Source organism: Candidatus Bathyarchaeota archaeon (genome assembly GCA_026014725.1).
Lineage (GTDB): Archaea > Thermoproteota > Bathyarchaeia > Bathyarchaeales > Bathycorpusculaceae > Bathycorpusculum.
Window position 1 is genome coordinate 115,343 of sequence record JAOZHV010000022.1, and the last position, 57,671, is coordinate 173,013.

The window sequence follows — 57,671 nt, forward strand, 5'->3', positions numbered from 1 at the left end:
CAAAAATGCCTTTGTTGGCATCTTGAACCATTTTTTGACCGAGCCAAAAGATAGAACCAATCAAGAATGTGGGTAGTTCTCCCGGCTGCCCGCCTACTTTCACTTTCGCTATTTCGTATATTTTTTGTTCGGTTTGGAATTTAAAAGACATTTTTCCTCATCTGATGGATTTATTTTTTGCCTATTGCCTTCTTTGCTAGTTCAGGAGCTTCTTCTTTGTTTTTGCCGAATAGTGCACCCATTGCGTCTGCATCTTCTTTTTTAACTGCTGCGCCGCCCATGATGATGCCGATTTTGCCTTTGAGTCCGGCTGCTTTGAGCGCTTCATCTAGTTTTGGAAGGTTGTTTTTTGCTGGAACTGTGTTCACTGAGATTGCAATTAGGTTTGCATTGTTTTCTTTTGCTTTGTCAACGAAAACTTGGGGTGCAACGCTTTTGCCGACATCAATGGTTTTAAAGCCAGCACGCTTTAAGGACCGACGGACTGCTTCTTTTGCTGTGTCATGCATATCTGGTTCAATATTGCCGATGACGACAACGCCGATTGGATTCTCTGGTTCTGGAGGCTCTTTTTCCATCATAGATTTAAGCCACGACATTTAAACACCTTTTTTCCTTTTTAATTACTCTGGGCTTTTTATACTCGAATTCAATATTTAAGCTTTGACTAATAATCTCACGAAGCAAACATGCAAAACCGAGGGGGGAAGTAAATGCTTGCAGTCAATAAAAAATATGATTTGGTGCTGTTAGTTTTTGCTTTCGCCTTTGTTTACCGTGCAGTTTTGATGCTTTGGGAAACTTTCCCACCTGGTGCGGACATCGGTCTCCATAACAGCGTTATTTACTCAATAACTGGGTCAGGAAACGCTGATTTCTTCTATAACTTTTATCACATTGGCGGTGGGACATCGCTTACTTTTCCAGGATACCACATTTTCGCTTCAGCAGTAATGTTGTTTACTGGGTTGCCTGAATATGTAGCGCATGCAGTGGTTGTCTCTTTGTTTTCAGCGCTGATTGTTTTGGCTGCTTTTTTGATAACTAAACGAGTATGGTCTGAGCCAGCGGCCTATATTGTAGCATTTTTAGCGGCGATTTCACGTTTTGACATCGAGATGCTTATGTGGGCGGGCTACCCAAACGTAATAACGCTACTCTTGATTCCAGTAGTGTTCTACCTGTACTTAAACAAAGACCGCTTTTCCACAGCACCTTTCTTAGCCGCAACCTCTATTTTTGCTGGGTCAATATTTCTAACTCATTCTTTAAGCGTTGCAATGTACGTGGCCATAACCGTTTTAGTAGTGCTCTTTGTAGTGGTTAAACCAAAACTGTTAGGAACAACACCGAAAACTGGTCTTTACTGGCTGTTACCGATTATTATTGGAGCCATTCTCTTTTCTCCATTTTTAATACAGGCTGTTCCTGCATACTTAAGTAACAACTCTACATTAGCCGATGATGTTGCAACAAACGCCATCAGGATGGCAACGCTTTCAACCCGAATGCTTCCTCTCGAGTTAGTATTGCCGCTTTTCGGTGCGCTTGCAGGATTTCTTATTTTTTCAAAAAAGTATTTCGGGCGTTTTTTTGTCTTGCCAACTTTTCTTTTAGTGGTATGGCTTTTTTTGCCCCTCATATTAACGCAAGGTTATGTGGTTGGGTTCGCAATTGATTATAACCGTTTCCTTTACTTCTTGATTTTGCCGCTAATTATTTTCATAGGCGTGCTTATCGAGCACGGGGCAGGCTTTTTTGCGCACACGATAGTTAAATACCGAGACACCCATACGCCGATATACAGTGACAAGAAACTATCACGCTTTTTGTTTTCTCTAACACATAAGAAAGTTTACGGCGCGTTCATCGTTTTCTTTCTGCTCTTCTCATTCATTGCAATTCCAATTTTTATGGGACCAATATACAATGCTGGCCAAACAATCCAAAGCTATTATCAGACCATGAATAAAGAGGGGTGGGAAGCTATCCAATGGGCAAAAGCCAACACGCCTGCGGATTCAGTGTTTGTTTCTGATGCGTTGTATGGTTGGTGGTTTAGCGGGTTTGCCCAGCGGCGAACGTACAGTGCTGTTGACCCACAATACCTGTCAATTAATGAGGAATACGCCAAAACCTTGTTTGCAAGAACTTTGCTTGATACGGATTATTTAATTGACAATGGCTTGGTTCAAGTCAGGGAAGACGGCGGATACATTGCAAGGCATAACCCAGAGATTTTAGCCACGCTTAATTGGACCTATTTTCCTTTCTCTTTCTTTAATTTTGACAGCAACAATGTGAAAATCAGGTATAACGGAAACCAATTAGTAAGCTTGGCTCAACTTGAAGTGAAAGAAATGTCTTTTGAAAGTGACAGCCAACATGCTACAATCGTTGTTACTAGGGGTAACGATTACTTCACCTATACACAACTAACCACAGTTTATAGGGGGTTACGTTTCGTTAACTTGACATCAACAATAAAGAGCACAGTTCCCGATGCCAAGTTGGAATGGGTTGATTTAGCGGTTGAATGCGAAGGAACTACGCTGTACAATGATAAGCAGACCGTTGCTCTGATAGCTGAAGGCGTAAAAGTCTTTGGGCAATTAATATTTAATACGGAACCGTTCAGTGCAGATTTAGTTAAGCAGAGCGGTTCCGAAGTAGTGGATTCCGTGCAACTAATTTATTCACTCAATGGAATGTCTAAAGCAGAAATAACAATTTTAGCCAGTGCATATTCAGTTACCGATAACCTGCAGTACTACAGAGATGCTAAAACCAAAAGTGACTACTTTCAGCCTATAATTATTTCCAATCTGGAACAAAATCAAAAACCAACGGCACAGGAGTTTGTACAAGTTTTTAACTATCAAACAGAAATGCAAAACTACAACGTCTCGTACATCGCTTGCAGGGCTCCTGAAATGTACGAAAAGTTTTCCAAAGACCCCTTGTTTAGCCTTGTGTTTATTAACAGCGAAGTTGCCATCTTTAAAGTTAAAGGGAACCTAAGTCAAGACGGGTGAGAGTCAACGCCTTGATGGATACAGTTGAAAGAGAGAAAAAAACCGAGATTGCATTCATCACTATTTTCTCAGTGCTCATTTTCGTTATTTTCTATTTCCTCATTTCGATGAATGGCTTAGTTTTAGGCAATGACCCTGCTGTGCACTTGGAGAAGGCACAAATCTTCTTGCAGACAGGAAAGATTCCGCTAGTAAATTTAGGTTGGACTCCGCCGCTTTACTCAATCCTGCTTGCGATACTCATGTATTTTACAGGAGCCACTGACATTGGGCAGTTAATCTTTCTGGTGAAAGCTTTAGCGGTAATTATTGATTGGCTAATGTTCATGTCAGTTTATTTGCTCGGCAGCAAGTTTTTCAACAAGAAAGTCGGTGCTTTGGCAGCGGTTTTGCTGTTGATGTGTTTTCCTATGTTTGAGGTTAACTTGTGGGGTGGCTACACGAGTGTTTTGGGTATAGCGTTCATGTTCCTGCTCTTGTTGTATTTGCCCTTATCCCATGAAAAGTTTGGGTATTTGATTGTGACTTTCTTCGCAGCTTTTTCAATAGTTTTATCCCATCAGCTTGCTACATTTGTGGCTGCACTTGTTTTGCCGCCAGTTATGCTGTTTATGCTCATAAAAGGCAAAGGGGCCTCTCTTAAGGTTATTTTAGTTTTGATGATTGGCGGAGGCATAGCGTTTGCGCTCTATTATCTGCAGGCAATGATGGGTTATCTTGACATGATAATTGAGCACGTGTTTTTTTCTCAGAAAACTTATACTTACCAGATTCCAGCAACCAGCCTTGAATCTTTCATGATTAATTTCGGGTTTATTTTCCTTGTTGCGTTTGGCGGCTTGTTTGTTGCTTTTAAAGTTTTGAGGGCGGCTAAGAAGCCTATTTTCTATGTAATTTTGCTTGTTAGTTTTGTTGTTCCTTTGATTTTGGCTTGGTCTTACTTGTTTGGTTTGTACTTGCCGTTTCAATGGTTCATCTATTATGTGCTTACTCCGACGGTTGTTTTGGCAGCGGTTTTTCTTGTTTTCATAGCCGATAAGGCGGCGGCATTGTATGTTAGAAGCAGGGCGAGTTTGCGTCGCAACTGGATAAAAATAGGTGTGATTGGCTTGATTGTTTTGATGTCGGGAGTGGTTGTTTTGCGGTCAAGCACGGTTTATGGCAAAATCATGGAGGGCAGCGTCTATTATTCGACTTCTGATGTTAAAGCGTTCGATGCAGGCATCTGGCTAAGAGACCATTATCCTGAAAACCGCACGGTTGTGGTTACGGAGGTTCCTGGCTTTTGGTTCCAAGAGTACTCAGGCAAGCCTGTTATTGCTCAAACTGATCTTACGGTGCAGCGGAACGAGATTGCTGAATCAGTTTTGAGTTTGTCTTATGAGATTGAGCATCCGCAGACTTTAGTGAAGGCTTACGAGGCGAAGGGTGCAATTTCGGATGAAGATTATGTTTCGCTTGATCATATTTGGTATAGGGTTTCTTATTGTTCTGCTGCTGGCAACCAATTGATTTACACGCAAGATGGGGTTGACTTTAAGGTTTGGCTCTCTTCTTTGAGTAAGCAGGTTGTTTTTGATGACCAGAGTTTCCCAAAGAAGATACAGTTCACTTATTCCAACGAAAACTTCACCCTAACGCAGACGGTGCTTGTTGAGAACAACACTTACCCCGTGACAGTGGCTTGGACGTTAACGCCATTGCGAAGCGGAATCTCCAACGCTGCACTCTATCTGAGCACTTTCTTTGACCTCAAATTCACGTTCAGCAAGGCGCATATTCCTCAGGTTTTAGATTGGGTGAATCCTTGGGATGCGCCTTCGAATTTACGTGAAGTGCATGGAGAAGAGTGGGCGGTTGCTAACTTTGCTGGTTCTGATGTAGCGGGTAGTTATTTGGGGCTCTATGATGACATCAGCGATATTGCGTTTGCTTTTCGGTTTGTTGATTTGCCTGAGTGGGGCAACATCGGTGCGTTGCCTAATAGACAGATTGATGCGGTTCGGTTCCAATACGAATTTGATAGTTTAGACGTTAATGAGACAGTTTCTTGTTCTTATCAGGTTTTGACCATGTCAAAGAATAGTTTTCCGTCGTTGTCGCCTGAGGGGTTAGAGAGTTTGTTTGACTTAAAAACAACTGTGTTCACGGTCGCATCGAGAGATTTTAGAGACTACATAGCGCAATATGACATTGGCTTTATCGTTTATGACCGAAACCAACTTGACACTAAAATGATTCACAGCAAGCTCTTGCAGTTAATCTATTCAAACGACAGGTATGTAATCTTCAAAATCGCAAAATAACATTGCCGCCCTTGGGACTTGCTGAATCTTGTTGCTCTGCCATAGAGCCTATCCCCCTATATAAAGGGCGGATTCTTGAAAAATGAACTTTTTCTTACTCAAGAAACTTTGACTAACCTGCAAAGGAGTTTAGTCAAGGAATCTTGACGAAAACCCTTTTTATCGTCAAAAAAACCTGCTGTATTATGGGAAAAGTAATGGCTATTCGTGTAGTTCGGAAAACGTTGCTTTTTGCGGCGGTTGTTTGCATACTGCTGTTTTCCTTGGTCGCATTAGCTTCGGGGAACATGATGTTTCCAGAAAAACCGCCTACAGGCATCACTCTTAAGGGCAATGGTGTGGTGGCGGGAACGGATAAGATTCAAGCCAGCGGCAACACCTACACACTTACTGGAAACATTGACGAAAGCATCATAATCTTGAGTGACAGAATTGTGCTTGATGGAGCAGGGTACACTCTCAAAGGACATGGAAATGGAATCGGTGTTTTTGTTCAAGGCAGAGACGGCGTGACCATAAAGAACCTTGTAATAGAAGGGTTCACATATGGCATTAAACTAACTTGGATAAGCTATGATAGCCCAACTGGAAGAAGTGTTAACATCAAAGGCAATACTTTCCGCGACAACCAGTATGCGGTAGCATTCCTAGAATCGTTGCCAAAGAGCATTGTTTCAGATAATCTTTTTGTAGGCAACACTTACGCTGTTTACAGCCCTAAAAACGCGGTTTTGAGAGGCAACGAGTTTAGAAACAACGACTACTGCATATGCGACGACTACAACTACAACGACGCGGACGCCTCTAACACTGTAAACGGCAAACCCCTCTACTACTGGGTTAACCAGCAAGACAAAACAGTCCCCTCCAACGCGGGTTGGGTTGCACTCAAGAACTGTAGAAACATAACAGTCCACGGCTTAAGCCTCGACGGTTGCGGAGACGGGTTAACACTTTTCAATACAAGTGGCTCAACGATTCAAGGAAACATAATAGCAAACAATGTTCATGGCATAAGGCTATTGAACTCCAACGGTAACACCATCACAGAAAACACAATATCTGGTTCAAGTGAAAACGGCATTTACTTGTCAGTCGCCAGTAACAATACGATTTCTAAGAATGAAATAACAGCCAATACAGGAGACGGGATAATTATCAAATATGACTGCTATAACAACACAATCAACCAAAACCGCATAGTAGGCAACGCTCAAACCGGCATTACCGTAAGCTTACTCTTTCAAACTAAGCATCCAACAATCGATAATTTTCTCAACGGTACTGGTCTGCCTTTCCAACCCAAAAGCATAGTTGATGTTTCCGTCATAAGTCAAAACATCATATCGCAGAACGGCGTCGGCATCTGGATTGATAATGGCATTTCATTCACAATCATACTAAACAACATAACCGACAATATAGGCTGGGGCATGAAACTCGAAGGTTCCCAATGCGACAATATTATACACCACAATAATTTCATCGGCAACAACAAAGCCAACTCAACAGAACAACTGCAGGTACGCATCGGCGGGTTCTTTAATCAAACGTACAACCGTGCCCCAAACGGCACAACTTACATGCCTCCAGTTATCGAGTATGTTGCTGGTTCTGCAAATGCTTGGGACAATGGCGTAGAAGGCAACTACTGGAGCGACTACACCACAAGATACCCTAACGCTACCCAAGCGGGAGGAACAGGTGTTGGCGACACACCCTTCTACATAAACGAGAATAACATTGACCGCTACCCGCTAATGGCACCAGTTGATATTTCAGACGCAAACGCCGCATTATGTCGTTCCCAGAACCCGCAAGCAGAACAGAATACTTTTCCAAGTGCAACAATCCTAATACTGTTAGCGGTAGCAGGTATTGTTGGTGGTAGTCTGCTGATTTATCGTAGAAAAGTTGGGTTTAGCTCAAAATTTTCCCGTTGACTATGACCATGCTGACTTGGATATCTTTTATTCCGTTAGGGGCAACCGTCATCGGGTCAGCGGCTAGAACCGTGAAATCAGCTAGTTTGCCCTCTTCAATTGAACCCTTAACATTCTCCTCGCCTGAACAGTAAGCCGCATTAATCGTGTACATTTTCAAGGCTTCCTCAACGCTCAGTCGCTGTTCAGAAAAACTCTTCCTTTGCACCACATCTTGTATGCCAAGCAACGGATTCAGCGGCTCCATGGGGCAGTCGGAACCGCCAGCAACCTTCACGCCTGCATCAAACAGGGTTTTGAGCGGATGCAACAACTTGGCTCTTTCACCTAAACGCTGATTTGCTGCCCAAACAGAAAATTCCGTAGCTATAACTGTTGGCTGAACAGTAACAACGACATTCTGCTGTTTTAGGCGCAAAATCAATTGCGGGTTTAGAACAGCCGCCTGCTCTATCCTAAAGCGCACCTTTGTGCTTTTTTTGGCTTGTTCAATGGCATTTAACGCTGTCTCCACGGCTTTGTCGCCCATGGCATGTATAACTGGCTGAACCCCCGTCGCCATCACCTCTTTAACTGATGCTGCCAGCGCCTCTTTGGTGTAGAGCAGTTTGCCACTGTTGCTTGGCTCGTCACTGTAGGGCTCACTTAGCGCGGCTGTCTTCGAATCCAAATAACCATCAACAAATATTATTGCGCCACCAAAACGCAACAGGGAACTGTTGCTTAGTTTGAGATTGTTCGCTTTCTTAATGAGCCCTTCTGGAACTATCACGTTCACTCTAACTGGAAGCAAGCCCCGACTGTGCAGTTTCTGAATTATCGGCAACTCACTCTCTGAAATAACTATCCAGTGAATGCTCGTTATGCCTGCCTCAACGATTTTTTGAAGGGCAAGAGTGGCTCCCTCCAAAAGCTCATCCAAAGACGGCTCAGGTACAGCTTGCCAAACCAAATTGGTGGCGCTGTCGCGCAGAATGCCCGTTAACTTGCCAGTTTCACCGCTCCTGTCAATGGCGCCGCCTGAGGGCACAGCAGTGTTCTCTGTTACGCCTGCAAGTTTGAGGGCTAGACTGTTTACGGCGCAAATCATCGCTGAATCATGGTAGAGAATCACGGGATTATCTGGCGATGCAGCGTCAAGGTCAGCAGTGTTTGGCATTCTTTTTTCTTTGAAGCGGTTTTGGTTCCAACCGCGACCAACAATCCACTTGCCAGCAGGGGTTTTCTTTGCTTTCTCTTTTAGCAAGCTTTGCAACTCGCCGATGGATTTTGCGGTGGTTAAGTCCAGCCAGAGAAGGCACCTGCCAAAATCAACCACATGAACGTGTGTATCGATTAGGCCTGGAAGCACCGTTTTTCCTTTTAGGTCAATTACCCTTGTGTTTTTGTCTATAAAGGATTTGATTTCTTGGTTTGTTCCAACCTTGGAGATTTTGTTGTTGGTTATGGCGACTGCTTGTGCCACTGGCTGGCGCGGATTCATCGTTCGTACGTTTGCGTTGATAAGTGCTAAATCGGCTGACAAGTCACCACATTTCCCAAGTTAATACCCGATGCTTTAAGCGCTATTGGATACCTGACGTAAAAAACCTTGCGTTCACACGGCAACTGCGTGATTTTTGGCTTATCTGCAAAAAACATAATAGAGCGCACAACCGTTTTTGCTTATCAAAGTCGGGGTAACCTTAACGTGAAAGCTCGCGTAGCACTTGTTAATCCACCTTATCCAGCTGAGGCGCAGCAATCCCCCTTTCTGCCACTTGGCATCGGCTACTTAGCAGCTGTCTTGGAGGAAAACGGCTACAGCGTTGATGTGGTTGATTTTCAAACCGCAAGACCAACCCAAAAAGACCTCGAAGACAAGTTCAAAAGCTTAAACCCCGACATAGTCGGCGCAACCTCAGCCACAGTAAACTACTTGCCAGCCCTTGAAACCTTGAAGGCAGCAAAAACGGTTCTCCCAAACGCTGTAACCATGATTGGCGGACCGCACGTCACAGTTTTGGATGAGCGAACCTTCACCGACAGTAGCAACGTAGACATAGTTGTCCGCGGAGAGGGCGAGCAAACCATGCTGGAGCTTGCGCGCCTAGTTTCCGAAGGCAACCTCAAAAACCTAAACAATGTCTTAGGCATCACATTCAAGAAAGATAACCAAGTTATCCGCACACCAGACAGACCATTCATCCAGGATATTGATTCGCTTCCGAAGCCAGCACACAAGCACTTGGACGTTAGCATTTACAAAATCTTGGGCAGAACCTACATGCCTATCATAACCAGCCGAGGATGCCCCTACCAGTGCGCCTTCTGCTTAGCATCAAAAATGTGCGGACGCGGCTTTAGAGCAAGAAGCCCAAGCAAAGTCGTAGATGAACTAGAGTGGCTACGTGACGAGTTTGGCGCTGGCGTGTTCGCCTTCTACGATGACACCTTCACCTTCGACGTAAAAAGAGCAGTGGCAATCTGCGACGAAATGCAAAAACGCAAAGTCGGACTCCCATGGGATTGCCGAACAAGAGTAGACAGAGTCTCCAAAGAACTCTTAGCAAAACTAAGAAGCACAGACTGCCAACTTATCCACTTCGGAGTAGAATCAGGAAGCCAAGAAATGCTCAACCTCATGAGAAAAGGCACCACCGTCGAGCAGAACGCGCAGGCAATTAAATGGACCAAGGCAGCAGGCATAGGCGTCGCCATCTCGCTCGTCATTGGTTACCCAGGCGAAACCCCACAGATGCTTCAGCAAACCATGGATTTCATCTACAAAACCAAACCCGATTACGTTTACATGTGCGAGGCAGTTCCCTACCCAGGCACAGAACTCTACTATTACATTAAAAAGTTAGGCTTAGAACTTGACGAGAACTGGAACCAGTACCGCGAGGAAACCCAAGTTTTCAAAAACACTCTGTTGCCGCTTGCAAAGCTGGAGGAAACCAAAAAAGCCTTCTACGACAGGTATTTTTCGATAGGGTATTATTTGCAAAAGCAGTTTAAGGGGGGCTTCTACAACCAAATCATGGCGCGCACAGCACTAAACCACCTAATATGGAAATACCGCTTCTCAAGGTGGGCATTCACCCAACTTGGCAACATAAGAAAAACAAGGAACCCTTAACATTAGTTCGAAAAAATACAAGCAGAACCAACAGCTAATGGACTGCTTTTTCGCCAATAGCGACCTACCCCCTATAGGTTTCTGCATAGAGTTTCTAATATGCTCCAAATATGGGGATTTTAGCAAGAGTTTAAAATTCTAAAAAAAAGAAGAAAGGGAGGATCTTGAATTTATTAGGTTACTATTTTCCCATGACTTTCTTAGCTGCAATCTCTATATCTTCAGCTTTAATGGTTTTCCGTCCAGCATGCATTGCAAAGTCAAGTGCTTCTTTTGCAATTTTTACCCCGATTTCTTCAAGTGCCTTTGCAAGTTCCTTTGCCGCTGCTTCGCTTACTCTGTCAGCACCTGCTTTTTTACATAATCTATGCATGGGAGCTACAGCTATTTCTAATTCCGTCATATCGACTTCTCCGATGCCTCTTTTTTCTTTTAAAGCTGTATTTAACCTTTGTTATCCTTTTTTAGTTTAAATAACCGTTAACCTTAGAACCAAAACAAAACAGAAGAAAAATTATAAAACACTCAAACAAGTGAAATATAGCGCTGACGAAAAATGAAACTGATAGATGCACATATTCACCTCTCCGACACCGAATACAAGGGTCACATTGAGGAGTTAATAGCGGATGCAAAAAAAGCAGGTGTAGTTGCTTTAGTATCAAACTCGATGGATTTAGCAACCTGCAAAAATGACATCGAGTTAGCTCAGAAATTCCCCGGTCTTGTTTATCCAGCACTTGGTATTCACCCTTGGAATGTAAACGTCCTAAAAGAAAACGAATTGGAAGAAACCATCGTTTTTATACAAAAACAAAAAAGCTCCGTCAAAGCCATTGGTGAAATCGGCTTGGATGGCAAGTACGAGACTATATGGGAAAAGCAAATGATGGTTTTCGATAAAATGCTCCACCTTGCCGAGCAACTGAACTTGCCAGTCATCATACATTCTAGAGGAACCACCGACAAAATAGTCGAAATGTTGCCCTCATACCGCGTTAAGCGTGTGTTGTTGCACTGGTTTAGTTACCCAATGAGCGCATTAATCAAAGCAATCGATAACGGCTATTTTATAACCGAAGGTCCGCCAGTCACTTATTCGCCTGGAATACGTGAAGTCGTAGAAAAAACACCGATGACAAATCTGTTAACAGAAACTGATGGTCCAGTGAAATACTGGAAAAACCCCTACAATGGGCAATTAACTAAGCCGTCGTTCATCCAAAATGTGGTTGAAGCGGTTGCGGGCATCAAAAAAATGCAGGTTCAAGAAGTAGCCGAACACGTGGTTCGAAATTTCGAGTCATTCTTTGGCATCAACATCAGCTAAGTCTCATAATTTTCAGTTTAGTCTCAACTTGACGCTTAGTTATTTTATTTTGTTATGCGTAAGCTTAAATTACGCCTGTCATCTATTGAGAGTTGCTCCTACCCTATTAAAGACAGGAGAACTAACAACACATTAATTTCGGAGGAATCATAGTCTGGGAAAAGTAAAGACTGAACAGATAAAGCATCTCGGCAAAGAGTTAATGACGCGTTTCCCTAACAAGTTTACCACTAACTTTGATGAGAACAAACGGTTAGTTGACCAATTAACAAAGGGAACAACTACACGTGTAAGAAACCAAGTTGCGGGTTACATTACACGCACGGTCGCCTTAGCTCAAGATAGCTCAGCAGTCGAGTCTGAAATCGAAGAAGCAGAAGAAGAATAGAATCCTCCTTTGGAAAGAGACCATGTATGATGGATGAGTACAGAAAAGGATGGGCACTAAGATACCTCCGTGAGGCAAAAGCCGAGTTGGAGGCAGCAAAAAAAATTCCCTACATGGCACCAAGCTTAGTTTTAGAAGCTATCAGAAAAGCAAGAAACGCCATATACTATAGCCTTGGGGAACCAGCCTTCATCGAAATACTCATCCGTGAAGAAGTCGCAAAAAACCCAGCAACTAACGATTCTGTTTTGCGTTTTCTAATGGATGTCGAGAGCATGGTGCAGCAGATTTCGCAGCTAGAGGAGGTCAACGGTGACGCCATGATGAAACAAGCTGATTCGCTTGTGCAGGTAGCCACTGACATCGTTGAGACTCTCACACAAGAACATTTTGAACAATAACAAAGCTCCTTTTCATTCTTCAGCAAACCATTTAATAGTTATAAACGATATCTTAACGCCGTCTAACTCAAAGGCTCAATAGATTTTCAATGATTAGCATAAAAAATAAAAACCAACTCGTTGGAAATGGCGAAACTGAACTTACAAGAAAAGCCAGAGCCTTAGCCCTTGAAAGCCTAGAGTTCGCAATAAACTCTGTGAACCCAAAAAACATCATCACTTCCAAACTCTCACTAAAAGACCAGACTCTTCACGTTCAAGAATACACATTTGATTTAGCTAATTATAGAAGGGTTTACGTTGTGGGCGGAGGAAAAGCCGCAGGTCCGATGGCTGAAGCCCTCGAAGAAATCTTGGGCAAACGCATAACTGCGGGTATCGTAAACGTTCCTTACGGTTCCACAACTAAATCAAAGATTATAAAAATGCATAAGGCAAGCCACCCCCTGCCAGACCAAGCCAGTGTAGATGGAACAGGCAAAATTTTAGATATAGCTGAAAGTGCTGAAGCTGATGATTTAATTATTTGCCTTGTTTCTGGCGGCGGTTCAAGTCTCATGTCTTATCCAAGAGAAGGAATTTCTATTGAGGATAAAAGGGAACTTACGGTTGCTTTGCTGAAAAGCGGTGCCACAATAAGAGAGATCAACACTGTCAGAAAGCACGTTTCTGGCTTTAAGGGCGGGTGGCTTGCCGAAAAAGCGTATCCCGCCACAGTGTTAAATCTCATACTCTCGGATGTCGTGGGAGATTCGTTAGATGTCATTGCTTCAGGTCCCACGGTTCCTGACTCAACTACTTTTGCGGACGCCAGAAAAGTTTTAGAAAAATACGGTCTATACACCAATTTACCTCAGTCTATTAGAAAAGTTCTAAGTGACGGCGCGCAGGGAGCAATCGCGGAAACACCAAAGATAGGCGACAAAGCTTTCGATAAGGTCTGCAATGTGGTTGTTGGAAACAATCGAACTGCTAGTCTTGCCCTTTGCAAACACCTCAGGTCTGAGGGACTAAACACGATTTTACTGACTGCAACTTTGGAAGGCGAAGCCAAATGCATCGGAACCGCATTAGCTTCTGTCGCCAACGAAATCCTCATCTCGCAAAACCCTGCCTCAAAACCCGTTGCCCTCGTGGCTGGCGGAGAAACCACCGTTACTGTTACTGGAGACGGTTTAGGTGGACGAAACCAAGAACTTGCGTTATCTGCCGCTTTAAAACTCAAGAACGTTGCCGCTTCTGCTGTTGTAGTTACGTCCGTTTGCACTGATGGAATTGATGGCCCAACCGATGCTGCAGGAGCAATCGTTGACCAATATACGTGCGCGAGAGCGGTGAAGACTGGTTTGGAACCTGAGCTTTTTTTGGCAAACAATGATTCCTACAATTTCTTCTCTAAGCTGGGAGACCTTGTTTTTACAGGGCAAACAGGCACAAATGTTAACGATATATCTTTAATCATCGTTTTGTAAAGGTTATGGTATGTGTGAATAAGTATGACTGTCACAGTTAAGATAGTTGGCGCATTACGGCACATAACAGGCAAAAACCAACTATGCATCAGTCACCAACAAGCCATGACACTAATGGATTTAATCGCAACAATTTCCAAGGAAGCTCCAGAACTCAAACCCAACATAATCAGTCAACAACCCGAGCCAAAAGCAAACGCGTTGATTCTGGTTAACGGTAGGGAAATCAGTGTTCTGAACGGTTTAGAAACTAAACTAAACGATGGCGACGAAATCGTTTTCGTCCCAGTAGTCCACGGCGGTTAACCTTTAATGATTACGCTAACCAGTGACTTTGGACTCAAAGACCCTTACGTTGCAGAAATGAAAGGCGTCATCTTGGGCATAAACCCAAACGCAACATTGATTGATGTAACTCACGAAATCCAAAAATTCAACGTTCGCATGGGCGCCTTCGTGTTAGCTTCGGTTGCACCCTATTTTCCAAAAGGCACCATTCATTTGGCGGTAATTGACCCTAGTGTGGGCACTGAAAGGCGCGCTATAGTAATCCAGACTAAACAGGGCTATTTCGTTGGTCCTGACAACGGTGTTTTAGTTTTAGCTGCAAAACCACAAGGCATAGAACACATTTACGAACTGGCAAATCCAAAGTATATGCGGTCTGAGGGTTCGAGCACTTTTCACGGCAGAGACATTTTCGCGCCTGCCGCAGCGCACTTAGACAAGGGCGTTGACCCTTCAGATTTTGGTCCAAAAGTAACCGATGTAGTTAAACCTGAATTTGTAAGAGTTAAACAAAGCAATGGCTCTTTTTTGGGAGAAGTCTTGCATATTGATAGCTTCGGCAACATAATAACAAACATCAACCAAAAACTGGTACCGACAGCAGAAAAAGCTATCGTGCAAACGCCAGCTACCCGCATTGAAATCAAGGTTGCCAAAACCTATGCAAAAGCAAAACTAGGAGAACCCATTGCACTAATAGGAAGTCATGGCTTTATGGAAATTGCCCTAAACCAAGCAAGCGCAGCAGAAAAGTTCCATGTGAAAGTTGGAGACAAAATCGCTGTCTCTTTCGCTTAGTCAAAAAGTCACGTAAATTTTAACCATAAATTCTTAAGCAGAATTCACCTACGTCCCTTCAGGGAAATTTCCTTTGGACCTCCAAGAACTCGCTGATGCAATGCGGAACTTTGCAATTCAATACGGATACCTCGGGATTTTTCTCATCAGTTTACTTGGCTCTACCTCTATAATTTTCCCCATTCCATCCTCTGTGGTAATTTTCACTCTTGGCGGACTTGACATCTTTAATCCCTTCTTGATAGCGGTAGCTGCTGGTCTTGGCTCAGTGGTTGGTGAATTTTCTGGGTACTTGCTTGGGTATGGAGGACGCAGGTTTATTGGAGACAGGTATAGGAAAAAAATGGATACACTTACTAGGCTTTTTAAACGGTACGGTTCCATTGTGATTTTTGTTTTTGCACTAACTCCGCTACCAGACGATTTACTTTTTATTCCTTTAGGCGTAATGCGCTATAGCATAATCCGCTCGTTTGTCCCCGCATTGGCAGGAAAGTTTCTCTCAAACCTCATAATCGCGTATAGCGGTCGATTATCAATTAATTTTATTAGAGATTTATTTGGAGCTGAAGGCGAAGGCGCTTCCATCTTGATTGGCATTGTTGTTGCCTTAGTTTTGTTGGTCATAATTCTGTTTATTATGTTCAAGGTTAACTGGGAAAAAGTGGTTGAAAAACACTTAGACGAAAGAGACCAGCAAGACTCAAAAGCAACCCCCAAAAACAAAGACCAACCTGAGCAAACGAAAAGTGCCTCCTAAAGACAGAGGACGAAAAAGCAGACAATGGATAAAATAAGATAGGAGACTTGAACGCTTAGGGTTTTATCTGACTTATGATTTTCTCTATAACATCAACAGGATTTTCTAAGGCACCAATTTTTTCTTTAACATCAAATCGTTTTCCCAAGAATTCTTTCGCAAGGCGGAATACCCTTTTTGGTGTTGTTATAAACAAGGGGAACCCTTTCTTGGCAACATACTGATTGACGTAGGTTTTAGCCATGTCCGAGATTGCAATGCTGGGGACGCCTTGAAGGGCAGCTTCCCGAGCAATCGTTCCCCCATAACTTACAACAAGGTCAGCGTTCGCCACTAAATTGGCTGAATCTTCAAAGCCTTCTTTTACCCCAAATGCTTGCCCATTCCCATTGTATCTTTGGATAAGATGCACATTCCCTATTGCTGCAAGCTGTTCAGAGAGAGATTTTGCTAAGTCGGGTTTTCCTTGGGCATAAGCCGCTTTAGCTTCTATCTGCCTGATAACTATCAAAGGCTTCTTTAAGCCGCTCATTCTTGTTGGCTTGAAGCCCTTTATCCAAGCGACTTCGTCAACACCCTTGAAGGTTACTACTTTTCTGGCGCAGTACTCTTTTGTAAAACTTTTCGGTAATGCCTCGGAAACCACAACCGTGTGTGCAAAAGGTATTGTCAGCCTGTTTACAGCTAAAGCATACGGGGTGTCAGCAGTCAAAACTATCGGAATCCCCAAGCCAAAAGCGGTTCGGCAAAGCTCAACTGATTGATGAGCTATGGCAACATCGGGCTTGTCATTCTCAAAGAGTTTAGAGAATTCTAGTACTCGCTGAGCGCTCTCTTGGAGCCTTGAAGAAAGCGTTGAAGGATTATATTTCCCTACAACAATTGGTTTTTCTCCCAAAGCATGCGCTAACGGTATTGTGTCAGGATGTTCTCGGGTAGTAAAGATAAATTCGTGTCCTGCTTTCCTGAGGCGCTCTGCAATTGCAACGGCGTAACGGACTTGCTTACCCGTGCAAGCATCATACCAAATTTTCATTGCTTCACCTGTTTTTTCGCTATAAAGTCTGCTCGTTTAGCTTCATACTGCTCTATTGTCATAACTTTTTTTGCTGGGCAACCTGTGACAACTGTTCTAGGCGGCACATCTTTTGTTACTACGCTTCCGCCGCCGACAACAGCGTTTTCTCCTACGGTTACGTTGGGCAGTATGGTGACTCCGCCTCCGATTGCGGCGTTGTCTTTGATAATTGGAGGGGTCATGTAGGTGCTTTTTGGGTACTTGTCGTTTAGTAGGCTACTGTTTGGAGCAATGAATACGCCGTTGCCGAGTTTGCAGCCGTTTGAGATTGTTACGTGCGCTTGTATGTTGCAGTTTTTGCCTAAAACAACATCTTTGCCGATGTCGCAGAAACTGCCGATGAGAGTACCGTCGCCGATTTTAGTGTTATCGCCTATAACAACATAGTTCCATATGGAAACGTTTGCGCCTATCTCCACGTTTGCGCCTGTGACTATGCCTGTGCCTTTCTTGGGGTTCTGCATAGCTTGTCTTTTCGGGCTCCAGATTTAAATAGTTTAACATTAACTTGACTCTGCATTGAACGGAGGCAAACATTTGGCTCTGGAAACAGTCTTGATTGTAGGTCTAGGAGAGATTGGTCAAACCCTTTTCACCTTATTTAACGAGGTAAAAGAGAGTTTTACTGTCTATGGTTTGGACCTTGACAAAGCAAAAATGCAGCAACTCAAGCAGAACAGGGAAAAAATCCCAAATAGCGTGGACACTTTGCACGTTTGTCTCCCATGCCCTGCACAAGACAAATTTGTTAAAACCGTTGTCGGTTACATTGAGCAGTTTAAGCCAAAACTCACCATTATCAACAGCACTGTGCCCCCTGGAACAACGATGAAAATAGCTAAAAGATGCAAGTGTCTTGTTGCGCATTCGCCAGCACGCGGAGTTCACAAGAGCGCAGAGCACATGGTTTGGGAAATGAAACGTTGGAGCAAGTATGTCGGTGGCGCAGACGCGGCTTCTGCTGAGGCGGCAAAGCGGCATTTTGAGCGGTTAGGTTTGAAAGTTAAGGTTCTCAAAAGTTGCGCTGAAACGGAGTTGGCTAAGCTTTTTGAGACTACTTATCGGGCGTGGATGATTGCGTGTTTTCAGGAGATGCACCGCATTTCACGGGCCCTTGGTGTTGACTTTAACGAAGCCGTTGATTTTCTAGAAGACACTCACCGCGTGCGGTTCGACAGGCCAGTGATGTTTCCAGGCGTGATTGGGGGTCACTGTTTGATTCCTAACACCGAGTTACTGCTACAGGCTTATGACTCGGAGTTTTTGCGGCTGATTTTGCAATCAAACGAAAAGCGCAAGCAGGAAATCAAAGACAAAGCTGTAGAGTGGGAAGCAAAAAAAGTCGCCGCTAGAGTGGAAGCACTAGAAAAAGACCTCAATAAAAAATAATCACTATATTTTTGTTAGTGGCAAATTTATTAAGCGGGTTTCTTGCCTACATTACCTGTGGTGCCGTTTTGGGCGTAAACTTCAAAGACCTCATACCAAAAACACAAGTTAAACTCGAAGACCTCAGCGGCAAAATCATAGCCATAGACGCATACAACGCCGTCTATCAGTTCCTCTCCATAATTCGCCAACCAGATGGGACACCGCTCAAAGACAGCACAGGCAAAATCACCAGCCACCTCAGCGGCTTATTTTACCGCACCAGCAACCTAGTCGAAATGGGAATCAAACCAGTGTATGTTTTTGATGGCGTTCCACCAACGTTGAAAGCGGCAGAAATTGAGCGACGCAAACAAGTTAAGGTGGAAGCTATTGCCAGTTACGAGAAGGCGGCGGCAAGCGGTGACACGGTAAAGATGCGGATGTTTGCTCAGGCGGCAACAAGCATGAAAGATTACATGCAAGATGACAGCCGAAAGCTTTTGGAACTGTTGGGTTTGCCGTGGATTCAGGCACCAAGCGAAGGCGAAGCCCAAGCCGCACACATGACTAAGCGCGGTGACGCTGATTATTGTGCCAGCCAAGACTACGACAGCTTGCTTTTTGGGGCACCGAAACTGTTGCGTAATGTAACCATCTCAGGCAGGCGTAAGCTTCCAAGCAAAAATATCTACATTGACGTTGTTCCCGAAGTGGTTGAACTGCAAAAAGCGCTCAGCGAATGCGGCTTAACTTATGAGCAACTAATTGATGTAGGAATTCTTATCGGCACAGATTTTAACCCTGATGGCATAAAGGGGCTGGGACCAAAAACCGCCCTAAAACTAATCAAGGAACACGGCACTTTAGAAAACGCGTTGCCGCACATAAAAAACGCGACTTTTCCAGTTGAGCCAAAGTGCATCAGAGAAATCTTTCTGTACCCTCAAGTCACTGACAACTACAAGCTGGAGTGGAAAGACCCAGACGCGGACGGCATTATTGATTTTCTATGTAGGCAAAAGGAGTTCTCTGAAGAGCGCGTGAAAAAATCTTTAGACAAAATGACTGCAGGCAGCAAAAAGCAGAAAGGCAAAGTTTCACTGGAGAAATGGTTCGGCTAGTAGTGAACACCGTACTCTCCTGTTAAGGGAACAAAAGCCACGTCTCCAAGGCGCTCTTGCTTGAGGTTTCCGTTTTCTTGTTTCGTTATACGTATAAGTACCTGCAATAACGCGAGGTCGCCGACTGGAATCACCATGACTCCGCCTACTTTTAGCTGGTCAATCAGTGGCTGAGGAACAGCAGGCGCCGCCGCCGTGACTACGATGCGGTCGTAGGGTGCTTTTTCAGGGTACCCCTTTGACCCATCCGCGTTGATGATTGTTACTCGGTCGCCGTAGCCAGCGTCCATGATGTTTTTTCTTGCGGATTCTGCCAATGGCTCGATTATTTCCACAGTGTAAATGTGCCCCACTCGTTTCTAGGTGCATCTTTTGGAGCTATGATTTCGGCTATGGTTGCTGAATGCCAGCCTGAGCCAGCGCCGACTTCGAGAACTTTATGACCGACTTGTAGTTTTAGGGCTTCATTCATGATGGAAACCATGTGTGGCGCCGAGATGGTTTGACCAGAACCGATTGGAAGAGGCGTATCCCTTGCATGGTAAGATTGAGCGTCTATGGGTAAGAACCTGAAACGGGGCACACTGCACATTGCTTTGATGATGTTGGGCGAGTAAAGAATGCCCTGTCTGACTAAGTTGTCAATGAGTTTTTCCCATTCTGTCTTCTCCAAACAAGGCACCAGTAACAATATTGCAAGGTTGCACTTTAAACGTTACCAAGTTGGAGAAAAGCTACTTTACAGTGACGGATTTCGCCAAGTTTCTGGGCATGTCAGGGTCAAAGCCCTTTTCAAGAGCCATATAATACGCCAAGAGTTGCAACGGGACAGCAAACGGAATCGGCGACAGCACACTTGGAATACCTTTCGGCACTTCGATAACGTCGTCGGCGAGTGCTTTGATTTGCTGGTCGCCTTCTTCGATGATGGCTATTATTTGGGCGCCTCTGGCTTTCATTTCCATGATGTTGCCGATTACTGTTTTGTGTGAATCGTCTTTGGGGCAAACAAAGATTACTGGGAAACCGTTTTCTACAAGACTTATTGGCCCATGTTTGCTCTCGCCAGCGGGGAACGCGATGGAGGGGATGTAGGCGATTTCCATTAGTTTTAGTCTGCCTTCGAAAGCGGTTGCAGTGCTGATGCCTCTGCCTAAGAAGAAGAATATTTTTGAGTCCTTGTATTTTTTGGCTATCCACTTGATGTTTTCTTCCTGTGTCTTTACAACGACATCAACCGTATCAGGCAAATCAAGAAGCTTCTCTTCAAGAGTATCAATTTCGTCCTGAGAAATTTTTCCGCGCTTCTTGGATAATTTGAGAGCAAGTTGAGCTAAAACTGAAAGCTGTGAAGTGAAAGTTTTGGTTGCCGCAACACCGATTTCTGGACCCGACTGAGTGCCGATGTACACTCTTGAAACGCGTGTGAGAGATGAGCCGATGACGTTGGTTAAGCCCAAAATTGTCGCTGCCCGTTGCTGAGCACAGGTGACCGCTGCCAGCGTGTCTGCTGTTTCTCCAGATTGACTTACGGCTAGGATGGTGCTGTCGATGTTTACTGATTTGCCGTGCTGCTCAATGAATTCTGAGGCATAAACGGGGTACGTAGGCAAAAACGCAAGTTTGGAGAACATGTAAGAAGCCGCTAGGCAGGCGTGGTAACTTGTTCCGCAGGCAACTAAGAACACTTCGTTGGCGCGGTCAAGAAAAGTCGCCAGCAAATCCAAGTAATTGTCTTGGATGCGCAGAGTGTTGCGGAGAGTTTGGGGTTGCTCATGAATCTCTTTAATCATGAAGTGCGGGTAGCCCTGTTTGACTGCCATCTCGTCAGTCCACTCAATAGTTTGAGGTTCTCGTATGATTGGTTTAGAATCGGAGATTTGTTTGATTTCATAGTCTTCTGCGGTGAGAATTACAAGTTCACCGTTGTTTATCATTACAGCCTTGTTGGTTACGGCAAGGAATGCGGGGATGTCTGAAGCGCAGAAAACGCCGCGGTGGTTGATTCCTAAAACAAGCGGGCTTTCGTTGCGAGCACAAATTATCTTGTCTGGTTCACGCGTGGAAATTATAGCGAATGCGTAGGAACCTTCAACCCGCTTGAGGCTTTCTAAGACAGCATTGACAAAGGAAAGATTCGGGTTCTGTTTAAGCGTCTCCTCAATCAGATGCGGCATCACTTCAGTGTCTGTTTTTGAAACGAACGTGTGACCGAGGTTTTGCAGTTCAGTTTTAAGCTCGTTAAAGTTCTCGATAATACCATTGTGAACAACGACAATCTCGCCTGTGCAGTCAGTGTGAGGGTGAGAGTTCACTTTTAAGGGCGCACCATGCGTTGCCCATCTCGTGTGACCGATGCCAATTCTGCCGGGAAGGTCGTCGAGGTGTAAAATTTTGTGAACTTCATCAATTTTTCCTTGATCTTTTTTGAGGTGAACTTTGCCATCGCTTATGGTTGCTATGCCTACTGAATCGTAGCCACGGTACTCAAGACGCTTCAGGGAGGAGTGTATGAGGGGAGCAGCGTTTCCTTCTTTTAATACGCAACCGAAGATTCCACACATTTTCTTGTAGCCTTCAACTTTAATGTTGTTATTGTTGACAATGGAAGGCTTCGGTTTTCTAATAAGCATTTTTAACACTTAGGTTTGACCGCTAACAGGTTTTTTTTAGCGGTTGTTTCGTTTTTAGCGTGCAAGCTGAAACCGTAATTCGGTTTGGGTCTTGAATTTTTTCAACCATTATAAAGAAATTTTTTATAGTAGTAATGCTCTACTGTTTTTTTGAGCAGCAATGGACAAGAAACTTCTCCTGCAAGACGACGGGGAAACGCAGAAAGTAAAAGAAATCAGTATAGTAAATGATTCCCAAAAACTCAAGATGATGCTGGGAGGCCTGAGTTGGAAAATCCTAACCTTGCTCTCCAAGAAAGAGATGTACCCCTTAGAGATTGCTAAGCAATTGGATATCCATGAGCAGAAAGTCTACTATCACATAAGAAAACTAGCCAAAGCAGGAGCCATAACGGTGCAACGTGAAGAAAAAAAGAAAGGAGCCACAGCAAAGTATTACAAAACTGTTTCGCCAGCCTTCGGCATTGAGTTCCAGCATGGATACAGGCCAATCCAAAATTTTTGTCTTGCAACTCTAAGCGATAAACTGCAAGATTTTTTTAAAGAATTCATTGTCGATGGCAATTTTGATGGAAAAATAGTAGTAGGCAGTCCTCAGCCACATGGGCCTTTTAAAACCAGTGCTCGTGATGGTCATTATGTTGCGCATTTGGCTTTTTTCTTGGGGCAGTTTGCTAAGATGCCCAGTGAATTTGCTGTGAAGTTGGATGTTGATGTTAAGGCTGAGAAGGAAGAGAAAAACAACCTCATATTGGTTGGTGGGCCAGGAACAAACCTGCTGACGCAGGAAATCAACGAGCATTTGCCAATCAAGTTCATTATGCAGTCGTCGGAGCAGGGCTTTTTGCTGGGCGGTTTGTCGTCGAGTAAGACTGGGCAAATTTACACGTCTGATGTTTCAGGTTTAGTGGCAAAAATTGTGAATCCGTGGGACCCGACCAAGCGCATTGTAGTTTTGGCGGGGAACAAAGCAGTGGGAACCAAAGCTTGCGTATTAGCGTTGACTAATTTTTGGAAAAAAACTCTTGATAAATACCGCAGTGAAGACCCTTTTGCGGTTGTTATTCATGGGTTTGATTTGGATGGCGACGGCAAAGTGGACGCTATAGAGGTTCGCGAGTAGTTGAGCGCTAAACAAGCAAAAGAGAATGTAATTGCCAACGGTCACGCTAACATTTTGGCAAAACACCCTGCAACGTTGATGTTTACAAAAGACAAGGAATTATCAAAAACTGGCGATTGCATTGTTGCAGTCTCAGCGGACAAGGCAGTAGCTGATTTGGGTCAACAGTTCAAGAACTTATTGAGAAAACCGAACGCTAAACTAACAATTACAATTGAAGTGGATAAATTGCGAGAACAAATCAATGCAGTTGGGTCTCCCAAACTTACTCTAACTCATCTAACTGATATGGTGATTCGAAAAAGCAACTATATCTGCAGTCGAACATTGGCGATACATGCGGATAAGGCAGCCAGTGACCTACCACGCGACCTTGTACAAAAACTAAAAAGTAGCAAACAAAAAGTCAAAATCACACTCGCCGTTAGCGTTGAACGTCAGGGCTGAGTCAGAATGAGATAGTAAGCCAGTAACCCTGATGCTACTGAAAAAATTATCAAGCCTGAAAATAAAAGAACGTTATTACTAAACAGCAAGCCTAACGCTATCAGAGCAACAAATAAAACAAACAAAGAGACACCAGCAAACTTTAGCAATGTCACCTTTTGCAAGCTTTTTCACCTCTTCATTCATAAGCGATTTTACTTGGCGCTGGGAAGTCGGATTTGCTATGAAAGAGTTTGTGGAGTTTGCACATGTTGTTTCACTGCGTGAGATAGTGTGGCAGGCGGGTTATAGCCCTATCATGTAGAGTTTGAACTCTAAGACATAGAGTCAAATGCTGTTTTCGATGATAAGCAGGCAAAATAAGCCTGAACTACCGCTGAGAGCTAGAGTTCTGCTAAAAGAACTCAAACGCTACTAAACTGCAAGGCTATTGGATTTTTGCGTCTAAAACCACTTGCGATTCGTAGGGCGCAGTCTCTCGTATACTTTTAGCGTAAAGAAATTCTGTCACCTTTCTTTCGGTTTCCCGAACTGCGTTGGAGAAGCGAAGTTTCATTTCTGCTATGGCGTCGGGTTTGCGAACAAATCCGTAAAAATGGATTACGCCACCTTGTGGTTTGATGATTTGGCAAGCGGAACTAACAAAGTCGATGGCTGTTTCGGGCAAATTCATAATGACTCGGTCAGCTACGCCGTTTAGTTTGCCTTTGGCTATTTGCTTTGCATCTGCTTGGATAGGGAAGACGCGGTTGTCAACTCTGTTGAGCCGCACGTTAACCTTGAGCAACTCAACCGCTTTAGGGTTAAGGTCTACAGCGTAAACTTTCACGTTCGGGTTTTTCTTGGCTATTAGCACCGAGAAGGGCCCAACGCCAGCAAACAAATCCACCACTGTCTCGCCAGATTGCACTAATGATGCCACGCGTTCATGTTCATGGCTGAGTCTAGGTGAAAAGTACGCTTTGGCTACGTCAACATGGTATTGGCAGCCGAATTCTTTGTGGATGGTTTGGGTTTTTTGTTCTCCAGCAATGAAAGTGAATTCTCTTGTGCGATAGGTTCCGCTTATGGCTCCTGCTTTTGCCAAGACGGTTTTGACGTTTTTGTGGGTTTGCAGGATTGCTTGTCCGATGAGGGGTTCATGCGGTTTAAGCTCAGGAGGGATTTCAAGGATGGCTATGTCGCCAATTACGTCTAAGGCTTGAGGCAAACTTGCAAGCAGATGCGGAGGTAATTTGCCGTTGAGAACTTGCATGACCGTTTGTGTTGCTGTTTTCTTTTCATTGAAGGTGCTGCTTGCCAGTTGCATTTCGGGGATTTGGTTTTTTAGCGATAGTAACTCTTTTTCTTCTGGTTGTCTTACTAAGGGAATACAGAGATTTTCCTTATCCCGTTGGATTGCTAAGGTTTTATCGATGAGTCCAAGCTTGCTGGCTAACGCTATTGATGTCTCGCCATTTTGTTTTGGAACTTTTAAGCAAACGCTTGTTTTCGGCATCAGGGGTCAGCGCTTTTCTCAATTCTGTAGAGGTTGTTTACTCTTTTTGTGGTGAATTTAACGTTTAACATTTTTTCTATAAGCCAAATGTTGGATTCAATGTGCTCTGAAATTTCCCTGACCAGAAATGCCGAGTTGCCCTCTGCCAATGCCGTGTAAGGAATAAGCATGTCGGCAAGGTAAACGTCAACTGTTGGTTTTGCCGATAGCTCAGTTAGAAGCTTCTCAGCGGCTTCTTTACCCACGGCTTCAGCCGTTTTTCTGAGTTCTCCGATGGCGTCAGCACCTAAGATTACGCCCGTGTCGGTTTGTGCCCACAGAACAATTGATGTACCCTTCTGGAGCGGATTGGATTGGTCATTTACAATTTGAATATCGGCATTGTAGCCGCGTTGCACGAGGTGGTCTTTTGCTGTTTTTGCTTGGCGTTCTGCCACTTGGCGATCAGACAGAAAAGTGCAGACCGAAACTCCCTTTATGCCCTGTAGGTTGCCAAAACTCTCAAGCTGGAACGGTTTGAGGGAGCGGTTTGGTTTAACGGTCATTGTTGCTTCGCTCATGCCTTTGGGGTAATAACCGTACTTTTGAACCGTAATCTCAGCGTCAACACCCATCCGCTTTAACGCTGGCAAAAGCACCATGCGCATGTAGTTGATGGTTGGGGCGTGAGTGGTGTCTGTGCCGCCTTTAGCCACATGCAAACACACTGGCTTATAAGCAAACAGGCAAATCGGCAAAGTAGCCAACATCAGCATGGGGATGCTTCCCGCCGTTTCAATAACTGCCTCTATGTTGCCGCCTACGATTTCCTTTGGCGTGAACCAGAGTTCCCGTGAGCCCAAGGTCGCACCTTGCACTTTAGCGTTACACAACTTCGCGGCTGTCAGTACTGCCTCAAGATGCTGAGGCTTTAAGCCTGGTTTGGGGCGGTTCTGGCGGATGTTGCATATGTGGAGCGGTTGCTGTTTGATGGCGGCTAAGGCTATGGATAGCCGCAGTATGGTTCCGCTGCCGCTTTTTTGGCTCCCATCAATCTCAATCATACACTAATTCTCGCAGTTGCTTTCTTAATTTTATGTCGATTGCAACTAAAAACTATAACGAGCCCGACTGATACTGCTTGTGCAACTTCCATAACCAGCAATCCAACACAAAACACATACAGAAACAAAAAATAGCTTCTGCCATAATCCGCTGCTTGTTGTTGTAAAGGGGGAGAGGAATCACACACAACATCTAAAGAAAAAACAAACACCAAACACAAGCAGAAAAGTTCTTTACCACTAACACAAATGAAACATAAACGGAGAAACAACAAACATGCCCCTCGCATTCATCATAGGAACAGCAGGCTCAGGCAAATCCCTCTTCACCGCAGCCTTCAGCGAATGGCTAAAAATGTCAAAACAAGACGTCGCAGTAGTCAACCTAGACCCAGGAGCACTGAAACTACCCTACCAACCAGACATAGACGTACGCAACTACGTAGACGTTGGCAACCTCATGGAAAGATATGGCCTAGGACCAAACGGAGCACTAATCATGGCAGCCGACCTAATCGCTGACGAAATAGAAAACCTAACAAGAGACATAGAAGAAGCACACGCCGACATCGTCCTAGTTGACACGCCAGGACAAATGGAACTCTTCGCCTTCCGAGCAAGTGGACCATACATAGTCAACGAATTAACCAAAGAACCCAAAGCCCTAATCTACCTCTTCGATGCCGTATTCTCCATAAACCCGCTTAATTACGTTTCAAACATGTTCCTCTCAGCAGCGGTTTACAACCGCTTCTTCCAACCTCAACTGCACGTACTCTCAAAAACCGACCTCATCCCAGCGAAAGACGCAAAAGCAATCGCAGACTGGTCAGCAAACCCAAGAGAACTCGAAAACGCAATTGAACAAAAACTTGAAGGAACCAAACGCCTCTTCAGCCGCAACATGATGCAAGCCATAAGCAAACTAGGCTTAAAATTCCTCTTGATGCCTGTTTCCAGCAAAACAAACGAAGGCATGGTAAACATCAACACAACCCTAGAACGCATCCTAAACGAAGGAGAAAAATACACAACCTAAACGCCAATCAACGACCAACTTGCAGCGAACGCTCCACGTTTAGCCTTCAACTCAGTCTCAGCGCCTGCAATGATGATAACATCATTCTCCTGCGGCATAAACTCCTTTAAAATATAACTTGCCGCTTTCGGATACTCCTTCTCCACACTATCACTTACAGATTCAATCCGCAAATGACCATTCTTAAAAACAATCACCAAAGCCTTACGTGCACCAGCAATTATAGCTGCATCCCGCTGATCAATCCCTGATGAGACCTTCTCGCCAACATTTTTCACTAAAAAGGCAAAATTAAACTCAGATGTACTCAACTCCGACCTCGGAATCCCCACACGCTTGGGAAAGATTGCCTCAAACTGCCGCCAAACCTCCAAACCCTTCTTAGTCAAGTAGCATCCTTCTTTTGAAATCTCAATTAAACCAGCATCCTTAAGCCTGCTAATTATCGTGCGCACCGCACCATCACCAACCTTGAGCTTCTCTGCTAGCTTGTTTCTTCCAAGAGGTCTCTGCGCTAACAGCTCCAAGGCATAGAAGATATGGAATATCGTAAAGGAAGTTGATGGCCCTGGCGCTCTTTTTCCAGCTATTTGTTGCATGAATTTCTTTAGGGATGCCGCCATATTTTTCCCTGCTTCTAATAAGCGTTGGATAGGTTATTATAATTTATCAAAGCAACAAAGCGCCTACTCTTTGTAGGCTACAACAGAGACCTCAACTAATGCTCCAGTCTTCAATTCTGCGGCAACGGTTGCACGCGCAGGAAACGCATCGTTAAAATACTCGGCGTATGCTCGGTTGAAGCCCTCAAACAACTTCATGGAAGCGAGATACACCGTGCATTGCACCACATCTTTCAAACCGTAACCAGCCGCTTTTAAAATGGCATTGATGTTGCCCATAACTTGGCGTGTTTGCCCTTCGATGTCTTCAGCAACTATTTTGCCCTCTTTTGGGTCAATGGCCAGTTGTCCTGAAACAAAGAGGAATTTGCCTGCTTGCACGGCTTGACTGTAAGGACCTAACGGTTTAGGGGCATTTTGGCTCAATATGGCTTTCTTCATGGCTTTTCGCTCTTAGTTGTGGTTTTCTTGGGTTAAAATGGTTTGCGAATGGATATTGGTGGGTTGTTTGGTTATTAGTTGCTTGTATTGTAGAAAGACTTTTAAGAAAAACGACGAGTTAGTATTGTCCTTACTGTAAGTTGAACGGAAAGAGATCATCCATGAAACGGAATGGAAAATATTTGTTTACATCTGAATCGGTTGGAGAAGGTCACCCAGACAAAGTTGCCGACCAAATCTCTGACAGCGTTTTAGACGCAATTTTCACCCTTGATCCAAAAGCGCGAGTTGACTGTGAAACCCTTGTTATGCAGGGCACAGTTGTGATTACGGGTCAAATTACCACATCTGCTCATGTTAACATTCCAAAGATTGTTCGCCAGACACTAAAAGAAATTGGTTTTGACAATGCCAAAGACGGCTTAGACTGGGAAACATGCGGCATACTGGTTTCCCTTACCGAGCAGTCTCCTGATATTGCCATAGGAGTTAACGAGTCTGAGGGGCATGAGCAGGGTGCTGGTGACCAAGGTATGGTTTTCGGCTATGCAACTAATGAGACTAAAGAGCTTATGCCGTTGCCGATTATGTTGGCGCAGAAGCTTGTTAAGCGTTTGGCTGATTGCCGAAAGCAAAAGATTATGCCTTATCTGCGTCCCGACTGCAAGTCGCAAGTTACAATCGAGTATGATGGTAGTAAACCGAAATGTGTCAAGACAGTGGTTATCGCTGCTCAGAACAATGGAACCGTGGATGATGCCACGCTAAAGAAGGATATTATCGAAAAAGTCATAAAATACGTAATACCAGCCGAATTGATCCCAGACGACATTAAATATGTGATCAACGGCACAGGTAGATTCGTCATCGGTGGAACCCTTGCTGACTCAGGCTTAACTGGACGAAAAATCATTGTTGACACTTACGGCGGCGTTGGAAGCCATGGTGGCGGATGCTTCAGCGGTAAAGACCCATCCAAAGTTGACAGGTCAGGCTGCTATATGGCTCGCTACATCGCTAAGAACGTTGTTGCCTCTGGCTTGGCAGACCAATGTGAAGTTCAAATTTCTTATGCTATCGGTGTTGCTCAGCCAATCTCAGTGCTGGTGAACACTTACGAAACAGGCAAGATTCCCGACGAGCAGATTCTTGAGCTTGTTAAGAAGCACTTTGACATGCGACCTAAAGCAATCATTGACCAATTGAACCTGTTGCGACCAATTTATCGAAAAACTTCTGTTTTCGGTCACTTTGGACGCGAAGAACCAGAATTCACGTGGGAACGCACCGACAAAGCACAAGCCCTAAGAGAGGAACTGGAAAAAATCAAAAAAGCCTAACTCTTTTTTCTTTATTTCGTCTCATTGTTAAGCTTTCGAATAGGCGCAATTTTTTTTCTATACCCCCCTTATAAATACTATAAATAGGGAGAAGGTTTGTTGCTCTGCAGGCAGACCCTATCCTCCTATTTAAAGCGAGTTTGCTGAGGGTTTTTGTGCGCTTTACCACGACCATCAAGAAGGCGGGTTCATGGAACTTGGCAGTTTTACCGCGACCAACCCTAAAGGGCAAATGTGCAGTAATGGTCGTAGTAGCGTATGGTCGCAGTAAAAAACCAACACGCTTTGGCTTGAAAAAGCGTCAATAACACCTACCCCCTATAGGATTCTGCAATGAGTTTCTAATAGGTTGCAACGCCATTTGAGATTCATTTTTTGCGTAAATCATATTAACTTGCGATACCTTCTCGATTGCCATTAAGGTAAGCTACTTTGTCTAAGCAAGATAAAACACGGACAATTCAAGAGATTAACGAGAAAATCCGCAAAGGCGACGCTCAAGTTCTGACCGCTGAAGAAATGAAAAAACTAGTTGAAAGCAGCGGTGTTGAGGTCGCTTTCAAAGAAGTAGATGTGGTTACGACAGGCACTTTCGGAGCCATGTGCAGTTCAGGCGCTGTGATAAATCTTGGGCATTCTGACCCACCAATCAAGATTGAGCAAGCATGGCTAAACGATGTGCCAGTTTCTCATCCGGGAGCAGCAGTTGACCTCTATATTGGGGCAACTCAGATGTCCGCAAAACAGCCTTATGAATACGGCGGCGGGCATGTAATCCAAGAACTGGTAGCTGGAAAAGAAGTGGAACTCAGAGCCACCGCATACGGCACAGACTGCTATCCGAGAACTCAACTGAAAACGACCTTGACAAAGGATGATTTAAACCAGTTTACCCTGCTTAACTTTCGCAACTGTTACCAACGCTACAATTGTGCTGTGAATGGCAGCAACGAAGTCATCTACACCTACATGAGTAAATTATTGCCTGGGCTGCGGAACGCTACGTTTTCTGGCGCTGGCGAGTTGAATCCATTGATGAATGACCCTGATTACGAGACGATTGGCATAGGCACCCGCATCTTTCTGGGCGGAGGGCAAGGTTACGTTATAGGTGAAGGAACACAGCATAGTCCCAAAAACCTCAATGGTACCTTGATGGTTAAGGGTGACGCGAAGAAGATGACGCCTGAATTCTTGCAGGGCGCTGCTTTCACGCGGTACGGCACTACGCTGTATGTTGGTTTAGGTATCCCTATTCCCATTCTCAACAAAGGATTGGCTAAGAAAACTGCAATTCGGGACTGCGAAATCTTCACTGACATTGTCGATTACAGTGTGCCGCGAAGAGACCGCCCCAAGCTTGGGCAAGTTAGCTATAAAGAACTCAAGTCAGGCTCGATAATCGTTAACGGCAAGAAGGTTCGAGTTAGTTCGCTCTCAAGCTTAAAGATGGCTAAGAAAGTTTCAAGGACGCTTAAGGCGTGGATACAAGAAGGCGCGTTCTTGTTGACGTCTCCTGTGGAAAGGTTGCCAACTGACAGCGTCTTTAGACCAATGCGGCAGACAGAGGAAATTCCGTTTGTGGTCAGCGTTATGCATCCAGCAGTAACGTGCACTGAAAATGAGGAGATACGGGCTATCGCAGAACGCATCGTTACAAAATCAGTCAACCACATAGTCGTTATCGATGGCAACGGCAAATTACGCGGCATCGTCACTTCATGGGACATTACCCGCGCGATGGCTGAAGGCAAAAAGGCATTGGCGGACATCGAAACCCGCAATGTCTACACGGCTAAACCTGATGAGCCGCTGGAGATTGCTTCCAAACGGATGGCACAACACAACATCTCAGCGTTGCCCGTGATTGACATTGAAAAGAAAGTGCTCGGCATCGTCACATCTGAAGACGTGTCTAAACTGTTAGGAAGGCAAAAAACATGGTAAGAATTATGTTGCGCTTCTCCGAGGAACTGGTGCCTCAGCCCATAGTTTCGAAAATAATCTTAGAGTACAAAGTACCTATCACAATTCTTGCGGCACACGTGAATGCTAAGGGCGGAGAAATACTCGCTGAAATTCCCGATGAGGCACAGGAAAAAATCGTCAAAGCCTTGCGCAAAAAAGGCGTCAAAGTAACAGTGCCTAAGCTCATCGAAGTTGACAGCGAGAAATGTTTCAGTTGCGGCAGTTGTGTTGCGCTTTGCCCTGTCGAAGCAATAAGCATTGACAAAGACTGTACAGTGCAATTTGATAAAGAAAAATGCGTCGGCAGCACCTGTAGCATCTGCGTTGATGCTTGTCCAACCAGAGCCATAAAATCCATAAGACCAAATAATTATGAGAACTCAGCGAACAATAAGGAAATAAAAAGTTGACAGGGAACCTCTTCAAAGAAACCTTTGTCCTAAAAGAAACGCAGTGTACTATTATTTCTGACAAGCAACAAGCCATCCAAACTGCCAAAGAATCAATCAAACGCAACCGCCAAGAACTTGAATTTTTCGTTGCCTCAAACCCCAAGTTTCTTCACACGTTAACGCCGCTTCCTGCACCTGAAAAACCTCTTGTGGCAAAAATAATGGCTCAAGCAGCAGAAAAAGCAGGCGTTGGACCCATGGCGGCAGTTGCAGGAGCAATAGCTGATTTAGCAGTGGATGACATGACCAAAGAAGGTTGCCAAGTAGCGGTTGTAGAGGATGGCGGCGAAATCTCGGCCATTTCAAATCGCCCTATTGATGTAGCAGTCGCCGCTGGAGACGACCCGCTCTCAAAGCAATTCGGCTTTCAACTCACAGATTTCCCAATCGGCATAGCCACAAGTTCAGGACGCTTCAGCCACGCGTTTAGTTTCGGCGATGCAGAGGCGGCGACGATTTTCTGCAAAAACGCGGCTTTGGCAGATGCGGCGGCTACTGCCGTTTGTAATGTGGTTAAAGGTGACGATGTTCAACTGGCAATCCAGACGGGAATAAAAAAAGGCTTATCAATTGAAGGCGTTGAGGGAGTCCTTATAATGTATAAGGGTCAAATAGGCACCGCTGGCAAAATCCCAGAACTAATCAAAATCCATTGAAAGGTATCAATAAAAAGAAAGTTGATTTTAGCAGGCGGTTACCAATGCTCGAGATGAACTATTTGCTCTAGATTTTTCCTGTTCTTGACGGTGCCTTTTTGTTCCGCAGGATAACCAACAGGCATCATTAAAACTACACGCACATCATCAGGGATGCCAAGAGCGCTCTTAACTTTGGCTTCATCGAAAGCTGCAATGCAACACGTTCCTAAACCGAGTTCATGAGCAACCAGCACCATACTTTGCACTGCTATGGCGACATCTACTTTGTAGTATTCTTCTCCATCTTGCCTCGACCATGCATCTTTTGGGCGCGCGCAAGCTACAATAATTGCTGGTGCCTTGAATAACCATTCCTTGATGTAGGCTGGCTTTAATTTGTCTTTGGCTTGCGGGTCAGTGACTATTAAGAAATGCCACGGTTGGTTATTGTTCGCTGACTGTGACAGGCGAGCTGCTTGTAGAATAGTCATTAATTTTTCGTTTTCGACTGCTTTTTCTTGATAAGCCCTTATGCTTTGACGAGTTTTCACTGCTTCAAAAACGTCCATTACAAACACGACCATTATAGTAGTGTTTGAGGAGTTACAAATATATTGTTATCGCTAAGTCGCTAAAGATTGATTTTTTGGGTTATATGCGTAAGTTTTGAGACACGCAAGCGCTTTTTTACAGTGAACAGGCTAGTTGCCGATTTGGCTCGCCATGACTGAAAAGGTACCTAGCCCTTCTCCAGCAGAATCCCTAGTCGCGGAATCAAAAAGTACAGTGAAAAATCCCATAAGTATCGATGAAATGCTAGCGTCCCTCAAAAGCGCTGGAGAAGACATTGAGCAGATTACCAAGTTAACTTTAAAGGAAAAGCCTTTGGTGGAGCTACTCGCATCCTTGCTAAAACAAATGCAACCGTACACTTCTTCAATCGCAGTTTCTCCATCCGTGTTTCCTATCCGATTAGGGAAGGTTACCCAAGCGCACATAGACTCAACGGGACAGTTGTCATTGACACTGGAAAATGGGCGACAAAAACTTCTGAACTTAAGCGAATTTCAAAACCGTGACCTTATGATAGCAGTAGTCAATGACATGATACCCAAGTTCGAAGACGTAATCTATGATTTGACTCATCCCAAGCCAGTTCAACCGCCACCTGCTCCTGTAGAAATTCCAGTTAAGGTTGAACCACCACCACAAATTCCAGAGATACCTCAGCCCCAACCGCCCCCCGAAATCAAAGTTGAAACACCTATTGAGTTGGCTTCTCCAGCCCCTGCTCCAGTGCAAGAAGAACCGCCAAAGGAAGAAGTGCCAGTTGTAAAAGAGGACGAAAATGCGAAACTACAAGAAATTACAGCAGAAACCCTTGATTATTTGGATCAGCTTGGCAATGAAGTGTTTGAGCGCTCGCCTGTCAGCATGTACTTTGATGACTGGATGGTGAACCTTCGGCAAGTTATTTTATCGTTTGAATCCAACGAAGCGGTAAAGGTAGATGAAGAGTTTGAGACGGAGCGCTCGAAAATATTTAGCGACATTGAAGGTGAACTTGCAAAAAGACTGCTAAACGAAGCTGAACTCGAAGTTTCAGCCAAAACATTAGAAGAGAACAAAAATCTATTAGGACAAATCGACGCTGGATACGTAGCCCAAACCAAAGACCTCGTGGTTAGAGGCAAGAGCGCTATTGACTTTTTGATTAAAAACGTGCAACACTTAGAGGAAGAACTTGCTGAGACAGAGAAAATAAAAGTGGGTTACCTTCACCCCCTCAAGAGAATAGCTAAAGAACAAAAACTCATAGAAATTTCATATAAATTGAGCGCTGCAAAAAAGAGATTGGCACTAGCACTGCAGAATTCAGCGATTGGACAGGAAAAAGTTGGAAGCACTGGGGATGTTGACACTGACTACGCCACCCAAATCAAAGAGCTTGAAGATAGAAGAAAGAGCGCCCTTGACTTCCTAACAAAAAGTGTGCGCACCTTGGAAGAAGAACTAAAGGAACTAGAGCAAATCAATACAACTAATCCCTTCAAGAAATTAGCCAATGAACAAAAACAAGCAGAAATCAAACAGAAGTTAACAGTTGCTAAACAAAGATTGGCGTTGGCGGAACAGAGTTCTAACGCCGAAATAGCAAAACTGCGCGAAGAATACGAGAAAAAGAAGCAAGCCACTACAACAAAGATGCAGACCCTAGAGAACGAAATTAAAACTAAAGCAGTCGACAATTCTGCAGAGGCAAGAAAAGCAGCAACTAACGCTTTGGCAAACGCGGTGAAAGCGCTTGTCCAGCGGCAGACTGCTCCTGCTCCAGCACAACCACCACCAGCTTAAAATTTTGCAGGTTCAGCCTTCTGTAAGCTCTGGTGTAAGCCCTTTAATGTGTAGTTCAAATCCGAAACGCTTATATTTTCTGACCGAATGACTGATTGTCGGTTCGAAGCATAAATGTCCAACGCAACTGCAAAAAACGAAAGCAACACATCACAGTTCCTTAGCTTCGACTACGGCTTTTATTATTTCTATTATTTTCCTTAGGCCCAGGGCTGAAAAGTTTTTTAAAAAAAGTTCTGGGCGAAAAAATGGGTGTAACTAAATGGTAAATGGCAAAAAAATTGTGGTTAAATTTGGTGGTTCAAGCTTAGCTGATCACGAGAGACTCTTAAAAGCGGTTGTTGCCGTGGTGAACGAAGCAAAAAAAGGCACAAAAATCGCCGTTGTTGTTTCCGCCATGGGCAAAACTACGGATGTGCTTATGACCACTGCAAAAAATACTTCGAATGGAAAACTGGAGAAGAAAGACTTAGATGACATCCTCTCGATGGGTGAGCGGACAAGCATACGCCTCTTCTCCGCTGCATTGAGAAGCAACGGGGCAAACTCCTGCTACATAGACCCCATAGACAGTAACTGGCCAATAATAACTGACGAAGCATTCCAAAACGCAAACCCTGTCCTCAAGGAATGCAAAACAAAAATCCGCCAATGCATCCTGCCCATCATCGAGCAAGGCACCATTCCAGTAATTGCAGGATTCATCGGCAAAACCAAAGACGGCAAAGTCACCACGCTTGGCAGAGGCGGAAGCGACACCACAGCATTCTTACTAGCTGACGCTATAGGTGCTGACGAAATAATACTTGTCACGGACGCAGATGGCATCATGTCAGGCGACCCTAAAATCGTCGCTAACCCGCAACGACTCCCAGAAATCAACGTTAACACATTGGTGGGCTTGGCAGATTCAGGAGCCAAATTCATCCACAGCAAAGCCCTCAAGTACAAACCAAAAGACATCAACGTTAAAGTAATCAACCACGCGCACGGCGACTTGAGCAAAGACGGCACCATAATCACCGGAGCCCTAGCAAGCGACCTCGACGCGGAAATAGCAAGCGCTCAGCCAGTTGCTGAAATAACTGTAATCGGAGACGGACTTGCATCCAGCCCAAAAATCATCCAAGAAATTGTGGAGAAAACACGCCAGCACTCGCAGCTTTTGGGCATGTCCATGAACTCAAACTCAATCATACTCTACGTTTCACAACAACCAAACCTACAACCACTGCTAAACGATATGCACAAAATAACTACTAGCAACAAAGAAGCCCTAGCCATGGCAGTCAAAAAAGACTTAGTCCTCATCAAAACAAGCGGAGTTGGGCTCGAAGAGACACACGGCATCATCGGCAGAATCAGCGAAGACTTAAGACTCAACGGCATAAACATCTCTGGCATACTCACCATAACCTCAAGCATTCTACTGTTTGTAGATTGGAACGAAAAAGAGAAAGCGCTAAAATTAATTAAAAACGCGCTTAAAACACGTTAAGGTGGAAAAAAGAAATGAATGGAAAAACACGCAGATTAAAAAGAATCATGCAAAAAGACAACCGAACAGTAATCGTGCCAATGGATCACGGTGTCACCATAGGGCCCGTGCAAGGCATAACTAACATGCAAAACATAACCAACCAACTCATCAAAGGAAAAGTGGATGCTATCCTTGTCCACAAAGGCATAGCAAAAAGCATCGACGTGGACGGCGCAGGCTTAATCGTTATGCTCTCAGGCATGTCAAACCTTAGCCCAAACATAAACAGCAAAGTCCAAGTTTGCTCTGTACAAGAAGCCATACGCCTAGGCGCAGACGCCGTGTCCGTACATGTCAACGTTGGGGCACAGGACGAAGACAAAATGCTCCGCAACCTCGGAAAAGTCTCAGACGAATGCGAAACTTACGGAATGCCGCTGTTGGCCATGATGTACCCGAGGGGACCAAAAATCCAAAGTGAACACGAAGTAACCGTTGTCGCGCACGCCGCACGAATCGGCGCAGAACTTGGCGCAGACATAATCAAAACAAACTACACAGGCAACATAGACTCCTTCAAAACAGTCATCGAAAGCTGCCCCGCACCCGTGGTAATCGCAGGAGGACCAAAATGCAAATCACTAGAGGAAATCTTGCAAACTACCCATGACTCCATGAAAGCTGGCGCGGCAGGGCTATCCATCGGACGCAACGTCTTCCAATGCGAAAAACCAACCCAAATAGCGAGAGCACTACATGCTATCGTTCATGAAGGCGCATCCGTGGAGCAAGCGCTAAAAATTCTCGGTGAAAAAGCTTGAAGGAACTCTGGATTGAAATCCCCAAGACTTCGCCGAAAGAAAAAGAAAGGTTACTTAGTCTTGCTCATGAAAACGCGGATGTGGTCATAGAAAACAGTCAAGCCAGCAACCGCGCTGGAATACTTGACCTTACTTTTCTGCCAGAGTTAAATGAGAAAAAGATTGCCCAGCTAAAGAGTGAGGGCAAAAAAACCGCTTTTCAAGTAAGCATACAAGGCAAGGATGATGAGAACAAGGCAGCTAAAGCCGCAGAACTCGGCGTTGACTACGTAATCATAAACTGTCTTGATTGGCGAGTTATTCCGCTTGAAAACTTGATTGCGAAAAGTAGGGGAAAGAGCAAACTCTTTGCCGAAGTTAATACGGCTGAAGACGCCAAGGTGGTTCTGGAAGTTTTAGAGCTTGGAACCGACGGCGTGTTGCTCAAGACCAGCGACCCAGAGGAGATGCTCAAAACAGTCGCTGTGGTAAAGCCTGAAACACTAAAACTTGACATGGCAATCGCCAAAATCACTTCCACAAAACCCATCAGCACAGGAGCCCGCGTCTGCGTCGACACATGCGACATGATGAGCCCCGGCGAAGGCATGCTTGTTGGCAGCCAAAGCGCAGGCTTATTTTTGGTGGAAGCGGAAGTGCACGAGAACCCTTACGTAGCATCACGACCATTCAGGGTAAACGCTGGTTCGCTGTCCATGTACACGCTCGGCACCTTGCAGACCACAAGGTACCTCTCTGAGTTAAAAGCTGGAGAAGAAGTCATAATCGTTAACCGAGAAGGAAAAACACGCAAAACAAACGTGGGACGCGTAAAAATCGAAATCCGACCTCTCATCCTAATTGAAGCCGAAGTGGAAGGCAAAATCATCAAAACCATACTTCAGAATGCTGAAACCATACGCTTAGTCACGCCTAAAGCCTCAAAACCCGTTACGGAACTAAAACCAAACGATGAAGTCTTAGTGCATTTAGCGGCTAAGGGAGGGCGACACTTCGGCATCAGCGTGCCTGAAGAAACGGTGATTGAAAAGTGATTGCGAGAATCTGTGTTTCGATTCTCCCAAAAACTAACGAAGAAGCGCTAAGCCTCATTGAAAAAGCAGAAAAAGCCAAAGCTGACTTCATCGAAGTGAGGCTTGATTGCCTTGAAACTTCTCGAAACCTCAAAGACCTTGCCAAAAGCACAAAAACCCCATTAATCGCCACAAATAAACTCAAAAGCGAACAGGGCTTCTTCTCTGGAACACAAACCCAGCGGCAGGAAACATTGTTGAACGCAGCGAAAAACGGTTTCGAGTACGTTGACGTTGACCTTCCAAGCCAAAAGCATAAAGAAACAATTAACCAACTAAAGCAGTTAGGTGCAAAACCAATCGCTTCCTACCACAAATTTGACGGCGCATTAAGTGCCTCAGAGATGGAAAAGATACTAGCCGAAGAGATTGCCAGCGGAGCCAGCGTATGCAAAATTATTACAACAGCAACCAAAGCCCAAGACAACCTGACTGCACTAAACTTTGTCGCCTCCGCCTCGAGCAAGGCTAAGTTGGTTTGTTTCTGCATGGGCGGACAGGGCAAAATCTCAAGGCTGCTTTCGCCGTTGTTTGGTGCATTCTTCACTTTCGCCTCACTTGAGGTGGGCAGTCAAACCGCCACGGGGCAGATGAGCATTAGCGAAATGAGGACTGCTTACAGTCTGTTGGGAATGAAATAAGATGGGTATAACTGGAAAAACCAGAGTTTGCGCTGTTATAGGCGACCCTATAGAGCACACTCTTAGTCCTGTAATTCATAATGCGGCATTTGACGCCTTAAAGTTAGACATCGTATTCTTAGCGTTTAAAGTGAAACCCACCGAAGTTGGAAACGCCATAAACGGAATGCGAGCCCTAAATATTCTGGGCTTAAACGTTACTATGCCCCATAAAAAAGCGGTTATAGATCAGCTCGATAAATTAGACCAGACTGCAAAGTTTCTAAACGCGGTTAATACAATTCGCCACAAGAACGGTAAACTCTTTGGTTTTAACACTGATGGTGTCGGTGCACTGAAAGCTCTAAAAGAAAATAGTGTGCAACCGCGAGGCAGAAAAGTTTTGTTGCTGGGAGCAGGCGGAGCGGCAAGAGCCATAGCATACACGTTAGTAAAAGAAGCCGATGAACTTGTAATTTTGAACAGAACCATTAAGCAAGCAGAAGAGTTAGCAAAGCTCCTGACCAAGACGCAAAAAAAGCAGGTCACTGGTGGAGCCCTATCACCAAGTCTGATTCAACAGCACCTTCAAGACTCTGACATCTTGATTAATGCAACATCGGTGGGGATGAAGCCGAATGCTAACTTAAGCCCAGTGCCACCTGAATTTCTGAGGTCAAACCTCGCAGTAATGGATATTGTTTACAATCCTGTTGAAACTAAACTGGCAAGGGACGCTAAAGCCGCAGGAGCCAAAGTCATAAGCGGTGTTGAAATGTTAATTTACCAAGGTGCGGCATCGTTTGAAATCTGGACAGGATGCAAAGCACCCGTCGAAGTTATGAGGAAAGCAGCGCTTAATCACTTACAGGAGGCACAGACAGTTGACAGATAAAGCTACAGCTATTGCTCACGGCGCAGCCACAATCATTAACGCGATTGCCTTGGGGAAAGGTGCCGCTTTCGGGGTTGATTTGTGGACTAAAGCAGAAGTGAAACTTACCAACGAACCCAACATAATCAAAGCAGAGATAACTGATGACCCAAGCGAGGGCACACTCTTAATAGAAAAAACCGTTTTCAGAGTCCTGCAACATTTCAATTTAGAAAAAAACTTTGGTGCCCAAGTAAAAACCAAGTCAAACATCCCCATCGCACGAGGACTCAAAAGCAGCAGTGTAGCTGCAAACGCCGTTGCTCTTGCAACTACAGCGGCGCTTGGCAAAAAACTCAGTGATTTAGAGATTGTGAAAATTGGGGTTGAAGCGGCTTTTGATGCGAAAGTCACAATTACAGGCGCGTTTGATGATGCTTGTGCCTCATATTTTGGTGGAGCCGTAATTACTGATAACATTAACCGAGAAATAATTAAGCACTTGTCTTTGCCGCAAGATTTGGTTGTGCTCTTCCATGTACCCATCCAGAAAGCTTACACTGCGAACTCCAATGTGAAACGACTACAGACAGTTAAGCCTCTAGTGCAGGTCGCTTTCGATGCGGCGCTCAATGGCAAAGTTTGGGAAGCTCTAACGTTAAACGGGTTAATCTATTCAGCAGCATCCAACCTTCCTACTCCACTTATCGTTGACACATTGGAAGCTGGAGCTGTGGCGGCTGGACTCTGCGGTAAAGGACCTGCAGTGACTGTGGTGGTTTCAAAGGATAATGTTGATTCCGTGAAAGCTACAATGGCAAAATACGAGGGCGAGATTTTGCAGGCGCAGTTAAATCAGGAGAAAGCCAAGGTGCTCTAACTGATGGCAAATGTAACCATCAAAAAAACTGAGAGGTTAAGCGGTCAGATTTGTGCGCCACCTTCCAAATCTTACACGCAAAGAATGGTCATTGCCTCAGTACTCGCTCAGGGCGCTTCTAAAGTTTCCAATCCCCTGTTGTCTGAGGATACGGAAGCTACGTTACGCGCTGTTTCTGCATTGGGCGCAAAAGTAAAAAAAAGCGAGAACTGCTGGATAATAGACGGCACACAGAAGCTCAAGGGTGCAGAAGAACCGATTGACTGCGGTGAGTCAGGCGCTACATTGCGTTTCATGATTCCCGTGGCTGCGTTGGCTTCTGGCTCTTCGACGTTGGTGTTTGGGGGTTCTCTTGAGAGGCGACCAGTTGAGCCGTTACTTTTAAGCCTCAAACAACTGGGTGCAGAAGCCCACGTTGAAAAAGTAGGGAGTAAGGACGCTGTCTTCGTACAAGGCGGCGGAATCTTGGGCGGCAAAACATCGATTCCCGGTGATGTCAGTTCACAGTTCCTTTCAGGTTTAATGTTTGCTTGCCCTAGGGCTAGGGCGGATACTGAAATAACGTTAACTTCAGGGTTGGAGTCGGCGGATTACGTTAAAATGACCGAGGCAGTTCTTTCCAAGCACGCAATCACCATAGGAGTACAAGACAAGCGTATAGTTATTCCAGCTAACCAAACCTACAAGGCAACAGATGACAAAGTCCCAGGCGACTTCTCCTCCGCAGCGTTTCTCCTTGCTGCCGCAGCTATAACCAACTCGAAAGTCCAAGTAAGCAACCTTGACTACGAGAGCGTTCAAGGCGACAAGGCAATCTTGAGTATCCTAAAGCAGATGGGTGTCAACGGCAAAGTCTGCAAAGACAGCGTTGAAATAGAGGGGTCAGGCGGTTTGCTTGAGCCGATTAAGGTTGACGCCAAAAATATTCCTGACCTTGTTCCAGCAATCGCGGTTCTTGCGTGTTATGCGAAGGGCACCTCTAGGATTTTTGGGGCTAAACGGTTGCGGCTCAAAGAGTCAGATAGGTTGAGGTCTCTTTATTCTGAGCTTGGAAAAATGGGTGCGCAAATAATTATGGATGATGATAGTTTAACCGTGAATGGCGGTTGCCAGTTGCATGGAGCGCTCATCGACCCTCATAATGACCATCGTATCGCGATGGCTTGCGCTGTTGCCTCTTTAGGTGCAGAAGGCACGACCACTATACAAGATGCCCATTGTGTTCGAAAGTCTTATCCGCAGTTCTTCACTCATTTAAAACAAATAGGAGCTGATGTAGTTGGCGGGAAATTCGATAGGTAAAGAATTCACAATAACCACTTTCGGGGAAAGCCACGGCAAAGTCGTAGGAGTAGTCGTGGACGGCTGCCCCGCAGGCTTACCGCTCACAGAAGCCGATTTTCAAGAAGAGCTTGACCGCAGAATTCCAACAGAGCCAAAGATTGTTTCCGCAAGAGTCGAAAAAGACACTGCCAAAATCCTAAGCGGCGTTTTTAACGGTTTCACAACTGGTGCGCCCATCGCTTTGACGGTTGAGAATAAGGAGACAAAGTCCAGCGATTACGAAGCCATCAAAGACCTGCCAAGACCTGGGCACTCTGATTATCCAGCACACGTCAGATACGGAGGCTTTAATGACTATCGCGGTGGCGGACGCTTCTCAGGTAGAGTCACCGTGGCGCTCATCATGGCTGGCACCATAGCCAAAAAGCTGCTGGGTAGATACAACATTGACGTTCTAGCTTACACTGTGGCAATTGGCAACATTAAAAGTGATAAACGGTTTAGCGCTCAGGAAATCCGCAAAAACCGTTACGAGGCAGCGACCCGTTGCCCCGATTTGGCGTGCGCAGAAAAGATGGAAGAAGCCATAGTCACCGCGAAAAGAGAAGGCGATAGCCTAGGCGGTATAGTTGAATGCATCGCGCTGAACATGCCTGTAGGGATTGGCGAGCCATTGTTCGACTCGTTAGATGCTGACTTAGCAAAGATGCTGTTCTGTATTCCCGCTGTGAAAGGTGTCGAGTTTGGCTCAGGCTTTGCAGCCGCTGGAATGCGAGGTTCAGAAGACAACGACGCTTTTCTCATCAAAAACGGGAAAGTTGTCACCTCAACCGAGCACGCAGGCGGAATTCTCGGCGGCTTATCAAGCGGCATGCCCATACGGATAAAAGTGGCAATTAAGCCCACGCCGTCCATAAGCAAGCAACAGAAAACCGTTAACATCTGCTCAATGGAAGAAGCTACTCTGAGTGTAAAGGGCAGACATGACCCCTGCGTAGTTCCAAAGGCAGTGCCAGTAGTCGAAGCCACGGTTGCCATAACTTTAGCTGACCACCTGCTCCGTTCAGGTTTCATACCGAAGGTTCTCAAGGAGCATTAAGCATGGATGACATCGCAAAGTTGAGGAAGCGTATAGATGAAATTGATGACCAAATCCTTTTGGCGCTTTGTGAGAGGGTGAAAGTTTGCAAAGCCATCGGGGACTTGAAAAAAAGTCAGGGCATGCCGATTAAGGATGTATATAGGGAAAATGAGGTTTACAAGCGTATTAGCGAAAAAGCCGCTGAATTAGGCCTAGATAAAGGTCAAGTTGAGGCGGTTTACCGCGAAATAGTTAATATGTGCAGTGCTGTTCAAGAGTGAGGACTCTTAACGGAGAGTTGACTCTATGCTATATGAAATAAACGAGAAAGCCCTAAAACTTCAAAGTGAAGGAAAAAAGATAATTCGATTAAACCTTGGTGACCCAGACATGGCTACGCCGCCTGAGATAGTGGACGCTGCGTATGCGGCTATGAAAGCTGGGAAAACCAAGTATTCATCCTCTTACGGCGAGCTAAAACTCAGGCAAAAACTTGCTGAAATCCACGATGTTAAAGTTGAGAACGTGGTTATTACGCCTGGTTCTAAATGGGGCATATTCGCTACTATGTTCTTGATGATGAAGGGCGGCGGTAACGTCATTATTCCGACTCCTTACTGGACAGCTTACGATTTGACAGCCAAAGCCATTGGCGCAAATACCAAACTGTTGCGAACCGAGCTTGAGAACGACTGGAAAGTTGACCTTGACAAGCTCGAAGACATGATTGACAAGGACACCCGCATGATAATACTCAACAATCCAAACAACCCCACAAGCAAGGTCATTGACCCCGAAACACTTGATGGCATAGTTGAAATCGCAAACAAGAAGGGCATCACCATCCTCTCTGATGAGGTTTACGGTACTATCGCATTCACGAGGACTAAAAGCATCCTTGAATACGACGGCGACTGCAGGCATATACTCTCAAACGGCTTTTCTAAAACCTTCACCATGACTGGCTGGCGCATCGGCTACATAATCGCCAACAAAATGCTAGTCGACAACATAACTAAACTCAACCAAATCACCATAAACAACGTGCCGGTGTTCATTCAGGAGGCAGCCTTAAAAGGACTTGAAATACAACAGCAACTATCAACAGACATAAAAGAAGAGTACGAGGAACGGGCAAAGATGGCAAGTAAAATCTTAAGCGAAGCAGGGCTCTCCTTCTCAAAACCTGACGCGCCATTCTACGTGTTCCCAAAGCGTCCAGGCTTAGACTCTGAAAGGTTCGCTTTAGATCTGCTTGACAAAGGCGTGGCTGTTGCTCCGGGCACAGCGTTTGGCGATTACAGAGAGCACTTTAGAATTTCCTTGACTGCGCCAAGAGAAGAAATAAAGGAAGGTTTGGTTAAAATTAGTGAGGCTCTTGGATGAAAATTGCCGTCATCGGCGCGGGAAAGATGGGTGTTTGGTTCGCCCGATTTTTTCAATCCAAAGGTTACACTGTAACTTTAGCTGATAGAAAACAAGAAAAACTTTCTAAACTAAGAAAAGAATTACAAGTTGTCACTACCACTGATTTTAAGAAGGCAGTCCAAGGTGCCGACCAAATCCTGCTTTCTGTATCGATAAGTGCTTTTGAAGAAGTTGTCAAAGCAATCAGCCCAGCCGTCTGCAAAGGCCAAGTTGTTATGGATGTTTGCTCAATCAAAGAAACCCCCGTTACCATCATGCATAAGTACATCAAAGACGGCTTGGTTTTGGGGACGCATCCTGTTTTTGGTCCAGGAAGCAACGGCGTCAAACACAAAGCCTACGTCCTCACTCCAACCAACAGCAAAGAGCAAGAGTTCGCTGAGCAATTCAAACAGTGGCTGGAAAAAGAAGAAGCGCATGTTTTTGTCATGACGCCAAAAAAACATGATGAGTTAATGTCTGTTGTTTTGGGTTTGCCTCACTTTTTGGGTTTAGTTGCATGTGAAACGTTGCTTGAACAAAAAAATCTGGCTGAGACAAAAAAAGTCGCAGGCACCACCTACCGCATGCTCTTCACGTTGGCAGAAGCCACGGCACTGGAAACACCTGACCTCTATGCAAACCTGCAGATGAACCTGCCTGAACTGAACAAAATTGAAGACCAATTTATGAGTAAAGCCCAAGAATGGCTCAGCCTAATAAAAGCTAAAGACTCCAACGCCATAGTCGAGCGAATGGAACAGCTAAAGAAGAAGCTGATGGCTTGTGACAGCGACTTTGAGAAATCCTACGAAGTCATGTATAAAATGCTGGAATCGACCGAAAAATAAGTGGTTCAATGCCCAAGACGTTGCTTGTAAACTGTTACCTAAAAGGCACCAAAACCGAAGGTTTGCTGACAGCTATAGAGCAATTCAGTCAATGCAAAGTTGTCCGATACGAAAAAATCAGTCCATGCTACCAAATTGACAAAGACATAGATTCAGTTGTTATAAGCGGTTCTGAAGCGAGAATAATTGACCCTTCACAGAGGGCACAATTCGAAGACGTATTAAGTTTAATTAAAACCTGCGAATTACCCCTTTTCGGCATCTGTTTTGGGCATCAACTATTATGTTCAGCGTTCGGTGCCAACACAGGCAGTCTCCAAAACCCAGTTATCAACCGCTTTGAAAATATCCGAATAATTCACACTGACGAGTTATTTGACGGCTTCAAAGAAGAGCACACAATACCCCTGTCCGAGTACCATAATGATTATGTCTTGAAAGAGGGATTGGACAACGCAGACTTCATGTTGCTGGCAGATTCTAGCTCATGTGAGGTGGAAGCGGTTAAACACAAAACAAAACCCTTCTACGGCGTCCAATTTCATCCCGAACGTATAAGTATAAATGGCGAACGACATCCTGAAGGGCATAAAATTATTGGAAATTTCTATAAAAATGTGGTCAAACGGTAGAGGACAGTAGTTTTAGATAACTCTTGGGTAAGAGCCCAGAACTTTCACAAATGTCGCGTATTTTTCAAGCGCTTGCAGGGCTTCAGCACAGCGTTTCTCTGTCCGGTGACCCTCAAAGTCAAGGTAGAAGTTGTATTGCCAAGCAGTTTTCTTTGTGGGTCGTGATTCGATTCTGGTTAGATTGATGTTTCTTGACGCAAATTCACCCAGCGCGTGGTAGAGGGTTCCAGGCTCGTGTTTGCCTGAGAATATGATTGAGGTTTTATCATCTCCCGTTGGTGCTGCATCCTCATGTGAGAGCACAAGGAAGCGTGTGTAGTTTGCGGGGTTGTCGGCGATGTCTCTTACGAGGATTTTCATGCCGTAAAGGTCAGCGGCTTTTTCGCTTGCGATGGCAGCGGCATTTGCGAGGTTTTTCTCCCTTATGATTTTGACGGCTCCAGCAGTGTCGTAGGCTGGGATGATTTCCCACTTGTGCTTCTCCAAATACTTGCGGCACTGGGCAAGCGCTTGGGGATGTGAGTAGACGGTTTCTATGTCCTCAAACTTGGTCTGCGGATTGCCAATTAGAACGTGAGCGAGTTTTACTGCGACTTCGCCGCAGACTTTGAGGTCGTAAGTGAGGAATAAATCGTAGTTTTGGTTGACGCTGCCCTCAATGGAGTTTTCAATCGGAACCACACCATGCGGGGTAGCGCCTGTGTTCACGGATTCAAAGACATCACGAAAGTCCTTGCAGGGTACTGGCTCTACTTTTCTGCCGAAGAACTTGTAAACAGCCATTTCGCTGTAAGCACCAGTTTCTCCCTGATAGGCTACTTTCACTTTTTGTTTCCCTGCTTACGATTCTTAAGTAGGCACTTGTTTATACCGTTTATCATCGCCTCAACACTTGCCATAACAATGTCTTCTCGTGCCGCGCGCGCTGAGACAACGTTGCCTCTCTCGTCTTCTACTTTTATGACGACCTCTGCGACTGCGTTTGAACCGCCCGTGATAGCTTCCAGTCGGTATTCGCTGAGGCGAATCTTTTCCAAGTTATTAGTTAACTTCTGGATAGCTTTCAAAACCGCGTCCACTGGGCCAACCCCTGTTTCCGCCGCAATGTACTCTTTTCCATCCAAAACCAAGCGTACGGATGCGGTTGGAATGACTTTTATGCCTGTTACCACTGCCAAATCGCACAAGTCAACGATTTTCTCTTCACCAATAACCTCACCCATGACGGCAGAGGTTAATGCCAGCAAGTCAGCGTCAGTGACCATTTTGCCTTTATCGCCTAAGTCTTTGACGCGCTGGACAATTTCTTTTAATTGTGTTTCATTGGGGTGGATGCCGATTTCTTCCAGCTCCGCTTTGATGCCGCGTGTTCCCGCCAATTTTCCAGCGACAAGTTTTCTGGTTCGCCCCACCAATTCGGGTTTTATGGGTTCGAATGTTAGGGGTTTTTCTGTTACTCCGCGCGTGTGTATGCCTGATTCATGCGCAAAGGCGTTTTCTCCGACTATGGCTTTGTTTGCCTGCACAGGTATGCCTGTTAAGGAGGCAACCATGCGGGAAGTGCTGTAGAGCAAACGTGTGTTCACACCTGTCTTGTACTTGTAAATCACATGCAGAGCCATGACTACTTCTTCGAGCGAGGCGTTTCCTGCGCGTTCGCCTAAGCCGTTGACTGCAACATGCACTTGGGAGGCGCCTGCTTCAACGGCGGCCAGAGAGTTTGCTACGGCTAATCCGAAGTCGTCGTGGCAGTGGATGCTTATTGGAACAGTGACTACTTTTTTGATTTCTTCAATCAGCTTGCTGGTTGTTTTAGGAATCATTATGCCGACTGTGTCAGGCACGTTTAGGCTGTCCATGCCTGCATCCTGAGCTGCTTTACATACGCGTTTTAGGAAAGGCAACTCTGAGCGGGTGGCATCCATGGGTGAGAACTCGCATTTTATGCCATGCTTCTTCACGTACTCGATTGAATCCACCGTTGCAGATAGCACTTGCTCAGGAGTCAAATTTACTGCATACTTCATCTGTACAGGCGAAGTTGGGATGAAAACGTGGATTAAGTCAAGGTCACAGTCGATTGCAGCGTCAATGTCAGCTTTTGTTGCACGTGACAAGCCGCAGATTTTTGAGGTTAAGCCTGCGTGGGCAATTTCTTTGACGACTTTTTTTTCGCCTTCGGAAGAGCTTGGGAACCCTGCTTCGATTACGTCTACGCCTAGTTTGCTTAGTTGGCGTGCAATCTCGATTTTGTCTTCAGCGGTTAAGGATACTCCGGGGGTTTGTTCTCCGTCTCTTAGGGTTGTGTCAAAAATGCGGATGGCTCTTGAATTTTTATTGTTCATTTTCTTCAACCAGTTTTCACTGTTAAAGCTGCAGCAATGGCTTCCGCCATTCCCACGGTCGTGGTGTTGCCGCCGCAGTCTGGAACAGTTTGACCGTTACGTAACGCGTAGATTACTCCTTTTTCTATGGCTTGTCCTGCTTGTAAACATTTTTTGTCCTTGTATTTTTCGCCCAGCCAATCCATCATCATCTTTGCCGCAAGAATCATTGAGATGGGGTTTGCAGTGTGTTTTCCTGCCCTGTTGGGTGCTGAACCGTGAATTGGTTCGAATAGTGCGAAATCGTCGCCTACGTTTGCGCCTGGAGCCATACCTAACCCTCCGATTTGTTGCGCTGCTTCGTCGCTTAGGATGTCGCCGAACATGTTGCAGGTGCATAAGACGTCGAATTCTTGGGGTTCTTTGATTAAACGCATGGAAGCGGCGTCAACGTAGAGTTCGTTGAAGGCGATGTCTGGGTATTGTTTTGCTGTTTCGCGGCAGACGCTGGCGAACAATCCGTCGGTTACTCGCATGACGTTTGCTTTGTGTATGGCGGTGACTTTCTTTTTGCCGTTGCGTAAACGTGCAATTTCGAAGGCTTTTTTTGCTATGCGTTCGCATGCTTTTCTGGTAATTAATCGTATGCATATGGTTGTGTTTGGGTCTAGGGTGTGTTCTAAGCCCTTGTAAACGTCTTCAGTGTTTTCTCTAACAAAGTACATGTCAATGTCTGGTCGCGCCACTGGAACGGCTGGGTAAGCTTTTATTGGTCGTAAGTTAGCATACAAATCAAACATTAAACGCAGTTTCACGATAACGTCTGCTGCGCTTTCGCCCACTGGTCCCTTTAGGCAGGCGTGGGAATTCTTAATTTTTTCCACGGTGTCTAGGGGCAGTGCGACGCCTCGTTTGGCTAGTGTTGTGTCTCCTGCTTCTGCTTCGATGATTTGTAGTTTTATTCCAAAGTTTTTTTGCACTGAATCTAGGACTTTCAGGGTGGCTTCGGTTAATTCTGGTCCGATGCCGTCGCCTGGAATCAGGGATATTTTGTATTCTTTCATTTTTTATTTATTCTCCTTCGTAAATGTTCAATTAATCCGCCATCCGCAAAAATTTCCAATATGAATGGTGGAAGCTTGTCTACTTGGAATTTCTTGCCGTTTGACAGGTTCTCTATTTTACCTGCTTCGAAATCCACGGCTAACTCGTCGCCTGTCTTAACTGCGGCAGATATGCCCTTGCACTCGATGACTGGTAAGCCGATATTTATGGAGTTGCGGAAAAAGATTCTGGCGAAAGACTCTGCGATAACGCATTTCACACCTGAATACTTTAGTGCCAAGGGCGCTTGCTCTCGGCTTGAGCCGCAACCGAAGTTTTTGCCGCCGACTACGATTACGCCTGCTTTAGCTTTGTTAACGAACTCTGTGTCTAAGCTTTCCAGTGCATGCTGGGCTAGCTCGTTTGGGTTAACAAGCGTTAAGTATTTGCCTGGCAAGATTACGTCTGTGTCGATGTTGTTGCCGAACACTATAGCTTTCGCTTTGATGCTGGTCATGCTTTTGCCTCCAATTGCTGTGCACTGGTGATTTTACCTGTTACTGCTGACGCGGCAACGGTTGCAGGCGAAGCTAAATAGACGCTTGCCTGAGTGCTACCCATTCTTCCAATGAAGTTGCGGTTTGATGAACTGACACAGACTTCGCCTGCAGCTAACAAGCCGATGTGCCCGCCTAAGCAGGGCCCGCATGCTGAACCGCACACTATGGCGCCTGCATCCGTGAAGATTTCCAGTAAGCCTTCTTGCATGGCTTGGCGGTAAACTTCTTGTGAAGCTGGAATTACAAGGGCACGCACGCCATCTTTGACCCGTTTGCCTTTCAGGACTTGGGCTGCTAAACGTAAGTCTTCGATGCGCCCGTTCGTGCATGAACCGATGAATGCTTGGTCTATTGGGACGTTGCCGACTTCTGAAACTGGCTTAACATTGTCAACTGATGAGGGGCAAGCAACCTGCGGCTCCATGTCCGACACATCAAATTCTACAGTGCGCTCGTAAACAGCATCAGCATCACTTTTCAGACCTGCAAAGTCTGGCATTGATTTGACTCTGCCTTGCAGAAACTTGCGCGTTGTCTCATCAGGCTCTACTATGCCATTCTTAGCGCCCATTTCTACTGCCATGTTACACAGTGTCATTCTACCTGCGATGCTCATGTTTTTGACTGTTGGTCCCGTGAATTCTGCGCTTTTGTATATGGCGCCGTCTACGCTTAACTTGCCGATTATGTTTAGGATTAGGTCTTTTGGTGTAACGTACTTTTGAAAGTCTCCAGTTACGTTTACTTTGATTGATGATGGGACTTTGAACCAGATTTTTCCTGTGGCGAAAACTGCGGCTGCTTCGGTTGAGCCGATGCCTGTAGCGAAAGCTCCGAATGCTCCGTACGTGCAAGTGTGGGAGTCTGCGCCTACAATTACTGTACCTGGGACTACGTGCCCCTTCTCAGACATAACTTGATGACAGATTCCACCCCTGCCTACATCATAGAATGGCAGGTTTTGTTCTTTGGCAAATTGTCGCATCGTCTTGTGCAGTTCTGCTGCCTTAACAGATTCTGCGGGAACCTGATGGTCCAGAATTACAACTACTTTTTTGTTATCCCAAACTTTTTGTACGCCTATTTTTTTGAAGGCTTCCACAGCTAAAGGTCCAGTCAGGTCATGCACCATGACCACATCGACATTTGCATCGATGATTTCTCCGGGGTGCACGGCTTTTTTGCCTGAGGCTTTAGCCAAGATTTTTTCTGTGATGTTCACGATTTTTCATTTCCTAATTATTTAGATTCTATACTTGAATAAATGGGGATTTTGCGGGAACATACAATTAAGGATTTCCGCTTTGACGTTGGCATTTATTCGTCGATTCTGACTGATTTGGCTCCACGTGCTAGCGCTGTTATGCCTGTTCTGGCTTGTTCGATGACTCCGAAGGGTTTCATGAGGTTTAGGAAGGCGTCGATTTTGTCAGGGGTTCCTGTTATTTCGACAGTTAAGCTGTCACTTGACAGGTCGATTGCTCTGCCGCGGAAGACTTCGATTATGTTGATAATGTCAGTGCGTTCTTTAGGTGTTGGCACGTTAACTTTTATCAAAGCAAGTTCACGCATCACGTAGGTTCCTGGTTGCAGTTCTTCGACTTTGAGGACATCGATTTGCTTTGCTAGTTGCTTGATTACTTGCTCGATTGTTTTTTCGTCTCCAATAACAGTGATTGTCATGCGTGAAACTTTTTCTTGCTCGCTGAGCCCAACGGTTATGCTGTCAATGTTAAAGTTTCTTCGTCTAAACAGGTTAGCTACTCCGTGCAGTACTCCTGGCTTGTTTTCGACCAACACGGAAATGACAGTTGATTTTTGTACTTCCATTTTAGTAGTCTCCTCTTTGTTGCGGTAGACCGCAGCCTGGCGGCACAAAGGGCACAACGTCTTCCTCTGAGCCTATAGGCACATCGATTACCGTTGTAACCTTACTGTTTAGTGCTGTCTTAACTGCTTTGTGGAACTCTTCAATTGAAGTTACTCTGAAACCTTGTGCACCGTATGCTTCTGCCAGCTTGACGAAGTCTGGTGTTTTGCCCAAGTTAACCGCCATGTACCGACGTTTGTAGAGCATGCGTTGCCACTGTGCGACCATGCCAAGCACCGAGTTGTTTAGCACTATAACTGTGACAGGAATGTTCTCAGTAACGCTGCACGCTAACTCTTGCTCAGTCATTATGAAGCTACCGTCACCAGCAATGTCCACGACAGGCCTATCTGGGAAGGCAACTTTTGCGCCTATCGCTGCGGGGAACCCAAAGCCCATGGTTCCTAATCCGCCTGAACTAATGAAAGTTCTCGGCTTCAACGCTTTGAAGTACAGCGCTGACCACATCTGGTTTTGCCCAACTTCGGTGGTGACTATTGCGTTCTCAGGTAGTAGGCTCCGTAGTTCAAACAGTAAGGCTTTTGGCACTATTTCTCTGGGTCTGTCTTTAAGCAGTGGGCTAAGTTGCTCTTTTGCTTCTTTGACTCGTTTTGCCCAAGCAGTGCCTTTGGTTTTGTTCAGTTTATCCTTTAACGCTGAAAGCAGTAGTTTTAGAGCAGTTTTTGCATCACCGATTATAGGCACGTCTATGTCAACGTTTTTCCCTATTTCTGCTTCATCGATGTCAATGTGAATTATTTTTGCGTCAGGGCAAAATGTGTCCAAGTTAGTTGTTGCACGGTCAGAGAATCTTGTTCCAACAGCTAACAGAACATCAGCTTCACCCAGTAACTTGTTTGCAGCGGGGTTGCCATGCATTCCGATGCTTCCCACTGATAAAGGATGAACTTCAGGGAATGAGCCTTTACCCATGAATGTTGTAGCGACTGGCGCGATCAACAAATCAGACATCTGCATAAGCTCGTCTGAGGCATTTGCAATTATAACTCCGCCACCTGACAGTATGATTGGTCTTTCAGCTTTCACAAGCAAATCAGCTGCTTCGCTAATTTTAGTCAAGTCCATCTCAATCATCGCTTTGTAGCCTCTAGCTTCAATCCTATCCATCACTGTAACATCGCCAGTTTCTGCCTGAACATTCTTTGGCAAATCAATCAGGACAGGTCCTGGCCTACCTGTAGATGCTATGTAGAATGCCGTGTTGACGACTGTGGGAATTTCAGCGACTGTTCTTGGTTGAAAGTTATACTTGGTGATTGGCGTAGTGATGCCGATGATGTCCGCTTCTTGAAAAGCATCTCTGCCAATCATGTAACTACTGTTTACACCTTTTGAGGGAACCTGACCTGTTAATGCAACTATTGGTGAGGAATCCATGTAAGCGTTCGCGATACCAGTGACCAAGTTTGTGGCTCCTGGACCGCTTGTTGCCATGCAAACTCCGACTCGTCCGCTGGCTCGTGCATAGCCTTCAGCGGCGTGTGCTGCTCCCTGCTCGTGTCTTGCAAGGATGTGACGTATTTTTTTGTTGCCGCATAACTCATCGTACACGGGCAATATTGCTCCGCCTAAGATGCCAAATATAACATCGACTTTTTGCCGTTCTAGGGATTCTAAGAGTGCTTTTGCACCAGTCATTTTTGTCATTTCATTTTTTCTCCTTTATCAAACAGCCTAAACTCTTGTCTAAAAGAATTTTTTTGCGAGAAAATTTCCGTAGACGATTTAGAGTGTTGCCTGGGAGAGTCAAAGAATAAGTACCCAACGATCCCAGCTATTGAGGTGACAATCCCTCATTTTCATTCCTCGTAAATTCTACGTTCCTTGAAACCTACAGCGCTAAGCAAATAAAAATGTTACGGTGTATTACAAAAAGAAACACAGAATTCAAGAAAGAAAAGAAAACTCAAATAACCATCCGTTGCACCTTTCTGAAACGTTACTTGATTTCAAACATCAAAATCATGTAAACCCGCCTATTAGGAGCATGTTTGTTTTCTTTTTGTGGTTTCATGTTGAAACCTGAGGAGGGCGATGGTTGAGACGACATATTTGCCGCCTATTAGAAACTCGTTGCAGAAACTATAGAGAGGTAGGTTAGAACAATCTCCTAAGAGAGGATAGGTGCTATTGGCGCAATTTCAAGCCAAAAACATGTTCAAAATTCCCCCTGTAATAGGGGGATAGGGTCCTACCTGCAAAGTAGCAAACGTGAAATTCGCATAACCGGATTCCTATGGCATAAGCACTACTAAACACGAATCTTTAACACGTTGATAATCAAAATTTTGCCCAAGTTGAAAACTAAAAAAATCATGAAAACTCTTAAATTATACAATTCCCAACTCAACTGCAAGGTCTCATCAATGTCAGCAAACATTAACACGCTTGAAATCCAAAGCTATGACGAAAAGCAAAAACTCTTCCTAGTCAAATCACCCCAAGGTAACATAGTACAAGTCCAAGACACCTTCGCCGAAATGTTCCTACTCTGGGCAGGAAGAGTTTTAATCACCGCACAAAACGAAAAATGGGCGCAAATCGCCGCAAACCTAACCACAGGCTTTGCAACAAGCGTAATCGCAGCCTCAGCAGAAGCAGCCATCGAACGTCCAGTTCCAGCAGACCAAACACCTGACAAACGACCAGGAATTCTCATTCAAATTTATAACCGAGACCGCTTCGAACTCAAACACCAACTTATGGAACGCATCGGCCAATGCACCATGACCTGCCCAACCACCGTAGCCTTCAACGGCTTAGTCGGCAAACGCACCCTAAACGTGGGTAGCAGTCTACGCTACTTCGGCGACGGCTTCCAAAAGAAAGCCATGGTCGGCGGAAGAAAATGCTGGAAAATCCCAGTCATGGAAGGCAACTTCATCGTTGAAGACGGCTTTGGCGCGCAAGAAGCTGTTGCAGGCGGCAACTTTATGATATTCGCAAAAACCCAAGAAGCAGGTCTCAAAGCAGCAGAAGCAGCAGCCGACGCAATCCGCGCCAACGCGCCGGACGTAATCATGCCTTTTCCAGGCGGAGTATGCCGAGCAGGAAGCAAAGCTGGCTCATTAAAATACAAACTTAAAGCTTCCACAAACCACCCTTACTGCCCCACACTACGCACTCTTGTGCCAGACACTGTGGTTCCAGAAGGTGTCGAGAGCGTTTATGAAATAGTTATGAACGGCTTGTCTTTGGATGCTGTCAAGAACGCTATTAAGCAAGGTGTAACTGCAGCCATAGCTGTTCCAGGTGTAGTCAAGATTTCCGCAGGCAACTACGGCGGCAAACTAGGTCCATTCAAGGCATACCTTCGAGATGCCATAGGCGCACCAGCACCAGAAGCAACCGAAGCCCCACCAGTCAAGGCAAAAGCATAGAATCCACATTTTTTTAATACGGAACTTTTATTTGACTGCACCTAACGTAAGTTATAGATTACACGCAGTTTAGTGAAAATAATTGAGTACAGCAAAAAAATCCTCTCTTGAGCTCTTTCGGCTAAGAAAAACAATCGATACATTAGCCAAAAAAGAAGGCAGCCACACTGAACTCATCACGCTCTACGTTCCTCCGGACAAGCAAATCAGCGACGCCTTAAACCTTCTACGTAACGAATACGGCACAGCTAGCAACATAAAATCCAACGTTACACGAAAAAACGTGCTAGACGCTATAGTGAAAGCTCAACAGAAACTCAAGCTCTTTAAGGACCCAGGCGAAAAAGGCATCGTTATCTTCACGGGTGCGCTCCCGCAGGAAGGCGGTGGACCAGGAACTGAACGTATGGAAAGCTACGTTATTGTTCCACCTGAACCCATCAGGATTTTCCTCTATCGCTGTGACAACCGCTTCCACACCGAGCACCTGCAGGAAATGTTACGAGAAAAAGAAACCTACGGCATTTTGCTGGTGGATGCGTCAAACGCTACTATCGCAACGCTTCAGGGAAAGCACTTGCAGATTGTTATGGAAATGCATTCAGGCGTTGCTGGCAAGACTCGTGCTGGTGGACAATCAGCAAGGCGGTACGAGCGTTTGCGTGAAATGCAGCTAAACGAGTATTTTACTCGCGTTGGAAATCACGCGAATGAAGTTTTCCTTCCAATAGATACGTTAAAGGGCATTATTATCGGTGGTCCTGGACCGACGAAGTATGATTTTCAAAAAGGAGATTACCTAAATTACCAGTTGAAAAACAAAATCATCGATACTGTTGACACTGCTTACGTGGAAGAGCAAGGTGTGAAAGAGGTGGTGGATAAAGCGCCTGAAATCATGCGTAAAGTCCGTTACATCGAAGAGAAAGAGATCATGCAGAAATTCCTCTATGAAGTGGGTCATGACAGCGGCTTGATAACTTATGGTGAAGCTGAAGTGAGGCGGTTGCTTCAGGCTGGGGCTGTGCGAACGCTTTTGATATCTGAGGAATTGGATATGTTGCGTGTCACGGTTAAGTGTAGCGCTTGCGGCTATGAAGAGCAGCATACTGTTAAAGGCAAGGATTTAGCTAATTTTGAGCAAGGTTTAGTTGGAAAGCCGTGTGCTGCTTGCAAGGCGCCGTCCATGGCGATTGTGGACAAGAAAGACGTTGTTGATGATTTGGCGGAGCTTGCGGAATTGTCTAATACTGATGTGGAAGTAATTTCGGGTGAAACTGAAGAGGGGCAGATGTTAAAGAACTCTTTCGGTGGCATAGCGGCAATTCTTAGGTTTAAAATGCAAAGTTAATTTTTTCATCTTCCTGTTTATACACCTTAGTCGGTTCTTTATTTGGGAGAAAATTGGGTAAAATTCTGGTGGCATATGGTTATTTTTTTGGTAGCATCTGGGAAAATTGTTTTTTTAGTGAAAATTTACCTCAAGCCTACGAAATAAAGGAGAATAAAAATACATGGAATTTGCTAAAAACAAGAAAACTAAAACCTTGATTGCAACAATAATTCTGGCAGTACTAATCCTTCCAATGGCAATTCAACCACAAACAGCAGTTGCTGAAACTGACATTCCAGTGTACCTAAAAGTTTACGCTGCACCCAACCCAGTCGGTGTCGGACAAGTCGTATACATCAGCCTCTTTTTCACAAAACCCATACCTACTGGTCTTTCAGCTTGGGGCGGTGACGTCTATACGGGATTAACTCTCAATATTGTCGCACCTGATGGAACCAACACAACGCTAGGACCATACACCAGTGACACAACAGGTGGCGTCGGCGGAATCGAATACACACCAACAACAACAGGCAATTACACAGTTCAAGCCTTCTACGCTGGTCAGGTCCTCGCTGATACTTACAACATCCTTGCAACACAAAGCGAACCTGCTTACTTCACAGTACAAGAAGAACCAATAACTGGCATATCACTCACGCCGCTTCCAACAGAGTATTGGTCGCGCCCAATCTATGCAACCAATTATCTATGGTCACAGATAGGTGGCAACTGGTGGGGTCTAGGAAAGCCCTCATTCACGGACACAGGAGGATACGATGCAAGCAACAACAACTTCAACCCCTACACTACAGCGCCAAACTCTGCCCACATCATGTGGGTTAAAGCAGCAGCCTTCGGAGGACAAGTAGGTGGCCCAATCAGCGGCGACCAAGAAAGCCAGTACACCTCAACCTCAATCCTCTACCGCCAATTCGAGCCCGTCATCCTAAACGGTATCATATACTACAAAGTATACACTAATACACCAACCACTGAAACCAGCGCTGAAACTCCAGGCTGGAACGCGGTTGACTTACGCACAGGCGAATTACTCTGGCACAAAGACACAAGCGACACACTAGACTTTGGCTTCGTAATGCAGTTCCACACCATACAAGAAT

56 protein-coding genes and 1 pseudogene (2 of these 57 running past the window's edge) are annotated in these 57,671 nt (G+C 45.1%); 37 read left to right on the forward strand and 20 right to left on the reverse strand.

Annotated elements, in window-relative coordinates; all coding sequences use genetic code 11:
• Together mtrH and NWE95_03045 are read right to left on the reverse strand one after the other, a co-directional pair.
• Window positions 1-151, reverse strand: the 5' end (the start) of a protein-coding gene (gene mtrH / locus NWE95_03040; GenBank protein ID MCW4002872.1) for a tetrahydromethanopterin S-methyltransferase subunit H. Its footprint begins 761 nt before the window's first position; the window shows 151 of its 912 coding nt (coding positions 1-151); its start codon is at window positions 149-151; its stop codon lies off the left edge, out of view.
• Between the two features lie 19 nt (window positions 152-170).
• On the reverse strand, window positions 171-599 hold the full coding sequence (locus NWE95_03045; protein ID MCW4002873.1) for a cobalamin-dependent protein: 429 nt from the start codon (window positions 597-599) through the stop codon (window positions 171-173).
• A 114-nt stretch (window positions 600-713) separates the two neighbouring features.
• Between NWE95_03045 and NWE95_03050 the strand changes: the two genes are divergently transcribed.
• The 3 genes from NWE95_03050 to NWE95_03060 all read left to right on the forward strand — a co-directional run bounded on the left by NWE95_03050 (window position 714) and on the right by NWE95_03060 (window position 7,284).
• Window positions 714-3,035 (forward strand): hypothetical protein, encoded by a 2,322-nt coding sequence (locus NWE95_03050; GenBank protein MCW4002874.1) that lies wholly within the window; start codon window positions 714-716, stop codon window positions 3,033-3,035.
• A 14-nt stretch (window positions 3,036-3,049) separates the two neighbouring features.
• A complete protein-coding gene (locus tag NWE95_03055; protein MCW4002875.1) occupies window positions 3,050-5,341 on the forward strand; it encodes a hypothetical protein in 2,292 nt (763 codons plus the stop codon).
• A gap of 197 nt (window positions 5,342-5,538) precedes the next feature.
• Window positions 5,539-7,284: a right-handed parallel beta-helix repeat-containing protein gene (locus NWE95_03060; protein ID MCW4002876.1), complete on the forward strand. Its 1,746-nt coding sequence runs from the start codon at window positions 5,539-5,541 to the stop codon at window positions 7,282-7,284.
• Here the strand turns inward: NWE95_03060 and NWE95_03065 are convergent.
• On the reverse strand, window positions 7,262-8,809 hold the full coding sequence (locus NWE95_03065; protein ID MCW4002877.1) for an amidohydrolase: 1,548 nt from the start codon (window positions 8,807-8,809) through the stop codon (window positions 7,262-7,264). The genes NWE95_03060 and NWE95_03065 overlap by 23 nt on opposite strands.
• Before the next feature lie 165 nt (window positions 8,810-8,974).
• Between NWE95_03065 and NWE95_03070 the strand changes: the two genes are divergently transcribed.
• The gene (locus tag NWE95_03070) at window positions 8,975-10,405 is read left to right on the forward strand and encodes a B12-binding domain-containing radical SAM protein (GenBank protein ID MCW4002878.1); all 1,431 of its coding nucleotides are present in this window, start codon (window positions 8,975-8,977) and stop codon (window positions 10,403-10,405) included.
• A gap of 181 nt (window positions 10,406-10,586) precedes the next feature.
• On the opposite strand, the gene NWE95_03075 is transcribed toward NWE95_03070, so the two are convergent.
• Window positions 10,587-10,823: an NFYB/HAP3 family transcription factor subunit gene (locus NWE95_03075; protein ID MCW4002879.1), complete on the reverse strand. Its 237-nt coding sequence runs from the start codon at window positions 10,821-10,823 to the stop codon at window positions 10,587-10,589.
• A 138-nt stretch (window positions 10,824-10,961) separates the two neighbouring features.
• Between NWE95_03075 and NWE95_03080 the strand changes: the two genes are divergently transcribed.
• The 7 genes from NWE95_03080 (at window position 10,962) to NWE95_03110 (ending at window position 15,842) form a co-directional block, all read left to right on the forward strand.
• Window positions 10,962-11,735, forward strand: a complete 774-nt coding sequence (locus NWE95_03080) for a TatD family hydrolase (protein MCW4002880.1) — start codon at window positions 10,962-10,964, stop codon at window positions 11,733-11,735.
• A gap of 154 nt (window positions 11,736-11,889) precedes the next feature.
• On the forward strand, window positions 11,890-12,123 hold the full coding sequence (locus NWE95_03085) for a 30S ribosomal protein S17e (GenBank protein MCW4002881.1): 234 nt from the start codon (window positions 11,890-11,892) through the stop codon (window positions 12,121-12,123).
• A 26-nt stretch (window positions 12,124-12,149) separates the two neighbouring features.
• Window positions 12,150-12,524, forward strand: a complete 375-nt coding sequence (locus NWE95_03090; protein MCW4002882.1) for a hypothetical protein — start codon at window positions 12,150-12,152, stop codon at window positions 12,522-12,524.
• Between the two features lie 89 nt (window positions 12,525-12,613).
• The gene (locus NWE95_03095) at window positions 12,614-13,996 is read left to right on the forward strand and encodes a glycerate kinase (protein MCW4002883.1); all 1,383 of its coding nucleotides are present in this window, start codon (window positions 12,614-12,616) and stop codon (window positions 13,994-13,996) included.
• A gap of 24 nt (window positions 13,997-14,020) precedes the next feature.
• Window positions 14,021-14,302, forward strand: coding sequence for a MoaD family protein (locus NWE95_03100; protein ID MCW4002884.1), 282 nt, complete (start codon window positions 14,021-14,023; stop codon window positions 14,300-14,302).
• A gap of 6 nt (window positions 14,303-14,308) precedes the next feature.
• Window positions 14,309-15,082 (forward strand): S-adenosyl-l-methionine hydroxide adenosyltransferase family protein, encoded by a 774-nt coding sequence (locus NWE95_03105; GenBank protein MCW4002885.1) that lies wholly within the window; start codon window positions 14,309-14,311, stop codon window positions 15,080-15,082.
• 73 nt (window positions 15,083-15,155) lie between these two features.
• Entirely contained in the window at window positions 15,156-15,842 is a 687-nt protein-coding gene (locus NWE95_03110) for a VTT domain-containing protein (protein MCW4002886.1), read from the forward strand.
• 55 nt (window positions 15,843-15,897) lie between these two features.
• On the opposite strand, the gene NWE95_03115 is transcribed toward NWE95_03110, so the two are convergent.
• A complete protein-coding gene (locus NWE95_03115) occupies window positions 15,898-16,878 on the reverse strand; it encodes a DUF354 domain-containing protein (protein ID MCW4002887.1) in 981 nt (326 codons plus the stop codon).
• A complete protein-coding gene (locus NWE95_03120) occupies window positions 16,875-17,384 on the reverse strand; it encodes an N-acetyltransferase (GenBank protein ID MCW4002888.1) in 510 nt (169 codons plus the stop codon). The genes NWE95_03115 and NWE95_03120 overlap by 4 nt, the downstream gene beginning before the upstream one ends.
• Window positions 17,385-17,457: 73 nt before the next feature.
• Between NWE95_03120 and NWE95_03125 the strand changes: the two genes are divergently transcribed.
• Together NWE95_03125 and fen are read left to right on the forward strand one after the other, a co-directional pair.
• Window positions 17,458-18,309, forward strand: a complete 852-nt coding sequence (locus NWE95_03125) for a GDP-mannose dehydrogenase (GenBank protein ID MCW4002889.1) — start codon at window positions 17,458-17,460, stop codon at window positions 18,307-18,309.
• A gap of 68 nt (window positions 18,310-18,377) precedes the next feature.
• Entirely contained in the window at window positions 18,378-19,412 is a 1,035-nt protein-coding gene (fen, locus tag NWE95_03130; protein MCW4002890.1) for a flap endonuclease-1, read from the forward strand.
• Here the strand turns inward: fen and NWE95_03135 are convergent.
• Window positions 19,409-20,085: pseudogene (locus NWE95_03135) on the reverse strand (protein-L-isoaspartate(D-aspartate) O-methyltransferase). The gene fen and the pseudogene NWE95_03135 overlap by 4 nt on opposite strands.
• Before the next feature lie 61 nt (window positions 20,086-20,146).
• Entirely contained in the window at window positions 20,147-22,045 is a 1,899-nt protein-coding gene (gene glmS / locus NWE95_03140) for a glutamine--fructose-6-phosphate transaminase (isomerizing) (GenBank protein MCW4002891.1), read from the reverse strand.
• 160 nt (window positions 22,046-22,205) lie between these two features.
• On the opposite strand from glmS, the gene NWE95_03145 reads away from it, so the two are divergent.
• Both NWE95_03145 and NWE95_03150 read left to right on the forward strand, forming a co-directional pair.
• A complete protein-coding gene (locus tag NWE95_03145) occupies window positions 22,206-23,168 on the forward strand; it encodes a helix-turn-helix domain-containing protein (protein ID MCW4002892.1) in 963 nt (320 codons plus the stop codon).
• Entirely contained in the window at window positions 23,169-23,615 is a 447-nt protein-coding gene (locus NWE95_03150) for a DUF371 domain-containing protein (protein MCW4002893.1), read from the forward strand.
• Between the two features lie 427 nt (window positions 23,616-24,042).
• Here the strand turns inward: NWE95_03150 and NWE95_03155 are convergent, their stop codons facing one another.
• Entirely contained in the window at window positions 24,043-25,113 is a 1,071-nt protein-coding gene (locus tag NWE95_03155; GenBank protein MCW4002894.1) for a class I SAM-dependent methyltransferase family protein, read from the reverse strand.
• The gene (gene rtcA / locus NWE95_03160) at window positions 25,113-26,156 is read right to left on the reverse strand and encodes an RNA 3'-terminal phosphate cyclase (GenBank protein ID MCW4002895.1); all 1,044 of its coding nucleotides are present in this window, start codon (window positions 26,154-26,156) and stop codon (window positions 25,113-25,115) included. The genes NWE95_03155 and rtcA overlap by 1 nt, the downstream gene beginning before the upstream one ends.
• Window positions 26,157-26,433: 277 nt before the next feature.
• On the opposite strand from rtcA, the gene NWE95_03165 reads away from it, so the two are divergent.
• Window positions 26,434-27,195, forward strand: coding sequence for an ATP/GTP-binding protein (locus NWE95_03165; protein MCW4002896.1), 762 nt, complete (start codon window positions 26,434-26,436; stop codon window positions 27,193-27,195).
• Here NWE95_03165 and NWE95_03170 read toward each other — a convergent pair.
• Window positions 27,192-27,818: a winged helix-turn-helix domain-containing protein gene (locus NWE95_03170; protein MCW4002897.1), complete on the reverse strand. Its 627-nt coding sequence runs from the start codon at window positions 27,816-27,818 to the stop codon at window positions 27,192-27,194. The genes NWE95_03165 and NWE95_03170 overlap by 4 nt on opposite strands.
• A 63-nt stretch (window positions 27,819-27,881) precedes the next feature.
• Window positions 27,882-28,259: a Rid family detoxifying hydrolase gene (locus NWE95_03175; protein MCW4002898.1), complete on the reverse strand. Its 378-nt coding sequence runs from the start codon at window positions 28,257-28,259 to the stop codon at window positions 27,882-27,884.
• A 161-nt stretch (window positions 28,260-28,420) separates the two neighbouring features.
• On the opposite strand from NWE95_03175, the gene metK reads away from it, so the two are divergent.
• The 5 genes from metK to NWE95_03200 all read left to right on the forward strand — a co-directional run bounded on the left by metK (window position 28,421) and on the right by NWE95_03200 (window position 32,675).
• On the forward strand, window positions 28,421-29,599 hold the full coding sequence (gene metK / locus NWE95_03180; protein ID MCW4002899.1) for a methionine adenosyltransferase: 1,179 nt from the start codon (window positions 28,421-28,423) through the stop codon (window positions 29,597-29,599).
• Between the two features lie 155 nt (window positions 29,600-29,754).
• Entirely contained in the window at window positions 29,755-29,907 is a 153-nt protein-coding gene (locus NWE95_03185; GenBank protein ID MCW4002900.1) for a hypothetical protein, read from the forward strand.
• 124 nt (window positions 29,908-30,031) lie between these two features.
• Window positions 30,032-31,546 (forward strand): homocysteine biosynthesis protein, encoded by a 1,515-nt coding sequence (locus NWE95_03190; GenBank protein ID MCW4002901.1) that lies wholly within the window; start codon window positions 30,032-30,034, stop codon window positions 31,544-31,546.
• Window positions 31,540-31,977, forward strand: coding sequence for a 4Fe-4S binding protein (locus NWE95_03195; protein ID MCW4002902.1), 438 nt, complete (start codon window positions 31,540-31,542; stop codon window positions 31,975-31,977). The genes NWE95_03190 and NWE95_03195 overlap by 7 nt, the downstream gene beginning before the upstream one ends.
• Window positions 31,974-32,675, forward strand: coding sequence for a UPF0280 family protein (locus NWE95_03200; protein MCW4002903.1), 702 nt, complete (start codon window positions 31,974-31,976; stop codon window positions 32,673-32,675). Before NWE95_03195 ends, NWE95_03200 begins: the two co-directional genes overlap by 4 nt.
• A 38-nt stretch (window positions 32,676-32,713) precedes the next feature.
• On the opposite strand, the gene NWE95_03205 is transcribed toward NWE95_03200, so the two are convergent.
• On the reverse strand, window positions 32,714-33,226 hold the full coding sequence (locus NWE95_03205; protein ID MCW4002904.1) for a nitroreductase family protein: 513 nt from the start codon (window positions 33,224-33,226) through the stop codon (window positions 32,714-32,716).
• Between the two features lie 136 nt (window positions 33,227-33,362).
• On the opposite strand from NWE95_03205, the gene NWE95_03210 reads away from it, so the two are divergent.
• The 13 genes from NWE95_03210 (at window position 33,363) to NWE95_03270 (ending at window position 46,015) form a co-directional block, all read left to right on the forward strand.
• Window positions 33,363-35,012 (forward strand): hypothetical protein, encoded by a 1,650-nt coding sequence (locus NWE95_03210; GenBank protein ID MCW4002905.1) that lies wholly within the window; start codon window positions 33,363-33,365, stop codon window positions 35,010-35,012.
• A 262-nt stretch (window positions 35,013-35,274) separates the two neighbouring features.
• On the forward strand, window positions 35,275-36,510 hold the full coding sequence (locus NWE95_03215) for an aspartate kinase (GenBank protein MCW4002906.1): 1,236 nt from the start codon (window positions 35,275-35,277) through the stop codon (window positions 36,508-36,510).
• A gap of 14 nt (window positions 36,511-36,524) precedes the next feature.
• Complete coding sequence (locus tag NWE95_03220; GenBank protein MCW4002907.1) at window positions 36,525-37,313, forward strand: 2-amino-3,7-dideoxy-D-threo-hept-6-ulosonate synthase; 789 nt, start codon at window positions 36,525-36,527, stop codon at window positions 37,311-37,313.
• Window positions 37,310-38,347 (forward strand): 3-dehydroquinate synthase II, encoded by a 1,038-nt coding sequence (locus NWE95_03225; protein ID MCW4002908.1) that lies wholly within the window; start codon window positions 37,310-37,312, stop codon window positions 38,345-38,347. The genes NWE95_03220 and NWE95_03225 overlap by 4 nt, the downstream gene beginning before the upstream one ends.
• A complete protein-coding gene (locus NWE95_03230) occupies window positions 38,344-39,027 on the forward strand; it encodes a type I 3-dehydroquinate dehydratase (GenBank protein MCW4002909.1) in 684 nt (227 codons plus the stop codon). The genes NWE95_03225 and NWE95_03230 overlap by 4 nt, the downstream gene beginning before the upstream one ends.
• Before the next feature lies 1 nt (window position 39,028).
• On the forward strand, window positions 39,029-39,901 hold the full coding sequence (locus NWE95_03235) for a shikimate dehydrogenase (GenBank protein ID MCW4002910.1): 873 nt from the start codon (window positions 39,029-39,031) through the stop codon (window positions 39,899-39,901).
• Window positions 39,891-40,760, forward strand: a complete 870-nt coding sequence (locus NWE95_03240) for a shikimate kinase (protein MCW4002911.1) — start codon at window positions 39,891-39,893, stop codon at window positions 40,758-40,760. Before NWE95_03235 ends, NWE95_03240 begins: the two co-directional genes overlap by 11 nt.
• 3 nt (window positions 40,761-40,763) lie before the next feature.
• Entirely contained in the window at window positions 40,764-42,062 is a 1,299-nt protein-coding gene (gene aroA / locus NWE95_03245; protein ID MCW4002912.1) for a 3-phosphoshikimate 1-carboxyvinyltransferase, read from the forward strand.
• Complete coding sequence (gene aroC, locus NWE95_03250) at window positions 42,040-43,143, forward strand: chorismate synthase (GenBank protein MCW4002913.1); 1,104 nt, start codon at window positions 42,040-42,042, stop codon at window positions 43,141-43,143. Before aroA ends, aroC begins: the two co-directional genes overlap by 23 nt.
• Before the next feature lie 2 nt (window positions 43,144-43,145).
• Entirely contained in the window at window positions 43,146-43,406 is a 261-nt protein-coding gene (locus NWE95_03255; protein ID MCW4002914.1) for a chorismate mutase, read from the forward strand.
• 25 nt (window positions 43,407-43,431) lie between these two features.
• Complete coding sequence (locus tag NWE95_03260) at window positions 43,432-44,511, forward strand: pyridoxal phosphate-dependent aminotransferase (GenBank protein MCW4002915.1); 1,080 nt, start codon at window positions 43,432-43,434, stop codon at window positions 44,509-44,511.
• Window positions 44,508-45,383 carry a prephenate dehydrogenase/arogenate dehydrogenase family protein gene (locus NWE95_03265; protein MCW4002916.1) on the forward strand — a complete coding sequence of 292 codons (876 nt, stop codon included), beginning with the start codon at window positions 44,508-44,510 and terminating at the stop codon, window positions 45,381-45,383. Before NWE95_03260 ends, NWE95_03265 begins: the two co-directional genes overlap by 4 nt.
• 8 nt (window positions 45,384-45,391) lie before the next feature.
• Window positions 45,392-46,015, forward strand: coding sequence for a gamma-glutamyl-gamma-aminobutyrate hydrolase family protein (locus NWE95_03270; protein MCW4002917.1), 624 nt, complete (start codon window positions 45,392-45,394; stop codon window positions 46,013-46,015).
• 12 nt (window positions 46,016-46,027) lie between these two features.
• Here NWE95_03270 and pheA read toward each other — a convergent pair whose 3' ends face one another.
• The 7 genes from pheA to ilvB all read right to left on the reverse strand — a co-directional run bounded on the left by pheA (window position 46,028) and on the right by ilvB (window position 53,481).
• Window positions 46,028-46,840, reverse strand: coding sequence for a prephenate dehydratase (gene pheA / locus NWE95_03275; protein MCW4002918.1), 813 nt, complete (start codon window positions 46,838-46,840; stop codon window positions 46,028-46,030).
• A complete protein-coding gene (locus NWE95_03280) occupies window positions 46,837-48,360 on the reverse strand; it encodes a 2-isopropylmalate synthase (GenBank protein ID MCW4002919.1) in 1,524 nt (507 codons plus the stop codon). Before NWE95_03280 ends, pheA begins: the two co-directional genes overlap by 4 nt.
• 5 nt (window positions 48,361-48,365) lie before the next feature.
• On the reverse strand, window positions 48,366-49,403 hold the full coding sequence (locus NWE95_03285; protein ID MCW4002920.1) for an isocitrate/isopropylmalate dehydrogenase family protein: 1,038 nt from the start codon (window positions 49,401-49,403) through the stop codon (window positions 48,366-48,368).
• On the reverse strand, window positions 49,400-49,900 hold the full coding sequence (locus tag NWE95_03290; protein ID MCW4002921.1) for a 3-isopropylmalate dehydratase small subunit: 501 nt from the start codon (window positions 49,898-49,900) through the stop codon (window positions 49,400-49,402). Before NWE95_03290 ends, NWE95_03285 begins: the two co-directional genes overlap by 4 nt.
• Window positions 49,897-51,159 (reverse strand): homoaconitase large subunit, encoded by a 1,263-nt coding sequence (gene hacA, locus NWE95_03295; GenBank protein ID MCW4002922.1) that lies wholly within the window; start codon window positions 51,157-51,159, stop codon window positions 49,897-49,899. Before hacA ends, NWE95_03290 begins: the two co-directional genes overlap by 4 nt.
• Before the next feature lie 101 nt (window positions 51,160-51,260).
• The gene (gene ilvN / locus NWE95_03300; protein ID MCW4002923.1) at window positions 51,261-51,773 is read right to left on the reverse strand and encodes an acetolactate synthase small subunit; all 513 of its coding nucleotides are present in this window, start codon (window positions 51,771-51,773) and stop codon (window positions 51,261-51,263) included.
• A 1-nt stretch (window position 51,774) separates the two neighbouring features.
• On the reverse strand, window positions 51,775-53,481 hold the full coding sequence (ilvB, locus tag NWE95_03305; GenBank protein ID MCW4002924.1) for a biosynthetic-type acetolactate synthase large subunit: 1,707 nt from the start codon (window positions 53,479-53,481) through the stop codon (window positions 51,775-51,777).
• Between the two features lie 719 nt (window positions 53,482-54,200).
• Here ilvB and fhcD point away from each other — a divergent pair.
• From fhcD to NWE95_03320, 3 genes are all read left to right on the forward strand, one after another.
• Window positions 54,201-55,214 carry a formylmethanofuran--tetrahydromethanopterin N-formyltransferase gene (gene fhcD, locus NWE95_03310; protein MCW4002925.1) on the forward strand — a complete coding sequence of 338 codons (1,014 nt, stop codon included), beginning with the start codon at window positions 54,201-54,203 and terminating at the stop codon, window positions 55,212-55,214.
• 82 nt (window positions 55,215-55,296) lie between these two features.
• Window positions 55,297-56,565, forward strand: coding sequence for a peptide chain release factor aRF-1 (gene prf1, locus NWE95_03315; protein MCW4002926.1), 1,269 nt, complete (start codon window positions 55,297-55,299; stop codon window positions 56,563-56,565).
• Window positions 56,566-56,728: 163 nt separating this feature from the next.
• On the forward strand, window positions 56,729-57,671 hold the beginning of the coding sequence (locus NWE95_03320; GenBank protein MCW4002927.1) for a hypothetical protein. Its footprint extends 1,598 nt past the window's final position; 943 of the gene's 2,541 nt are visible here — the first part of the coding sequence; the start codon lies at window positions 56,729-56,731; its stop codon lies off the right edge, out of view.

Bases quoted from the DNA above. Each gene is read 5' to 3' on its own strand.
- NWE95_03045 (MCW4002873.1), bottom strand. From the start codon at position 599: ATGTCGTGGCTTAAATCTATGATGGAAAAAGAGCCTCCAGAACCAGAG.
- NWE95_03050 (MCW4002874.1), top strand. From the start codon at position 714: ATGCTTGCAGTCAATAAAAAATATGATTTGGTGCTGTTAGTTTTTGCT.
- NWE95_03055 (MCW4002875.1), top strand. From the start codon at position 3,050: ATGGATACAGTTGAAAGAGAGAAAAAAACCGAGATTGCATTCATCACT.
- NWE95_03060 (MCW4002876.1), top strand. From the start codon at position 5,539: ATGGCTATTCGTGTAGTTCGGAAAACGTTGCTTTTTGCGGCGGTTGTT.
- NWE95_03080 (MCW4002880.1), top strand. From the start codon at position 10,962: ATGAAACTGATAGATGCACATATTCACCTCTCCGACACCGAATACAAG.
- NWE95_03090 (MCW4002882.1), top strand. From the start codon at position 12,150: ATGATGGATGAGTACAGAAAAGGATGGGCACTAAGATACCTCCGTGAG.
- NWE95_03095 (MCW4002883.1), top strand. From the start codon at position 12,614: ATGATTAGCATAAAAAATAAAAACCAACTCGTTGGAAATGGCGAAACT.
- NWE95_03100 (MCW4002884.1), top strand. From the start codon at position 14,021: ATGACTGTCACAGTTAAGATAGTTGGCGCATTACGGCACATAACAGGC.
- NWE95_03105 (MCW4002885.1), top strand. From the start codon at position 14,309: ATGATTACGCTAACCAGTGACTTTGGACTCAAAGACCCTTACGTTGCA.
- NWE95_03115 (MCW4002887.1), bottom strand. From the start codon at position 16,878: ATGAAAATTTGGTATGATGCTTGCACGGGTAAGCAAGTCCGTTACGCC.
- NWE95_03120 (MCW4002888.1), bottom strand. From the start codon at position 17,384: ATGCAGAACCCCAAGAAAGGCACAGGCATAGTCACAGGCGCAAACGTG.
- glmS (MCW4002891.1), bottom strand. From the start codon at position 22,045: ATGCTTATTAGAAAACCGAAGCCTTCCATTGTCAACAATAACAACATT.
- NWE95_03145 (MCW4002892.1), top strand. From the start codon at position 22,206: ATGGACAAGAAACTTCTCCTGCAAGACGACGGGGAAACGCAGAAAGTA.
- NWE95_03155 (MCW4002894.1), bottom strand. From the start codon at position 25,113: ATGCCGAAAACAAGCGTTTGCTTAAAAGTTCCAAAACAAAATGGCGAG.
- rtcA (MCW4002895.1), bottom strand. From the start codon at position 26,156: ATGATTGAGATTGATGGGAGCCAAAAAAGCGGCAGCGGAACCATACTG.
- NWE95_03165 (MCW4002896.1), top strand. From the start codon at position 26,434: ATGCCCCTCGCATTCATCATAGGAACAGCAGGCTCAGGCAAATCCCTC.
- NWE95_03170 (MCW4002897.1), bottom strand. From the start codon at position 27,818: ATGGCGGCATCCCTAAAGAAATTCATGCAACAAATAGCTGGAAAAAGA.
- NWE95_03175 (MCW4002898.1), bottom strand. From the start codon at position 28,259: ATGAAGAAAGCCATATTGAGCCAAAATGCCCCTAAACCGTTAGGTCCT.
- metK (MCW4002899.1), top strand. From the start codon at position 28,421: ATGAAACGGAATGGAAAATATTTGTTTACATCTGAATCGGTTGGAGAA.
- NWE95_03195 (MCW4002902.1), top strand. From the start codon at position 31,540: ATGGTAAGAATTATGTTGCGCTTCTCCGAGGAACTGGTGCCTCAGCCC.
- NWE95_03205 (MCW4002904.1), bottom strand. From the start codon at position 33,226: ATGGACGTTTTTGAAGCAGTGAAAACTCGTCAAAGCATAAGGGCTTAT.
- NWE95_03215 (MCW4002906.1), top strand. From the start codon at position 35,275: ATGGTAAATGGCAAAAAAATTGTGGTTAAATTTGGTGGTTCAAGCTTA.
- NWE95_03220 (MCW4002907.1), top strand. From the start codon at position 36,525: ATGAATGGAAAAACACGCAGATTAAAAAGAATCATGCAAAAAGACAAC.
- NWE95_03235 (MCW4002910.1), top strand. From the start codon at position 39,029: ATGGGTATAACTGGAAAAACCAGAGTTTGCGCTGTTATAGGCGACCCT.
- aroA (MCW4002912.1), top strand. From the start codon at position 40,764: ATGGCAAATGTAACCATCAAAAAAACTGAGAGGTTAAGCGGTCAGATT.
- NWE95_03255 (MCW4002914.1), top strand. From the start codon at position 43,146: ATGGATGACATCGCAAAGTTGAGGAAGCGTATAGATGAAATTGATGAC.
- NWE95_03260 (MCW4002915.1), top strand. From the start codon at position 43,432: ATGCTATATGAAATAAACGAGAAAGCCCTAAAACTTCAAAGTGAAGGA.
- NWE95_03265 (MCW4002916.1), top strand. From the start codon at position 44,508: ATGAAAATTGCCGTCATCGGCGCGGGAAAGATGGGTGTTTGGTTCGCC.
- NWE95_03270 (MCW4002917.1), top strand. From the start codon at position 45,392: ATGCCCAAGACGTTGCTTGTAAACTGTTACCTAAAAGGCACCAAAACC.
- NWE95_03280 (MCW4002919.1), bottom strand. From the start codon at position 48,360: ATGAACAATAAAAATTCAAGAGCCATCCGCATTTTTGACACAACCCTA.
- NWE95_03285 (MCW4002920.1), bottom strand. From the start codon at position 49,403: ATGAAAGAATACAAAATATCCCTGATTCCAGGCGACGGCATCGGACCA.
- NWE95_03290 (MCW4002921.1), bottom strand. From the start codon at position 49,900: ATGACCAGCATCAAAGCGAAAGCTATAGTGTTCGGCAACAACATCGAC.
- ilvN (MCW4002923.1), bottom strand. From the start codon at position 51,773: ATGGAAGTACAAAAATCAACTGTCATTTCCGTGTTGGTCGAAAACAAG.
- ilvB (MCW4002924.1), bottom strand. From the start codon at position 53,481: ATGACAAAAATGACTGGTGCAAAAGCACTCTTAGAATCCCTAGAACGG.
- fhcD (MCW4002925.1), top strand. From the start codon at position 54,201: ATGTCAGCAAACATTAACACGCTTGAAATCCAAAGCTATGACGAAAAG.